The organism is Mesorhizobium sp. Mes31 (assembly GCF_024519675.1).
Classification (GTDB): domain Bacteria; phylum Pseudomonadota; class Alphaproteobacteria; order Rhizobiales; family Rhizobiaceae; genus Mesorhizobium.
This window is the reverse complement of record NZ_JALJRL010000002.1, coordinates 282,303-337,238: the sequence shown is the minus strand read 5'-3', so window position 1 is coordinate 337,238 and position 54,936 is coordinate 282,303. Positions and strand designations below refer to the sequence as shown.

59 protein-coding genes (2 of these 59 running past the window's edge) are annotated in these 54,936 nt (G+C 63.2%); 17 read left to right on the top strand and 42 right to left on the bottom strand.

Features of this window, described 5'->3' with window-relative positions; all coding sequences use genetic code 11:
• Both NR193_RS04260 and NR193_RS04255 read right to left on the bottom strand, forming a co-directional pair.
• Window positions 1-303, bottom strand: partial view of a phosphatidylcholine/phosphatidylserine synthase gene (locus tag NR193_RS04260; protein ID WP_091577169.1) — the start only. It extends 516 nt beyond the left edge of the window; 303 of the gene's 819 nt are visible here — the first part of the coding sequence; the start codon lies at window positions 301-303; the stop codon falls past the left edge of the window.
• Between the two features lie 3 nt (window positions 304-306).
• Entirely contained in the window at window positions 307-1,005 is a 699-nt protein-coding gene (locus NR193_RS04255) for a phosphatidylserine decarboxylase (protein WP_256749621.1), read from the bottom strand.
• Window positions 1,006-1,360: 355 nt separating this feature from the next.
• On the opposite strand from NR193_RS04255, the gene NR193_RS04250 reads away from it, so the two are divergent.
• Window positions 1,361-2,227 (top strand): SMP-30/gluconolactonase/LRE family protein, encoded by an 867-nt coding sequence (locus NR193_RS04250; protein ID WP_256749620.1) that lies wholly within the window; start codon window positions 1,361-1,363, stop codon window positions 2,225-2,227.
• On the opposite strand, the gene NR193_RS04245 is transcribed toward NR193_RS04250, so the two are convergent.
• The 4 genes from NR193_RS04245 to NR193_RS04230 all read right to left on the bottom strand — a co-directional run bounded on the left by NR193_RS04245 (window position 2,224) and on the right by NR193_RS04230 (window position 6,610).
• Window positions 2,224-2,571 (bottom strand): antibiotic biosynthesis monooxygenase, encoded by a 348-nt coding sequence (locus NR193_RS04245; protein WP_091577164.1) that lies wholly within the window; start codon window positions 2,569-2,571, stop codon window positions 2,224-2,226. The genes NR193_RS04250 and NR193_RS04245 overlap by 4 nt on opposite strands.
• A 109-nt stretch (window positions 2,572-2,680) precedes the next feature.
• A complete protein-coding gene (locus NR193_RS04240) occupies window positions 2,681-4,561 on the bottom strand; it encodes an ABC transporter ATP-binding protein/permease (protein ID WP_256749619.1) in 1,881 nt (626 codons plus the stop codon).
• Window positions 4,562-4,584: 23 nt separating this feature from the next.
• Window positions 4,585-4,932: a helix-turn-helix transcriptional regulator gene (locus tag NR193_RS04235; RefSeq protein ID WP_256749829.1), complete on the bottom strand. Its 348-nt coding sequence runs from the start codon at window positions 4,930-4,932 to the stop codon at window positions 4,585-4,587.
• 142 nt (window positions 4,933-5,074) lie between these two features.
• Window positions 5,075-6,610: a LysM peptidoglycan-binding domain-containing protein gene (locus NR193_RS04230; RefSeq protein WP_256749618.1), complete on the bottom strand. Its 1,536-nt coding sequence runs from the start codon at window positions 6,608-6,610 to the stop codon at window positions 5,075-5,077.
• A gap of 114 nt (window positions 6,611-6,724) precedes the next feature.
• Between NR193_RS04230 and NR193_RS04225 the strand changes: the two genes are divergently transcribed.
• A complete protein-coding gene (locus NR193_RS04225; RefSeq protein WP_256749617.1) occupies window positions 6,725-7,336 on the top strand; it encodes a TIGR00730 family Rossman fold protein in 612 nt (203 codons plus the stop codon).
• Here the strand turns inward: NR193_RS04225 and NR193_RS04220 are convergent.
• Complete coding sequence (locus NR193_RS04220) at window positions 7,333-8,244, bottom strand: LysR substrate-binding domain-containing protein (RefSeq protein ID WP_256749616.1); 912 nt, start codon at window positions 8,242-8,244, stop codon at window positions 7,333-7,335. The two genes, NR193_RS04225 and NR193_RS04220, sit on opposite strands and share 4 nt — an antisense overlap.
• A 110-nt stretch (window positions 8,245-8,354) precedes the next feature.
• On the opposite strand from NR193_RS04220, the gene NR193_RS04215 reads away from it, so the two are divergent.
• A complete protein-coding gene (locus tag NR193_RS04215; RefSeq protein WP_256749615.1) occupies window positions 8,355-8,645 on the top strand; it encodes a hypothetical protein in 291 nt (96 codons plus the stop codon).
• Between the two features lie 173 nt (window positions 8,646-8,818).
• Window positions 8,819-9,814, top strand: coding sequence for a transporter (locus tag NR193_RS04210; protein ID WP_256749614.1), 996 nt, complete (start codon window positions 8,819-8,821; stop codon window positions 9,812-9,814).
• 4 nt (window positions 9,815-9,818) lie between these two features.
• Here the strand turns inward: NR193_RS04210 and NR193_RS04205 are convergent, their stop codons facing one another.
• The 9 genes from NR193_RS04205 to cysS all read right to left on the bottom strand — a co-directional run bounded on the left by NR193_RS04205 (window position 9,819) and on the right by cysS (window position 17,471).
• Window positions 9,819-10,502: a glutathione S-transferase family protein gene (locus tag NR193_RS04205; protein WP_256749613.1), complete on the bottom strand. Its 684-nt coding sequence runs from the start codon at window positions 10,500-10,502 to the stop codon at window positions 9,819-9,821.
• A 10-nt stretch (window positions 10,503-10,512) separates the two neighbouring features.
• Window positions 10,513-11,442, bottom strand: coding sequence for an EamA family transporter RarD (rarD, locus tag NR193_RS04200; protein WP_256749612.1), 930 nt, complete (start codon window positions 11,440-11,442; stop codon window positions 10,513-10,515).
• A gap of 83 nt (window positions 11,443-11,525) precedes the next feature.
• The gene (gene cimA, locus NR193_RS04195; RefSeq protein ID WP_256749611.1) at window positions 11,526-13,148 is read right to left on the bottom strand and encodes a citramalate synthase; all 1,623 of its coding nucleotides are present in this window, start codon (window positions 13,146-13,148) and stop codon (window positions 11,526-11,528) included.
• Window positions 13,145-14,101, bottom strand: a complete 957-nt coding sequence (gene pip / locus NR193_RS04190; RefSeq protein ID WP_256749610.1) for a prolyl aminopeptidase — start codon at window positions 14,099-14,101, stop codon at window positions 13,145-13,147. Before pip ends, cimA begins: the two co-directional genes overlap by 4 nt.
• Window positions 14,098-14,574 (bottom strand): GFA family protein, encoded by a 477-nt coding sequence (locus NR193_RS04185; protein ID WP_256749609.1) that lies wholly within the window; start codon window positions 14,572-14,574, stop codon window positions 14,098-14,100. Before NR193_RS04185 ends, pip begins: the two co-directional genes overlap by 4 nt.
• Window positions 14,571-15,062, bottom strand: a complete 492-nt coding sequence (locus NR193_RS04180; protein WP_256749608.1) for a GFA family protein — start codon at window positions 15,060-15,062, stop codon at window positions 14,571-14,573. The genes NR193_RS04185 and NR193_RS04180 overlap by 4 nt, the downstream gene beginning before the upstream one ends.
• Window positions 15,063-15,068: 6 nt before the next feature.
• Window positions 15,069-15,455 carry a VOC family protein gene (locus NR193_RS04175; protein ID WP_091577144.1) on the bottom strand — a complete coding sequence of 129 codons (387 nt, stop codon included), beginning with the start codon at window positions 15,453-15,455 and terminating at the stop codon, window positions 15,069-15,071.
• On the bottom strand, window positions 15,452-15,859 hold the full coding sequence (locus NR193_RS04170; RefSeq protein ID WP_256749607.1) for an endonuclease domain-containing protein: 408 nt from the start codon (window positions 15,857-15,859) through the stop codon (window positions 15,452-15,454). The genes NR193_RS04175 and NR193_RS04170 overlap by 4 nt, the downstream gene beginning before the upstream one ends.
• A 178-nt stretch (window positions 15,860-16,037) precedes the next feature.
• A complete protein-coding gene (cysS, locus tag NR193_RS04165) occupies window positions 16,038-17,471 on the bottom strand; it encodes a cysteine--tRNA ligase (protein ID WP_256749606.1) in 1,434 nt (477 codons plus the stop codon).
• Window positions 17,472-17,879: 408 nt separating this feature from the next.
• Between cysS and NR193_RS04160 the strand changes: the two genes are divergently transcribed.
• Window positions 17,880-18,035, top strand: coding sequence for a hypothetical protein (locus NR193_RS04160; RefSeq protein ID WP_256749605.1), 156 nt, complete (start codon window positions 17,880-17,882; stop codon window positions 18,033-18,035).
• Window positions 18,036-18,106: 71 nt separating this feature from the next.
• Here NR193_RS04160 and NR193_RS04155 read toward each other — a convergent pair whose 3' ends face one another.
• Window positions 18,107-18,868 carry an SOS response-associated peptidase gene (locus NR193_RS04155; protein WP_256749604.1) on the bottom strand — a complete coding sequence of 254 codons (762 nt, stop codon included), beginning with the start codon at window positions 18,866-18,868 and terminating at the stop codon, window positions 18,107-18,109.
• Between the two features lie 130 nt (window positions 18,869-18,998).
• Here NR193_RS04155 and NR193_RS04150 point away from each other — a divergent pair, with 130 nt between their 5' ends.
• The 4 genes from NR193_RS04150 to NR193_RS04135 all read left to right on the top strand — a co-directional run bounded on the left by NR193_RS04150 (window position 18,999) and on the right by NR193_RS04135 (window position 21,381).
• Entirely contained in the window at window positions 18,999-19,436 is a 438-nt protein-coding gene (locus tag NR193_RS04150; protein ID WP_256749603.1) for an NUDIX hydrolase, read from the top strand.
• 91 nt (window positions 19,437-19,527) lie between these two features.
• Entirely contained in the window at window positions 19,528-19,905 is a 378-nt protein-coding gene (locus NR193_RS04145; protein ID WP_256749602.1) for a TIGR02301 family protein, read from the top strand.
• Between the two features lie 362 nt (window positions 19,906-20,267).
• A complete protein-coding gene (locus NR193_RS04140; protein ID WP_008874920.1) occupies window positions 20,268-20,525 on the top strand; it encodes a hypothetical protein in 258 nt (85 codons plus the stop codon).
• A gap of 67 nt (window positions 20,526-20,592) precedes the next feature.
• A complete protein-coding gene (locus tag NR193_RS04135) occupies window positions 20,593-21,381 on the top strand; it encodes a hypothetical protein (protein WP_256749601.1) in 789 nt (262 codons plus the stop codon).
• A gap of 91 nt (window positions 21,382-21,472) precedes the next feature.
• On the opposite strand, the gene NR193_RS04130 is transcribed toward NR193_RS04135, so the two are convergent.
• Window positions 21,473-22,804 (bottom strand): dihydroorotase, encoded by a 1,332-nt coding sequence (locus NR193_RS04130; RefSeq protein WP_256749600.1) that lies wholly within the window; start codon window positions 22,802-22,804, stop codon window positions 21,473-21,475.
• A gap of 83 nt (window positions 22,805-22,887) precedes the next feature.
• Here NR193_RS04130 and NR193_RS04125 point away from each other — a divergent pair, with 83 nt between their 5' ends.
• From NR193_RS04125 to NR193_RS04115, 3 genes are all read left to right on the top strand, one after another.
• Entirely contained in the window at window positions 22,888-23,748 is an 861-nt protein-coding gene (locus NR193_RS04125; RefSeq protein WP_256749599.1) for a folate-binding protein YgfZ, read from the top strand.
• On the top strand, window positions 23,748-24,383 hold the full coding sequence (locus NR193_RS04120) for an HD family hydrolase (RefSeq protein WP_256749598.1): 636 nt from the start codon (window positions 23,748-23,750) through the stop codon (window positions 24,381-24,383). The genes NR193_RS04125 and NR193_RS04120 overlap by 1 nt, the downstream gene beginning before the upstream one ends.
• 64 nt (window positions 24,384-24,447) lie before the next feature.
• Window positions 24,448-26,589: a bifunctional diguanylate cyclase/phosphodiesterase gene (locus NR193_RS04115; protein WP_256749597.1), complete on the top strand. Its 2,142-nt coding sequence runs from the start codon at window positions 24,448-24,450 to the stop codon at window positions 26,587-26,589.
• A gap of 11 nt (window positions 26,590-26,600) precedes the next feature.
• Here NR193_RS04115 and NR193_RS04110 read toward each other — a convergent pair whose 3' ends face one another.
• Window positions 26,601-27,491 carry a fatty acid desaturase family protein gene (locus NR193_RS04110; protein WP_256749596.1) on the bottom strand — a complete coding sequence of 297 codons (891 nt, stop codon included), beginning with the start codon at window positions 27,489-27,491 and terminating at the stop codon, window positions 26,601-26,603.
• Between the two features lie 112 nt (window positions 27,492-27,603).
• Here NR193_RS04110 and NR193_RS04105 point away from each other — a divergent pair, with 112 nt between their 5' ends.
• The gene (locus NR193_RS04105) at window positions 27,604-28,515 is read left to right on the top strand and encodes a LysR substrate-binding domain-containing protein (RefSeq protein ID WP_256749595.1); all 912 of its coding nucleotides are present in this window, start codon (window positions 27,604-27,606) and stop codon (window positions 28,513-28,515) included.
• 18 nt (window positions 28,516-28,533) lie between these two features.
• Here the strand turns inward: NR193_RS04105 and NR193_RS04100 are convergent, their stop codons facing one another.
• From NR193_RS04100 to rpoZ, 19 genes are all read right to left on the bottom strand, one after another.
• Window positions 28,534-28,806 (bottom strand): DUF3303 domain-containing protein, encoded by a 273-nt coding sequence (locus NR193_RS04100; protein ID WP_256749594.1) that lies wholly within the window; start codon window positions 28,804-28,806, stop codon window positions 28,534-28,536.
• Between the two features lie 22 nt (window positions 28,807-28,828).
• Window positions 28,829-30,292, bottom strand: a complete 1,464-nt coding sequence (locus NR193_RS04095; RefSeq protein WP_256749593.1) for a RimK family protein — start codon at window positions 30,290-30,292, stop codon at window positions 28,829-28,831.
• On the bottom strand, window positions 30,289-31,395 hold the full coding sequence (locus NR193_RS04090) for a peptidase C39 family protein (RefSeq protein WP_256749828.1): 1,107 nt from the start codon (window positions 31,393-31,395) through the stop codon (window positions 30,289-30,291). Before NR193_RS04090 ends, NR193_RS04095 begins: the two co-directional genes overlap by 4 nt.
• Before the next feature lie 207 nt (window positions 31,396-31,602).
• Window positions 31,603-32,394 carry an anti-sigma factor gene (locus NR193_RS04085; protein ID WP_256749592.1) on the bottom strand — a complete coding sequence of 264 codons (792 nt, stop codon included), beginning with the start codon at window positions 32,392-32,394 and terminating at the stop codon, window positions 31,603-31,605.
• On the bottom strand, window positions 32,391-32,909 hold the full coding sequence (locus tag NR193_RS04080; protein ID WP_091577120.1) for an RNA polymerase sigma factor: 519 nt from the start codon (window positions 32,907-32,909) through the stop codon (window positions 32,391-32,393). The genes NR193_RS04085 and NR193_RS04080 overlap by 4 nt, the downstream gene beginning before the upstream one ends.
• A gap of 174 nt (window positions 32,910-33,083) precedes the next feature.
• Window positions 33,084-35,828 (bottom strand): DUF2339 domain-containing protein, encoded by a 2,745-nt coding sequence (locus NR193_RS04075; RefSeq protein ID WP_256749591.1) that lies wholly within the window; start codon window positions 35,826-35,828, stop codon window positions 33,084-33,086.
• Between the two features lie 84 nt (window positions 35,829-35,912).
• Complete coding sequence (locus NR193_RS04070) at window positions 35,913-36,431, bottom strand: PaaI family thioesterase (RefSeq protein ID WP_256749590.1); 519 nt, start codon at window positions 36,429-36,431, stop codon at window positions 35,913-35,915.
• The gene (gene recO / locus NR193_RS04065) at window positions 36,428-37,204 is read right to left on the bottom strand and encodes a DNA repair protein RecO (protein WP_256749589.1); all 777 of its coding nucleotides are present in this window, start codon (window positions 37,202-37,204) and stop codon (window positions 36,428-36,430) included. Before recO ends, NR193_RS04070 begins: the two co-directional genes overlap by 4 nt.
• Window positions 37,205-37,340: 136 nt before the next feature.
• The gene (locus NR193_RS04060) at window positions 37,341-38,510 is read right to left on the bottom strand and encodes a porin (RefSeq protein ID WP_256749588.1); all 1,170 of its coding nucleotides are present in this window, start codon (window positions 38,508-38,510) and stop codon (window positions 37,341-37,343) included.
• A gap of 602 nt (window positions 38,511-39,112) precedes the next feature.
• A complete protein-coding gene (locus tag NR193_RS04055; protein ID WP_256749587.1) occupies window positions 39,113-40,003 on the bottom strand; it encodes an aminoglycoside phosphotransferase family protein in 891 nt (296 codons plus the stop codon).
• A gap of 40 nt (window positions 40,004-40,043) precedes the next feature.
• Window positions 40,044-40,976: a GTPase Era gene (era, locus tag NR193_RS04050; protein ID WP_256749586.1), complete on the bottom strand. Its 933-nt coding sequence runs from the start codon at window positions 40,974-40,976 to the stop codon at window positions 40,044-40,046.
• Window positions 40,973-41,722 carry a ribonuclease III gene (gene rnc / locus NR193_RS04045; RefSeq protein ID WP_256749585.1) on the bottom strand — a complete coding sequence of 250 codons (750 nt, stop codon included), beginning with the start codon at window positions 41,720-41,722 and terminating at the stop codon, window positions 40,973-40,975. The genes era and rnc overlap by 4 nt, the downstream gene beginning before the upstream one ends.
• Before the next feature lie 2 nt (window positions 41,723-41,724).
• Entirely contained in the window at window positions 41,725-42,474 is a 750-nt protein-coding gene (gene lepB, locus NR193_RS04040; RefSeq protein WP_256749584.1) for a signal peptidase I, read from the bottom strand.
• A gap of 78 nt (window positions 42,475-42,552) precedes the next feature.
• A complete protein-coding gene (gene acpS, locus NR193_RS04035) occupies window positions 42,553-42,966 on the bottom strand; it encodes a holo-ACP synthase (protein ID WP_256749583.1) in 414 nt (137 codons plus the stop codon).
• Complete coding sequence (locus NR193_RS04030; protein WP_256749582.1) at window positions 42,963-43,562, bottom strand: DUF2062 domain-containing protein; 600 nt, start codon at window positions 43,560-43,562, stop codon at window positions 42,963-42,965. The genes acpS and NR193_RS04030 overlap by 4 nt, the downstream gene beginning before the upstream one ends.
• Window positions 43,563-43,815: 253 nt before the next feature.
• Window positions 43,816-44,196 (bottom strand): VOC family protein, encoded by a 381-nt coding sequence (locus NR193_RS04025; protein ID WP_256749581.1) that lies wholly within the window; start codon window positions 44,194-44,196, stop codon window positions 43,816-43,818.
• 13 nt (window positions 44,197-44,209) lie between these two features.
• Window positions 44,210-44,788: an orotate phosphoribosyltransferase gene (pyrE, locus tag NR193_RS04020; protein WP_256749580.1), complete on the bottom strand. Its 579-nt coding sequence runs from the start codon at window positions 44,786-44,788 to the stop codon at window positions 44,210-44,212.
• Between the two features lie 30 nt (window positions 44,789-44,818).
• Window positions 44,819-47,047 carry a bifunctional (p)ppGpp synthetase/guanosine-3',5'-bis(diphosphate) 3'-pyrophosphohydrolase gene (locus NR193_RS04015; RefSeq protein ID WP_256749579.1) on the bottom strand — a complete coding sequence of 743 codons (2,229 nt, stop codon included), beginning with the start codon at window positions 47,045-47,047 and terminating at the stop codon, window positions 44,819-44,821.
• A gap of 134 nt (window positions 47,048-47,181) precedes the next feature.
• Complete coding sequence (gene rpoZ, locus NR193_RS04010) at window positions 47,182-47,583, bottom strand: DNA-directed RNA polymerase subunit omega (protein ID WP_091577099.1); 402 nt, start codon at window positions 47,581-47,583, stop codon at window positions 47,182-47,184.
• A 327-nt stretch (window positions 47,584-47,910) separates the two neighbouring features.
• On the opposite strand from rpoZ, the gene NR193_RS04005 reads away from it, so the two are divergent.
• Together NR193_RS04005 and NR193_RS04000 are read left to right on the top strand one after the other, a co-directional pair.
• Window positions 47,911-48,492 (top strand): NYN domain-containing protein, encoded by a 582-nt coding sequence (locus NR193_RS04005; protein WP_056580489.1) that lies wholly within the window; start codon window positions 47,911-47,913, stop codon window positions 48,490-48,492.
• Window positions 48,493-48,503: 11 nt separating this feature from the next.
• Entirely contained in the window at window positions 48,504-49,160 is a 657-nt protein-coding gene (locus NR193_RS04000; protein WP_256749578.1) for a uracil-DNA glycosylase, read from the top strand.
• A gap of 21 nt (window positions 49,161-49,181) precedes the next feature.
• Here the strand turns inward: NR193_RS04000 and NR193_RS03995 are convergent, their stop codons facing one another.
• The 3 genes from NR193_RS03995 to dapA form a co-directional block, all read right to left on the bottom strand.
• A complete protein-coding gene (locus NR193_RS03995; protein WP_256749827.1) occupies window positions 49,182-49,892 on the bottom strand; it encodes a glycoside hydrolase family 25 protein in 711 nt (236 codons plus the stop codon).
• A 100-nt stretch (window positions 49,893-49,992) separates the two neighbouring features.
• Window positions 49,993-50,472 carry an SsrA-binding protein SmpB gene (smpB, locus tag NR193_RS03990; RefSeq protein ID WP_256749577.1) on the bottom strand — a complete coding sequence of 160 codons (480 nt, stop codon included), beginning with the start codon at window positions 50,470-50,472 and terminating at the stop codon, window positions 49,993-49,995.
• A gap of 25 nt (window positions 50,473-50,497) precedes the next feature.
• Complete coding sequence (dapA, locus tag NR193_RS03985) at window positions 50,498-51,379, bottom strand: 4-hydroxy-tetrahydrodipicolinate synthase (RefSeq protein WP_256749576.1); 882 nt, start codon at window positions 51,377-51,379, stop codon at window positions 50,498-50,500.
• A 290-nt stretch (window positions 51,380-51,669) separates the two neighbouring features.
• Here dapA and NR193_RS03980 point away from each other — a divergent pair, with 290 nt between their 5' ends.
• Both NR193_RS03980 and NR193_RS03975 read left to right on the top strand, forming a co-directional pair.
• On the top strand, window positions 51,670-53,700 hold the full coding sequence (locus NR193_RS03980) for a lytic transglycosylase domain-containing protein (protein ID WP_256749575.1): 2,031 nt from the start codon (window positions 51,670-51,672) through the stop codon (window positions 53,698-53,700).
• Between the two features lie 159 nt (window positions 53,701-53,859).
• A complete protein-coding gene (locus tag NR193_RS03975) occupies window positions 53,860-54,762 on the top strand; it encodes an alpha/beta fold hydrolase (protein ID WP_256749574.1) in 903 nt (300 codons plus the stop codon).
• A gap of 80 nt (window positions 54,763-54,842) precedes the next feature.
• Here the strand turns inward: NR193_RS03975 and NR193_RS03970 are convergent, their stop codons facing one another.
• Window positions 54,843-54,936: the final stretch of a site-specific integrase gene (locus tag NR193_RS03970; protein WP_256749573.1), read on the bottom strand. 962 nt of this gene lie beyond the right edge of the window; 94 of the gene's 1,056 nt are visible here — the last part of the coding sequence; its start codon lies off the right edge, out of view; its stop codon occupies window positions 54,843-54,845.

The following is a 54,936-nucleotide window of genomic DNA, read 5'->3' as shown; positions in this document are numbered from 1 at the left end:
AACCAGAGCTGGCGCAACGCCGAAATTGACGATGTCGGCCAGCGAATCCATCTGAGCGCCGAATTTCGAGGTCGCTTTCAGCATCCGCGCCAGGCGGCCGTCAATGCCGTCGAGGAAGGCAGCCAGCAGCACCATCACCACCGCCGGCTCGAAGCGGCCTTCGAAGCCGAAGCGGATGCCGGACAGGCCGGCGCAGATGGCAAGCACGGTGACGAGGTTGGGCAGCACCATGCGCATCGGGATCTCGCGGATGCGCGGACCGCCGCTGGCATGGGCCTCGAACTTCTTGTATTGCGTGCCCACGGCTCAAGAAATCCGCACGAGGGGGGTGCCGGCGACACCGCCGAATTCGGCCAGCACGGTTTCGCCGCCGACGGCCGTCTGGCCAACGGCCACGCGCGGCGTGGCGGCCAGGGGCAGGAACACGTCGACGCGCGAGCCGAAGCGGATCAGGCCGAAACGCTCGCCGATGGCGATCGTGCCGCCGGCCTCTGCCCAGCAGACGATGCGGCGCGCCACCAGGCCGGCGATCTGAACGGCGGCGACCGTGCCGTTGGGGCTCTCGATCACCAGGCCGTTGCGCTCGTTCTCGGTGCTCGCCTTGTCGAGTTCGGCGTTGAGGAACTTTCCCGGCCGATGCTCGATCCTGGCGATGCGGCCACGCACCGGGGCGCGGTTTACATGGCAGGAAAACACGTTCATGAACACCGAGATGCGGGTCATCTCGACATTGCCGAGGCCGAGTTCGCGCGGCGGCACGGCCGGTCCGACCGCCGAGATGATGCCATCGGCGGGGCTGACCACGAGGCGGTCATCGACGGGGGTGACGCGCTCGGGATCACGGAAGAAATAGACGCACCAAGCCGTCAGGATAAGGCCGATCCAGAATAGAACCGAGGAGAAATAGCCGAGGAAAAGCGTTGCCGCGCCAAAGGCCGCGATGAAGGGATAGCCTTCGCGATGGATCGGTACGAACGCGTTCTTGACCGTATCGACAAGGCTCATCGGGTATAAACGGGCTCCGTTTCAAGTCCGGCCTCAATAGCCCAAAGCCCCCTTCGCCGCAACGCAACAATGGGCAAGGCCGTATTGGCCGCAACCGCCAGGGGGCGGCGATGTGCAGCGGCACGTGCGATATTGGCGGTACGGTCACATCCGCAGGACCCGCGACTTCTCGATACCGACTACAACGAACAAGCCAACGTCATGCTGCCCAACGCCTTGCCAATAGCAATTTCTTCGTGAGCGAAAAGCAACAAAGCGGCTGTCGGAACGGAGACCCCTCGCCCGTCCTTGGTGAGACAGCGTCTTTCATGGACCTTTCGGCCACCGTGACGCGCGCAACAAGGAGTTCCGGCAAATGCAGACACAATCGGCCACCCCACCGCGTCTCGTTACCGCCGGCCTCGCCTTCGGGGAATCGCCGCGCTGGCATGACGGACGCCTGTGGGTCTGCAACTGGGGCACCGGCGAGATCGTCGCTGTCGATGCCCGAGGCAAGGGCGAGGTCATGCTCACCGTGCCGGCTGTCCTGCCCTACTCCATCGACTGGCTGCCGGATGGCCGCCTGCTCGTCGTATCAGGCCGCGAAGGCTTGCTGCTGCGGCAGGAAGCCGATGGAAGGCTCGTCACCCACGCAGACTTGCGAGACCTGTCGAAAAGCCCGTGGAATGAGATCGTCGTCGACGGGCACGGCAACATCTATGTCAATGGCGGCGGGCCGGCGCCGGCGCCCGGGCAGCATTTCGGTCCGGGCACCATCGTGCTGATTGCGCCCGACGGCGCGATCCGGCAAGTGGCCGAGGACATTGCTTTTGCCAATGGCATGGCGGTGACCCCGGACAACAAGACGCTGATCGTCGCCGAATCCCATGCCAACCGGCTGACCGCCTTCGATATCGTCGCCGACGGCAGTCTCGCCAACCGGCGGGTCTGGGCCGACCTCGACGGCTTTCCTGACGGCATCTGCCTCGATGCCGAGGGTGCCGCCTGGTATGCGGATGTGCCCAACAAGCACTGCGTGAGGGTGCGCGAAGGCGGTGAGGTGCTGCAGACGGTCGGTGTCGATCGCGGCTGCTTTGCCTGCATGCTGGGCGGCACCAACAGGCAAACGCTGTTCATCGTCGCCGCCGAATGGCGTGGCTTCGAGCACATGATCAGCGATGCCCGAACCGGCCAGGTGCTCAGCGCAGACGCGCCGGCACCTGGCGTTGGCTGGCCTGGTTAGAGCCCTGGAATCCGCTGATAGTTGGCGATGTCGGCTCGCACCCCGAGCCGGGCGATCGTCTCCTGCGGGTTGAAGGCAACGCGTTCGTGCGCGGCCTTGACGATCGGCACCACCTTGTCGACGGCCGCCTGGCTTTCCCATTCGACGATCGTCACAAGGTTGAACTCGCCCGGGCCAGAGAATTGCTCAAGCAGGAAATCCTGTACGAACCCTTGCTGCACGCGCAGCAATTCATGCGTTGCCCTGACCTTGGCGAGTATCTCTTCGCGGGCGGCGGCGGGCACGACGAACTTGTCCACCCTGAACACGCTGCCGCCATCAACGTTCTGATTTATCTTGCTCATATCGATTGTTCCGTTCTTGAACGATGCTTCTTGCCGGGCTCCAAGAACGGCCTACAATCTCAACTAAAGTTGAGGTCAAGCGGAAAAATCGGTTTGCCACGCTGAGCCTTCAATTCACCTCGGACGTGCGGCGACGAACGATGATGCCAAGCTCGTCGCCCTCGCGGGCGATGCGCAGCCGCTCCTCGGCTTCGGTTGCCTCGCGCTGGCGGTCCCACATCGAGGCATAGAGGCCGTGCTTGCGCATCAGTTCGGCATGGGTGCCGCGCTCGGCGATCTGGCCGTCCTGCAGCACGATGATCTCGTCGGCCGTAATCACCGTCGACAGCCGGTGGGCGATGACGATGGTGGTGCGGCCGCGGCTGACCAGGTCGAGGGCTGCCTGGATCTCCTGCTCGGTGTGGCTGTCCAGCGCCGACGTCGCTTCATCGAGCATCAGGATCGGTGGCGCCTTCAGGATGGTGCGGGCGATTGCCACGCGCTGCTTCTCGCCGCCCGAGAGCTTCAACCCACGTTCGCCGACCATCGACTTGTAGCCATCGCGCAGCCGCTCGATGAACGGGCCGATCTGGGCGAGTTCGGCCGCCTTGCGCATATCCTCCTCGCTGGCACCGATGCGGCCATAGCGGATGTTGTAGGCGATGGTGTCGTTGAACAGCACGGTATCCTGCGGCACCATGCCGATCGCTCCGCGCAGGCTTTCCTGCGTCACATCCCTGATATCCTGGCCGTCGATCAGCACCTGGCCGCCCTGAACGTCGTAGAAGCGGAACAGAAGCCGCGAGATGGTCGACTTGCCGGCACCCGACGGCCCGACAATGGCGACCGTCTTGCCGGCCGGCACCTCGAAGCTGATGCCCTTCAGGATCTTGCGGTTCGGGTCATAGGAGAAATGCACGTCGCGGAACTCGACCGTGCCGGCGCTGACGGCGAGCAGCTTGGCATCCGGTCTGTCGACGATCTCCTGCGGCACATCGAGCAGGTCGAACATCTGTTCGATGTCGGTCAGCCCCTGCCGGATTTCGCGATAGATGAAGCCGATGAAATTGAGCGGCACCGACAGCTGCATCAGCATGGCGTTGATGAAAACGAAATCGCCGACCGTCTGGGTACCGGCCTGCACCTCCAGCGCCGACATGCACATGACGATGACGGTGCCGGCACCGAAGATGATGCCCTGGCCGAAATTCAGCCAGCCGAGCGAGGTCCAGATCCTAGTCGCGGCAATCTCGTAGCGGGCCATCGAGCGGTCGAAACGCTCGGCTTCCATGCCTTCGTTGTTGAAATATTTGACCGTCTCGTAATTGAGCAGCGAGTCGATCGCCTTGGTGTTGGCGTCGGTGTCGCTGTCGTTCATGTCGCGGCGGATCGAGATGCGCCAGTCGCTGGCGCGCACCGTGAACCAGACATAGACCCAGACGGTGACCGCGACGACGACGACATATTTCCAGCCATAGGTGTAGGCGAAGATGCCGGTGGTCAGCGCGAATTCGAGGATGGTCGGCGCGGTGTTGAGCATGATGAAGCGGACGATCGTCTCGATGCCCTTGGTGCCGCGCTCGATGATGCGCGACAGGCCGCCGGTGCGGCGCTCCAGGTGAAAGCGCAACGACAGTTGATGCATGTGGACGAAGGTGCGGAAGGCGAGCTGGCGCACCGCATACTGGCCGACGCGGGCAAACAGCGCGTCACGCAGCTGGTTGAAGCCAAGCTGCACCAGGCGCACGACATTGTAGGCGACGACCAGCATCACCGGCGCCAGCAGGAAGGAAGGCAGCGGCGGCACCGATTTGGCATCGCCGGCCAGCGCGTCGGTCGCCCATTTGAAGAAGTAGGGGCCGGCGACGAGCGTCAGCTTGGCGACGACCAGCAACAGCGTCGCCCAGGTTACCCGCGCCCTCAGATCGGCGCGGTCCGCCGGCCACATGTAGGGCCACAGGTTGAGCAGCGTCTTGAAGGTCGAGGAGTCGGAGACGGTTTTTTCGGCCATTTCTTGTGCCTTCTTCTTATCTTTTAGCGGCCGGAGCAGCAGGACGTGACGAGCGCGCTCAGCGATGCGGAGACATCGGCGAGCGCGGCGCGGTCGACCGCGTAGCGCGAGCGCTGGCGGTCGGGCTCGAAGCGGACCAAGCCAGCCTCGACAAGGATTTTCAGATGCTGGGAAACCGTGGACTGAGCCAGATCGAGACGGTCGACGACCTCGCGGCAGCAGCAGGAGTTGCTGGCCGACAGATGTTTGAGGATTTCGATGCGCGCCGGGTGCGAAAGTGCCGCCAGCCGGGCGGCGATATCGCGGCTATCCACGGCGGGGCTTTCCGGCGCGCGGCAGCTCCCGCCTGCTTCAATGAGGGATTCGGTCATCGTCCATCGGCGATAAACGATGACCGGCCCCACGGCAAGCTGCCCTTGTGGGCAGCGGCCGAGGAGATTGGTGCGCCGCATGTCGTTGCGGCAAGAACCGCAGCCCTCGGGATCAAATCCGAGGGACTGCTTGTTCAATGCATCAGTTTGTCTTGGCTGGCGCGGTTGTTGCCTGCTCGCCCATCGCCTTGAGGTCGGCGGCTTCGCCTTCCTTCGACTTTTCAGGCACCTTGAACACCTGCCCTGGCCAGATGCGGTCAGGATCGCTGATCTGGTCCTGGTTGGCGAGATAGATGGTCGAATAGCGCACGCCATGGCCGTAGACGCGCCGCGAAATCCGCCACAGCGTGTCGTGGCGGCGGATGATGATAGCGCCGTTGGCATGTTCGAGCTTGGGCGCCACGGTCTCGGGTACATCGCTTGGCGGCGTGGCCGCAGCGACGACGGCGGGCGCTTCGGCGGCGGGAGCCGGCGTCGCTGGTGCTGCGGCCGGTGCAGGCTCGGCCGGAGCGGCCGCGACAGCAGCGGGCGCTGCAGGGGCCGGCGCGGCCGGCGCTTCGGCGGCAGCTGGAGCCACCGGCTTTGCTTCGGCGGGCTTGGGCTCCGCAGGCGCCACGGCGGCGATCGCTTCACCCGGTTCGCGCTCGAACGGTACGGCGGCGCGGGCGACCACCTTCACGCCGTCGGCGTCGAGGCCGTCGACATGGATGGTGTAGCTGCCGACCGGAATGTCGCGCGTTGCCTCTACGAGGAAGTGACCGTCCGGCGACGTCTGCGCATCACCGAGCAGGATATCGTTGGCATAGGCTCGCACCTTGCGGCCGGCATCCGCGAGACCGGCAACAAAGATCTTGTTGCCGTCGATCTCGACCGCCTCGACGACGATCTTGGGCTCGGCAACTGATGCGGCGGGCGGCGTTGCCGATGCCGCCGGAGCAGGTGCTGCTTCCACCACGGCCGGCGCTGGCGCCGCCGGGGCGGCTGGTGCCGGGGCTGTAGCCGCTGGCGCTTGGGCAGCCTGGTCGCCGGCGGCCGGTGCGGCCGGCTTTGTCTCGGGCGCCGGAACCGTGAGCAGTTCGGCCGGCTTGCCCGGCTCCTCGACCATGGCCAACACCTGGCCGGCTGCATTCGCGGGAACCGAGACGACAGCGGTCTGCGCCGAGGCGGTCACGACATCGCCAGTGGTCGAGCGTAGCGCAATTGTGTAGTCGCCGGGCTTCAGCGGATCATCGAGCACGATGACAAAGGCGCCATCGGGACCGGTGACCGTCGAACCGAGCACGGTCGTGCCGTTGAGGATCTCGACCTTCGAGTTGGGCGCCGCATTGCCGGCGACGACGATCGAGCCGTTGCTCTCGACACGCACGACATCGAAAGTCGGCGCGACCGGACCAGTCGTGGCGGGCGCGGCCGGCGCTACCGCCTCCGTAGCCGGTGCGGCCGGGGCCGTCGCCTGGGGTGCCGCGGCGGGAGCGGCCGGCACCGACGCCGGCGGCAGCCGCGCTTCCGTGCCGGGATCAGCCGGTTTCGGCGCCGCGGGCGGCGTCAACGCCGCCACTTCCGCCGGCGGCGTGCGATTGAGATACGGGTCGAGTGCGCCCGATACATAGGCCGTTCCTACGGCCGCGACGGTCCCACCCGCCGCGAACAAGAACGCCTTCAGTGGATTAATTGCCATATTTCCCTACCCCTTAGCCACCTAATGCCGGTCTAACCTGTTTTGCATAGGCCGACAAGAAAAAGCCCGCCCTGGGCTTGACCACGCTTTCAGACACAATCACCAATCATCGGCATGAACACGATTCGATCCGTCTGTGTCTATTGCGGCTCGTCTCCGGGCCGCGATGAAATCTACGCCAAGGCCGGACACCTGCTCGGGCGCTCGATTGCGCGAGCCGGCCTCAGGCTGATCTATGGCGGCGGCACCAAAGGCATCATGGGCGCCGTCGCCGAAGGCGCGCTCAAGGCCGGCGGCAAGGTGACGGGCATCATTCCGCGCTTCCTGATCAACAGGGAAGCAACCGAAAGCGCGCTTGATCGGCTCGATGAACTCGTGATCACCGACAACATGCACGAGCGCAAACACAGGATGTTCGAGAAATCCGACGCCTTTGTGGCGTTGCCGGGCGGCATCGGCACGGTCGAGGAGATCGTCGAGATCATGACCTGGGCGCAGCTCGGCCATCACCGCAAACCGATCGTCTTCGGCAATGTCGGGGGATTCTGGGATCCGATGCTGGCTTTGCTCGACCACATGACGGCCGAGGGCTTCATCCATACCGCACAGCGGGTCAAGCCGCTGGTCGTCGATGACCCCGAGGCGATCGTCGCCGCCATCATGGTGGCAGGCTCGTCTGTCGACGCGCCGACCGAGGGCATGCAGTCGGTGATCGACAAGCTCTAGGCCGGATCTGGCTGCGCGGCTCGATTGTCCGCTGCTTGCCGCCGCAAGCCGGCGATCACCGCGCGGCGGTCATGGCGCCGCCAGGCGAGATGGATCGAAACCATGCGTTCGAACCATGGCAGGTCGCGAAACACGATCCGTGGCGGTGCGGCGGCACGCAGGCTGGATTGCACCGTCGCCAGGCCAAGGCCGGCGCTGACCAGACCGAGCGAGGTCAGTGGGTCCGCTGTCTCATAGGCGATGTCGGGGAGAAAGCCGGCCTTGGCGCAGGCGGCCAGGAACTGGCCACGGTTGGTATCGTCAGGCTGGCGCACGACGGTGATCCAGGTGCGGCCGTCGAGGTGGTGCGGCCTGATGTCCGACAACAAGGCAAGCGGATCATCCTCGGGGATGGCCAGCACCAGCGGCTCATGGCGCAGCGCCATGGCCGTGACATCCGGATCATCGTCAGCGGGCGGCGAGTAGACAAAGCCCAGGTCCAGCGATCGCTGCCGCAGCCCCTCCAACTGCGCCGCCGAACGCAGACTTCGCAACTGAAGATGAAAATCCGGCCGGTCGCGGCGGAACTGGCGCAGCATCCCGGCGACAAGTCCGGCATGCACGGCCCCCTCGACATAGCCGATGGCGAGACGGCCGACGGCACCGCTGGCCAGGTTGCGGCCGAACTCCTCCAGTCGCCGCGCATTGGACAGGAGTGCGCGGGCCTCGGTGAGGAAGGCGCGGCCCTCCGCGTTGAGGTGGACCCGCTGCTTCGCCCTTTCAAACAGAGCGACGCCGAGCTGCTCCTCGAGTTGCATGATCTGCCGGCTGAGCGGCGATTGCGAAATATGGATGATTTCAGCGGCGCGGCCGACATTGCCGGTTTCGGCGACGGTGACGAAATAGCGGAGCTGGCGCAGGTCGAACATTTTTCCTCCGAGGCTTCAAGCCCTATGAGGTCTCAACTTTAGCCTAATCAGTCTTGGACAGTCTGACCAGCCAAAGTGATAGTCGGCCATCCCAACCAAAGGAGACCACCATGCAGTTCTTTGCCCTTCTCACCCGCAACACAGAAAAGTTCAGCGATGCCGATTTCGCACCGCTGCTGCCTGGCGAAGCCGAACAGCGGCGCACGCTCTATGCCGAGGGCGCGGTGCGCCAGGTCTGGAATCGCGGCGATATTCCGGGCAGCGGCCTGATGTTCGAAGCGGGAAGCGATGCCGACGTGCGCAGCCACCTCGGTACCTTGCCGCTGGTCAAGGCCGGCATGATGGACATCGCCGCGATCGTGCCGCTCAACCCCTACCCGGGCTTCGGCCCGAAGCGCTGAACGGCAAAAGGCTATTGGCGGCGCGTGGCGCCGCCTCTCGCCTGCGGCTCGCCAGGCTGTGATCGACTGTCAAGAAACCGTCACACGAAACCGGGCTCGCTCGTGCTAGAAATCGCGGTCAGGCGGTCGCCATGCGGCAGCCATGTTCGAAACCTGCATCTGGCACGGCGCCAATGAACATTGCTCTCGCCCCGGAAGGCACCGACCTTTCGCCTTACCTGCCCGACGAGCATGGGCTGTTCTTCAGCTACCATTTCACCGCCGAAGGCGTGCGAACCAGGGACCCCGCGCAGGCGCGATGGACATGGCGCAGCTATCAGATCACCGACTTGCACGCCCGTCAGGAGATCGGCGCCGAAGAGGCTATGCCGAGGCCGGTGCGCGAGGCAATCCTTGCCCCCAGTCATGGCTGCCACATCGACTACGAGGACGACTGGCTCCATGGCGATCTGCCGGACCTCAAGCACGATTTTTCCGAGGCGCGCGGGCTCGTTCATTTCCGCTTCGCCTTCAACGATACGATGCTGATCGGCGCCCGCAAGCAGCCGCTGGAGTCGGTCGACGCCGTCCGCAAGGCGGTGGAGAATGGATCGCGGAAATTCCGCTCGCCGGCGGAACTGATCGAGGCGGTCATGGGCCAGTCGCTCGACGGCATGTCGGGCGAGCTGGGCAAGCTCGGCGATATGCTCGACGGCATCGAGGACCGTGTCGTGCGCGATGCATGGCACAATGAGCGGCAAGCGCTGGTCGAGGCGCGCCGACAGTTGGTGGTGATCCATCGGCAGATGGCGACACTCACAAACCTGTTTCGCCATCTCGACCATTCGCATCGCGACGAGCTGCCCGACCAGATCAACGACATGGCGGCCAGGCTCTCGCACCGGACGCATACTCTCTATCATGACGGCGAGCAGTTGCAGGCGCGCACAAGGCTGTTGCAGGACGAGCTGATGGCCAAGCTGACCATGCAGTCGAACCAGTTGCTCTATGTTCTCTCCGTCATGACCGCCGTGCTGCTGCCGATGACCATCATTTCCGGCCTGTTCGGCATGAATGTCGGCGGGCTGCCGCTTGTCGACACGCCAATGGGTTTCTGGGTGGTGACAGCGGTCTCACTTGCTATCGCTGCAATAACCTATCTGTTCGTCCGGCGCCTCGGGCGGCTGTAAGCAGTCAAACCGCGCGAAGATCCTCGACGATGGTGCCCGCTGCCGCGACTTCCGCTTCGTGGCCGGGCTCACGCCAGGTCTCTGCAAGGCCTGCCGCGTACCATTCGCGCATCGCCGGCAAGGCAAGCAATCGCTCCGGATAGGCGGCGGCGGCCCCGTCGAAAGAGAGCCCATAGGACTGGGCCCGAAACGCCACCGGGGCAAAGAAGGCGTCGACGGCGGTGAAATGAGCGCCGGCGAGAAACGGCCCACCGAAACGGGCAAGGCCATCGTTCCACAAATCGCCGAGGCGAAAGAGATCCTGCTTCAGCGCATCGGACATCGGGAACGGTTTGGCGCGCAGGCCGCAACTCATCGGACAGGCGCCGCGCAGCGCGGTGAAACTCGAGTGCATTTCGGCGGCGGCCGAGCGCGCCCAGGCGCGCGCCTTGGCCTCGACGGGCCACACACCATGGTGGCGCTCCGCGAGATATTCGGCGATGGCCAGCGAATCCCAGACCGCCCAGCCATCGTCGATCAGGCACGGCACCCGGCCGCTGGGCGAGAACGCCCGGTAGAGATCCCAGCTCGATCCGGTCGGAAACGGCGTCAGCCGCTCCTCGAACGGAATATCGAGCTCTCGCATCAACACCCATGGCCGCAATGACCACGAGGAATAGTTCTTGTTGGCGATATGCAGCACGTACATTGGGGAGCCCTTAGCTTGTAGCCCGCACCGCCGACCGGACCTCGCGGCCACGGAACATCGACCAGGAATAGATCGCCAGTGCCGCCCAGATCAGCGCAAAGGCGACGGCCTGGGTGGTGCCGAAAGGCTCATCGAAGATCAGAACGGCGATCAGGAACACCATGGTCGGCGCGATATACTGCATGATGCCGATGGTCGATAGGCGCAGCAGCTTGGCACCGAAGGCGAACAACAGCAGTGGTATCGATGTGACCGGGCCACAGCCGATCAGCAACGCGGTGTCGGTGCCGTTGCTGGAGACGAAATGGTCCTGCCCGGTGGCGATCAGGTACCCGATATAGCCGAGTGCCGGCACCGACAGCAAAAGCACTTCGAGCAGAAAACCCTGGCTCGGGCCGATCGGCAGCGTCTTGCGGAAGAAGCCGTAGGCGGCAAAGGAAAACGCAAGTGCCAGCGACACCCAGGGCAACTTGCCGCCTTCGATCGTCAGCACCGTGACCGCGACCGCCGCCAGCACGACGGCAGCGATCTGCAGCCGGTCGAGCCGTTCGCCGAGCAGCACAGCTCCAACCACGACCACCACCAGCGGGTTGATGTAATAGCCGAGCGCGGTCTCGACGGTGCGGTCGACGGAGATCGCCCAGACATAGATGCCCCAGTTGACGGAGATCAGCGCCGCGGTCAGCGCCGCCATCGCAATGGTGCGCGGCGAGCGAACTGCCGCCTTGAAGTCCGCCGTGCGCCCAGCCCAGACCAGAACGGCAGCAGCGATCGGCACTGACCAGACGATGCGATGGGCGATCACTTCGATAAGTGGCAGGTGCGCCACCGCCTTCATGTAGAAGGGCAGCGTGCCCCACAGGAGATAGGCGCCCAGCGCCAGCAGGAAGCCGCGATGGGCCTTGGCGTCTGCGTCGAGGTGAGCTGTTTCGGTGACCATGGCCCAAGGCTATGGCCCAGCCGCCTTGGCAAGACCATCGCAAAGTTCTGATGGATCAATGGACTTTCGCTGATGGTTCAACCCTACTCGGCAGCGACAAGTCCCGCCATTTCGCGGTTCTTCATCAGTTTGTAGACGATGGAATCCATCAGCGCCTGGAACGAGGCGTCGATGATGTTCTCGGAAACGCCGACCGTCCACCAGCGCGCGCCGGTGCCGTCATGCGATTCGATCAGGACGCGGGTGATGGCCTCGGTGCCGCCATTGAGGATACGCACCTTGAAGTCGGCGAGCTCGAGGTCGACGATCTCGCTCTGGTATTTGCCAAGATCCTTGCGCAGCGCAATGTCGAGCGCGTTGACCGGGCCATGCCCTTCCGCGACCGACATCTTTTCCTCGCCATCGACGAGCACTTTCACGATCGCTTCGGACACCGTCTTCAACTGACCGTTGGCATCAAAGCGGCGCTCGACCATGCAGCGGAACGAGGTGACGTTGAAGAACTCCGGCAGGCCGTGCAGCATCTTGCGCGCCAAAAGCTCGAAGCTGGCATCGGCGCCTTCATAGGCGTAACCCTCGGCCTCGCGTTCCTTGACCACGGCGATCAGCGCATCGAGCCGGTGATCGTCCCTGGGCACCTCGATGCCGCGCCGTTTCAACTCGGCGAGAAAATTGGCCTTGCCACCCTGGTCGGAGACCATGACGCGGCGGCGGTTGCCGACCGTTTCAGGCGGCACATGCTCATAGGTCGCCGGCTCCTTGGCCAGCGCGGAAGCATGGATGCCGGCCTTGGTGGCAAAGGCCGAGGCGCCGACATAGGGCGCCTGCGCTTCCGGCGCGCGGTTCAGCAGTTCATCGAAGGCGCGCGACAGGCGCGAAATGCCGGTCAGCGCCTCGGCCGAAATGCCGGTCTCGAAGCGATCCGCAAAAGCCGGTTTCAGCGCCAAGGTCGGCACGATCGAGATCAGATTGGCATTGCCGCAGCGCTCGCCGATGCCGTTGAGCGTGCCCTGGATCTGGCGCACACCGGCCTCGACCGCGGCCAGCGAATTGGCGACCGCCTGGCCGGTATCGTCATGGGCATGAATGCCGAGATTGCGGCCTGGTATCCCGGAGGCGATCACCTTCTCGACGATGGCGCGGACTTCCGAGGGCTGCGTGCCGCCATTGGTATCGCACAGCACCACCCAGCGCGCACCGGCGTCGTAGGCGGTCTTGGCGCAGGCCAGCGCGTAGACTGGATTGGCCTTGAATCCGTCGAAGAAATGCTCGCAGTCGACCAATGCCTCCTTGCCGGAAGCAATCGCTGCTTCGACGGAGGCCTTGATGGCGTCGAGGTTTTCCTCATTGGTACAGCCGAGCGCGACGCGGACATGGTAGTCCCAGCTCTTGGCGACGAAACAGATGGCATCCGACTTCGATTGCACGAGCGCTGCCAGGCCGGGGTCGTTGGAGGCCGACACCCCTGCCCGCTTGGTCATGCCGAAGGCGACGAACTTGGCGCGCGCCGTGCGCTTCTCCTGGAAGAACGCGGTATCGGTCGGGTTGGCACCGGGATAGCCGCCCTCGACATAGTCGATGCCGAATTCGTCAAGCAGCCTGGCGATGGCGATCTTGTCCTCGACGGAAAAATCGATGCCCGGCGTCTGCTGGCCGTCGCGCAAAGTCGTGTCGAAGAGATAGAGACGCTCGCGGGTCATGGTCATTTGCCCGCAAACTTGTCCGTCGCCCGGATCAGCCGATCGAGGATACCCGGCTCCGAATAAGCGTGGCCGGCACCCTCGATCAGGTGGAAGTCCGCCTTCGGCCAGGCCTTGTGCAGCGCCCAGGCATAGCGCGCCGGACACGGCATGTCGTAGCGGCCGTGGACGATGGTGCCGGGAATAGCCCCAAGCTTGAAGGCGTCGCGCAGCAACTGCCCCTCTTCAAGCCAGCCGGCATGGACGAAATAATGGTTCTCGATGCGGGCGAAGGCGACGGCGTAGTCGTCCTCACCGAACGGACCGCTGGTTTCAGGCTCAGGCAACAGCGTGATCGTCTCGCCTTCCCACAGGCTCCAGGCGCGAGCAGCCTCGATCTGCGCCTTGCGGTCGCTGCCGACCAGCCGCTTGCGGTAGGCGGCCATCATGTCGCCGCGCTCGGCTTGCGGGATCGGCGCGAGGAACCGCTCCCATTTGTCGGGAAACATTTCCGAGACGCCGAACTGATAATACCATTCGAGTTCGGCACGCGTCAGCGTGTAGATGCCGCGCACCACCAGTTCGCTGACGCGATCTGGGTGGGTTTCGGCATAGGCCAGCGCCAGCGTCGAGCCCCAGGAGCCGCCGAACACCAGCCATTTGTCGAAGCCGGCCATCTCGCGCAAGCGCTCGATGTCGGCGACGAGATGCCAGGTCGTATTGGCTTCGAGCGATGCATTGGGCGTCGATTTCCCGCAGCCGCGCTGGTCGAACAGGATGACGTCGTAGAGCTTAGGGTCGAACAGCCGGCGGTGTTTTGGCGAAATGGTGCCGCCTGGCCCGCCATGCAGGAACACCGCCGGCTTGGCGCCCTTGGTGCCGGAACGCTCCCAGTAGACCTGATGGCCGTCGCCGACATCGAGCATGCCGGAATCGAAGGCCTCGATCTCGGGATAGAGAGTACGCAATCGACTGCTCATAGTTGCAAACCCTTGGTCGGCCAGTCCGCTGTTTCATGGTCGGGGTGCTGGAAGGAAATGATCTGCTCCTGCCGGGCGTAATAATCAGGATCCTGGTGGACGGGCTGATCGAAAATCGTCTCCACCCAAGGCAGTCGCGCGGCGTAGTTGACCTGGATCCGTGGGGCGAGATCGGAGCGGTCGTCGAAGGCGCCGATGGCGATCTCGAGCCCGCCGGGCTGCCGGTAGGTCAGCGGCGTACCGCAGCGGGCGCAAAAGCCTCGATCGATGTTGACCGACGACTGGAAATAGCTCGGCTCTTCATGGGTCCATTCGACGCCATCCTTAGGCACAGTCACCAGCGCACCGAAGAACGAGCCGAACTGCTTCTGGCACATGCGGCAATGGCAGATCGAGGGACGGCCTAGCGCCCCGCGAATGCGGAAACGCACGGCGCCGCACTGGCAGCCGCCGGTTCGTATTATCTCGGTCATGACTTTTCCTTTGGCGGCCATTGTTCGGTGTCGTGGTCGGGATGCTGGTATGAGACGAGTTCGGCGAGGTACGGCGCCGATCCGATATCGGCCATCGTGTCCTCGGACGGCAGTTCGGGAATGCCGTCGACGTAAGGAAGCTTGGCCTCGACGCCCCACTGGATCGTCGGCGCGATGCCTGACGGATCGTCAAAGGCTGCGATCGCGAGCGCCATGCCGTCCGGCGCCTCGAAGGTCAGCGGCGTGCCGCATTCGGCGCAGAAGCCGCGCCAGGCGGCATTGGACGAGCGGAAGCGTTTTGGCTCGCCACGCGTCCAGTCGAGCGTGGCGCCGCGCACCGAAACCAGCGGCAGATAGAAATTGCCGCTCGCCTTCTGGCACATGCGGCAATGGCAGATCGAAGCGTCGCCAAGCGCGCCCTCGACGCGGAAGCGCACCGCACCGCACTGGCAGCCACCGGTGTAGACCGGCCGGTTGTCGAGGCTCATGACCGCCTACTCCGGCACATGGCAGACGGCCTCGACATTGTTGCCGTCGGGATCGAAGACGAAGGCGCCGTAGTAGTTCGGGTGATAGTGCGGGCGCAGGCCCGGCCCGCCATTGTCCTTGCCGCCGGCGGCGAGTGCGGCTGCGTGGAAAGCATCGACCTCGGCGCGGCTGCGCGCCGTGAAAGCGACATGCTGGTGATCCCTGGGCTTGTCCTTGCCGGCGTGCAGCCAGAACACCGGCCGATCGCGACCATAGCCGCCGACCTTGGCGCCGCCGGTGTATTCCTGCGGCACCATGTAGAGGAGTGCTGCCCCCAGCGGCGCCATCGCCTTGTCGTAGAAAGCCTTCGAAGCGTCGAAATCGGCCACGGTGATGCCGAGATGGTCGATCATGGAACGGACTCCCTTGCTGGTTCGCTGGCGGCCATTTCAGCGCTGGCCAGGCCGGCCTCGATGACGATGTGCTGGCAGACATTGTCGATATCGCGAATGACGTCGTCGTTCCAGAAGCGCAGGATGGTCCAGCCCAATGCCTCAAGCTTGGCAGTTCTCTCAGCGTCGGATGCCGAGGCGTCGGCCTGAGCGTGCTGAGAACCATCCAACTCGACGATCAGCTTCTTACTGGAGCAGGCGAAATCGACGATGTAGCCGCTGATGGGCATCTGGCGTCGAAACGCCAGCCCCATGAGTCGGTGTGCGCGAATTTCATTCCAGAATTTCAGTTCGGCATCGGTCATTGCCTTGCGCATTTTGCGCGCGTTGCTTCGGTTGTTGGCGGACACTGGATAATGCGTCATCGCGGTTCGCCCCCCTCTGCCCTACCGGGCATCTCCCCCTCAAGGGGGGAGATCGGCAGCTTCGCCGAAGGCGCCCAATCATCAACGTAGGCGATTGGCGAAAGCCGAAATGACGTCCAATCTCCCCCCTTGAGGGGGAGATGCCCGGTAGGGCAGAGGGGGGCGTTTCGCTCCACCCTCACCGCTTCACCTCCCAGGTCGTCACACGTTCGCCGGTGGCGGGGTCCTTGCCGTCCTTCAACTGTACACCTTGCGCCAAGAGTTCGTCGCGGATGCGGTCGGCCTCGGCCCAGTTCTTCGCCGCGATGAGCGCGAGGCGATTGGCGATCGTTCTGGCGACCTTGTCCTCATCCACCTCTGCCGAGGCGACATCGAATCCCAGGAACAGCAGCGACGCCTTCAGCGCAGCAGCGGCTTCGTTGCTGTCCGCGGCTTCGCCGGCCAACTGCGTCAGGACCTGGAAGGCGGCATAGGTGGCGAGATCGTCCGACAAGGCATCGACGACCTCCGCCGGTAACTGCCCCGCCGCCGGCGCCAGGTCTGCCGCCCTTTTCCATTTGCGTAGCGTATTCTCCGCCTCTTCCAGCTTGCGCACGGAAAAATCGATCGGCTCGCGATAATGCGTCATCAGCATTGCCAGCCGCAGCACCTCGCCCGGCCATCTGCGGCCACCAAAAGTATCCGTCTCCAGCAGTTCGTTGATCGAATAGAAATTGCCGAGGCTCTTCGACATCTTCTGCCCCTCGACCTGCAGGAAGCCGTTGTGCATCCAGATGTTGGCCATGACATCGGTGCCGTGCGCGCAACGCGATTGGGCGATCTCGTTCTCATGGTGCGGGAAGATCAGGTCGAGCCCGCCGCCATGGATGTCGAACACCTCGCCGAGATAGGCGGCCGACATCGCCGAGCACTCGATGTGCCAGCCCGGCCGGCCCCTGCCCCAGGGCGAATTCCAGCCCGGCTCCTCCCGCGACGAGAGCTTCCACAGCACGAAGTCGCCGGGATTCTTCTTGTGCGCGTCGACGGCGATGCGAGCACCGGCCTGCTGCTCGTCGAGATTGCGCTTCGACAATTGTCCATAGTCCGGCATCGACGCCGTGTCGAACAGCACTTCGCCTGCCGCGACATAGGCATGGCCGCGTTCGATAAGGCTTTGAATCAAGGTGATCATGTCGGCCTTGCCGTCAGCGCGGGGCTCGACGAATTCGGTGGCGCGCGGCTCGAATGTCGGCTGCAGGCAGCCGAGCGTCGCCACGTCCTTGTGGAACTGGTCGGCGGTCTTTTCGGTGACCCGCCGGATTGCCTCGTTGAGAGAAAGTGCCCCGGAAGCGATCTCGCCGCCGAAATCACGCAGGGCGCGCGCGTTAATCTTGTCGTCGACATCTGTGATGTTGCGCACATACGTGACGTGCGCTTCGCCGTAGACATAGCGTAGCAAACGGAACAGCACATCGAAGACGATCACCGGCCGCGCATTGCCGATATGGGCAAAGTCGTAGACCGTCGGGCCGCAGACATACATGCGCACATTGCGTGGATCGATCGGGACGAAATCCTCCTTGCTCCGCGTTAGCGTGTTGTAGAGGCGCAGGCCCTTCGATGCGTCAGACATTCGTGCCTTCCCGGTCCGTTGATAATGAAGCCCAGCCTGCGCCAAGGGCGCAAATCGGGCTCCAGCCTGCTGGCCGGGGCGTTTGTCCAATCTAGGGGAAGATGAGGCGAAAACGTCCGGACCAGCGCGAGGCTAGCCAATAATGCAAATGCCACAAATGGCGAAAGACGTTTTCATGGGCGGCTTTATCGCCTTGGCCGGTGTTGCCGTCAAGTCGCTGGTTCCGAGAAAAACGTCACGAAGACTGGCAAACGCGTGGTTCGATCACGCGGAATCAGGCAGTGAAACATTTTATTAAACATGTCGGCACAGTCATGAAACATTCGCCGGCTAGATCACCAGACGTCACGATTTGGTCGGATTCGGCCAGCAAACGCAGACACTGAAATGTTACCTGGGAAGAGAGACATGCCTCGCAGCAAGCAGGAATCCAACCGCGCCAAGCAACCGGCGCTGACCAACCACTATCGCGCAATCGGCCCGGCGGCGATCGTCGCCGCCCTTCTCCACACCGCGAAGAAGAAAAAGCCGGCGCAGAGGATCGTATCCCCCCGCGCTGCCTGAAGCAGTGTTGGGCCGGCGCCAAAGGCGCCGCGCACGGTGGCGCTGGATGCGCCTCAAAATAACAGCCTCTGCTAAAACAGCGTCATCTGACTGTCGTCCGCGCCGGGCTTCTGGCGCTTGACCTTCTCGGGCTCCGGCCCGATCTCGCCCCTCTCCTGTATCTCCGGTCCGGTGTTGGCGACCTTGTTGACAAGGTCGGAGACCGGAATTGCCTCGAAGAAACCTGTTGGCGCCGGCCGCAACAGGTTGGCGACATCGCGCGGCTCGAGCGTGCGGCAATCCAGCCAGCGGGCGAAATCCCTGGGATCGATCACCACCGGCATGCGATCATGGATGTGGGCAATGTCGGCATTGGCGTTGGCGGTCAGGATGGCGCCGGTATCCATTTCCGAACCGCCCGGCTCGGCATAGGTCTCGACAAGGCCGGCAAAGGCGACCAACCCGCCATGACTGGGCCGAATCCAATAGGGCTGCCCCTTCTTGCCGCCGGTCTGCCGCCACTCGTAGAAACCTGAGGTCGGCACCAGCGCGCGGCGATGGCGCATGGCGGCCTTGAACGAGGCCTTTTCGGCTGCCCCTTCCGAGCGCGCGTTGAACAGCAGCGGAAACTCCCTGGTGTCCTTGACCCAGGTTGGGATGAGCCCCCAGCGCACCAGCACAGACTGCCGGTCCGGCAGATTCGAGCCCGGTGCCCGCGAGGCGCCGGCGGTCGCCATCAGGATCGGCTGCGTCGGGGCAATATTGTAGCGCGCGGGGAAATCCTCCAGTTCGGCCAAGCCCAGAAAAGCGGCGGTCTGGTCCGGCGTCGCGGTCAAGGCAAAGCGTCCGCACATGGTCGATTGGTGCTCTTCGAATGGTTCGGTTTGAAAGTGGCGATGGAACCGGCGTTGCGCAACCGCTAAAGCTTCCCCATGCTGGGCGGTCCACAACAGTCCTGCCTTCAATGAGCCCGATCGGAAATCCATGAACGAAGCGCGCAGGACACTTCCGGCAGTCTCGGTGGCCGTCGTGCGTGGCCAGACCGTGCTCCTGGTCAAGCGGGCGCGGCAGCCGTCACAAGGGCTCTATGCCTTTCCGGGCGGCAAGGTCGAGGCCGGCGAAACGCTCGAGGATGCGGCAAAACGCGAACTGCTGGAGGAGACCGGCTTGCGGGCCACCCATTACCGCCCGCTTCGGGAGATCCATATCGATGGCAGGGATGACAACCACCCGGTCGACTATCTCCTGACGGTGTTCGGTGCCGCGCATGCCGGCGGCGAGGCGGTGGCCAGCGACGATGCCGAGACAGCGGCCTTCTATACACTCAACGAGATGATGGCGCTGCCGCTCGCCGGCTCGGTGTTCGCGGTCGCCGAGGAACTGCTGGATCCTGGCGGAAACGCTGGGCCGCTGGAGCCGTGAAAATCGCCTTGCGGGCGACAAATTGTTTCGTCACAAAGGCTTATGCTGTTTGGCGGCCACAACGGCTCACGCCGTGCGGCAGGGAAGGCTCATGAACCGTCCATCCGTGTACCTCGCCGTATGTCTTGCCGTCAGTGCGGCTGTCTCGACGCGGCCGGCGCTCAGCGCCGAGTCGCCGTTCGAGCCGGGGCTGATGCGGCTGGCGGAGGTTCTGGGATCGCTGCATTTCCTGCGCAATTTGTGCGGGGAAAAAGGCGATCAGTGGCGCGTCGAAATGCAGAAGCTGCTCGATTCGGAAAATCCGGATGCCGAGCGACGCGCCCGCTTCATCGCCAGCTTCAATCGCGGCTACCGCTCCTTCGACGGCACCTATACGCAGTGCACGGCCTCGGCAACCGAAGCCATCAGCCGCTACATGAAGGAAGGCGAGACGCTGTCACGTGACATCGCTTCGCGTTACGGAAACTAGGCATTCCGAACTGCTCATCAACAAGTATCCGAGCCACCACTGGCTCGAGCGGACATATACGGCTTGTGCCGGACGATATGTTGGTGCAATCCTGATGTTGCTCTTCTGCAACAGTATTAACGAAACGTTACCGCACGAATGCGGAATTAACTCAAACTGAAGGTTTTCGCCCCGCAGGCCTCCCTAATCGGCTAAGTTTGACCCGAGCTGAATGCAGCTTCGCACAAGGCAATCGGGCTCTGTGAAAGACGATCAAAAAAATGTCGTATTTACAGATACTTGCTTGACCCTGCGTGTGAAATGAACAGATCAGGCCCCGATCCACATCGACGGATTGCTGCTTGAAAGGGTGGACATCGCATATGGAACATGGTGTCAACGACATCGACGCGCTGGTCAGGGAAGAAAAACGCCTGACCGCCGTGGAAAGCCACAGCGAAGCCTGGGCGGAAGGTCTCTCCGCCGGCATAGAGCCCGAAATCATTGCCGAAGCAGCGCTTGAGACGGCGTTCGGCGAGATGCTGCGTGCCAATGGCGAGACCTCGGCCCTTGCCCTGCTCGACCGTATGCGTGAAAAGGTGATTGCTGGCGCCTTCGAACCTGAACGGCTGCGGCACTGAACCGACGTCCGGTTCTTTGACGATATGCCGCTCGGGCATGATGCCCGGAATCAAGGAGAAGCGGGCAGTGAATTTTTCGATGTCAGGCAAGCCGCGTGGCTTGGTCCTTTGCATCTGCTTCGCCGCTTGCTGTGCCGCGATTCCCTTGGTTGTATGCCTCGCGAGCAGTCCCGCTTATGCGCTGAGCGAGATCAAGCGCGAAGAGCTCCCCTCCCCGGTCCAGCCTTCGGCCGACGACGACATGTCGCCGCCCGGAAGCGCCGTGCCGATGCCCGACCCGGTCGGAACGCCGCCTTCGACCAGCCAACCGGCTGCGCCGAACGAGGCCGAGCCCGACAGCCCACCCGACGGCGGCGTGACCAGACCGCGCGTCGATCCGGAGACGCCGATACCCGAGGTCGTCTACGATCTCGACAAACTGCCCGAGCCGGTGCGGCGCATGCACAACCTGATCGTCGAAGCCTGCAAGAGCGGCGACATCGAAAAACTGCGGCCTTTGATCGGCAAGGGCGACAGCACGACGCAATTGTCGCTGACCGACATAGACGGCGACGCCATTGCCTTCCTCAAGGGCCTCTCCGGCGACCCGGAGGGTCAGGAAATCCTGGCCATCCTGGAGGAAGTGCTCGATGCCGGCTACGTCCACCTCGATGCCGGCACGCCGGAAGAGCTCTATGTGTGGCCGTATTTCTTCGCGCTGCCGTTGGACAAGCTCGACGCCAAGCAGCGGGTTGAGCTGTTCAAGATCGTCACCGCCGGCGACTTCGATGACATGAAGCAGTTCGGCGCCTACATCTTCTACCGCGTCGGCATCACACCCGCCGGGCAATGGACCTTCTTCGTCGCCGGGGACTGATTCTTCCGCAATAGCCGGCGGCGTGGTTCAAGCCGAATGCCCCTTGGCCCACGGCGATTTTGCGGATCGCCTTCCAGCGCCGTCGAAACAGCTAACCCGCCAGTGCCTCGGAGAACTCCACCGCCCTGCCCTGGCTTGGCGTGACGATTTCGCCCTCCCACATGACGCGGCGGCCGCGAATGACGGCGCCGATCGGCCAACCGGTGACTTGCTTGCCATCATAGGGCGTCCAACCGGCTTTCGACCCTGCCTGCGCATTGGTGATGGTCTCGCGCCGCTTCATGTCGACAATGGTGAAGTCGGCATCGTAACCGGCGGCGATGCGGCCTTTTCTTGCCATGCCGAAGATACGCTGCGGGCCGTGGCTGGACAGGTCGACGAAGCGCTGCAGGGTCAACCGGCCGGCATTGACGTGGTCGAGCATGATCGGCACCAGCGTCTGCACGCCGGTCATCCCCGACGGCGACGCCGGATACGGCTTTGCCTTCTCGGCCAGCGTGTGGGGGGCGTGGTCGGAGCCGAGCACGTCGACAATGCCTTGCACAATGCCATGCCAGACGCCGTCGCGATGGCGCGCGGCGCGCACCGGCGGATTCATCTGAATGAGCGTGCCGAGCCGCGCGTAATCGTCCGCCGACAGCGTCAGATGATGAGGCGTCGCCTCGCAGGTCGCGACATCCTTGTGCTGTTCGAGGAACACAATTTCCTCGGCTGTCGAGATATGCAGCACGTGGATGCGGGCGCGAACGTTTCTTGCGATGCGCACCAGCCGCTCGGTGCAGCGCAAGGCGGCGATCTCGTCGCGCCAGACCGGGTGCGATGAAGGATCACCTTCGATGCGTTCGCCAAGGCGCTCGCGCAGCCGGAACTCGTCCTCCGAATGAAAGGCGGCGCGGCGGCGCGTGTTCCTCAGGATCGAAGCGACGCCCTCGTCGTCCTCGACCAGCAGGTCGCCGGTCGACGAGCCCATGAAAACCTTGATCCCCGCAGCGCCCGGCAGCCGCTCAAGCTCGCCGACATCCCTGGCGTTCTCACGGGTGCCGCCGACCCAGAAGGCGAAATCGCAATGCATGCGACCGCTGCCACGCCGGACCTTGTCGGCAAGCGCTGCCTCGCTGGTGGTCAGCGGATTGGTGTTGGGCATCTCGAACACGGCGGTGACGCCGCCAAGCACCGCCGCGCGAGAGCCCGTTTCCAGGTCTTCCTTGTGCTCCAGTCCCGGCTCGCGAAAGTGCACCTGGCTGTCGATGACACCTGGCAGGATATGCAGGCCGCGGCAGTCGATCGTCTCGCCGGCCGACGCGTGTGAGAGATCACCTATGGTGGCGATGCGCCCGCCCCGAACGCCGATGTCGCGAAGACCTTCGCCATCATGGTTGACCACGATGCCGCCTGTCAGGATGAGGTCGTAGGTCGTGGCCATATGGGTCCAGTCTCTTGCAGGGGGAGTGCCAGCGGCTTACGTAAAGGCCGACCGTTTTGCAAGATCAGGTTCAGTTCCCGCCAATGCCCTTCGCCCTGCTGAAAGACCGCGCCCTCATTTCCGTGTCCGGCCCGGATGCCGAGCATTTTCTGCAGAACATAGTGACCACCGATCTCGATGCACTCGGCGCCGGCGAAGCAAAGCCGGGTGCCCTGCTTTCGCCGCAAGGCAAGATCCTGTTCGATTTCCTGATCTCGCGCGCCGGCGAGAATGTCTTCCTGCTCGAATGCCGCGCCGACATGGCAGGCGATTTCGTGCGCCGGCTGACACTCTACAAACTGCGCGCCAAGGCCGAGATAACCAAGGCCGATCAGGCGCTTGTCGCCGTTGCGTGGGGAAACGAGTCAACGACCTCGCAGTTTGATTCAGCGGCGGTGGTCGACCGACGCTTCCCCGACGATGTCGTTACCCGCTCCTATGGCAATGCCGCGGCGAGCGGCGACGCCACTGCGTGGCAGGCCTTTCGTATCGCCCACGGCATTGCCGAAAGTGGGGCCGACTACGCGCTCGGCGATGCATTCCCGCATGATGTGCTGCTCGACGAAACGGGCGGTGTCGGCTTCAAGAAGGGTTGCTACATCGGCCAGGAGGTCGTTTCGCGCATGCAGCATCGCGGCACGGCCAGGCGGCGCGTTTTGATCGTCCAGGCGGTGCTTCCCCTGGCCGCCGCGGGCACCGAGCTCACCGTCGACGGACGGGCGGTAGGCTTGCTCGGTTCGAATGCCGGCACGACTGGGCTTGCCATTGCCCGCATCGACAGGGTCAAGGCGGCGCTCGACGCCGGCCTGCCGATCATCGCGGGAGACGTCCCGGTTACGGTGGCCATTCCCGGCTGGGCGAAGTTCACCTTCCCGCAGGAAGCCGTCAGCGCGGAGGAAGCCTGATGGCGGCCGATCGCGTCGGCGCGCCGCCGCGCGCCTGGCAGCGCATGCTGTCGGGGCGCCGGCTCGACCTGCTCGACCCCTCGCCGCTCGACATCGAAATATCCGACATTGCGCATGGGCTCGCCCGCGTCGCCCGCTGGAACGGCCAGACCAGTGGTGAGCATGCGTTTTCGGTTGCCCAGCACTCGCTGCTGGTCGAAGCGCTGTTTTGCGACCTGATGCCTGCGGCTTCCGCCGACGCCCGGCTGGCGGCGCTGCTGCACGACGCGCCCGAATATGTCATCGGCGACATGATCTCACCGTTCAAGTCGGTGATGGGCGGCAGCTACAAGGACTGCGAGTTGCGATTGCAGCGCGCCATTCATTTGCGCTTCTCGCTGCCACCGGAACCAACCGCGGCGCTGCGCAAGGAAATCAAGCACGCCGACCAGATCGCCGCCTATTTCGAGGCAACGCTGCTTGCCGGCTTTTCGACCGCCGAGGCGACCGAGTTCTTTGGCCGTCCGCGCGGTTTCAACGCCGACCGCTTCGACTTCACGCCACGCTCCGTAACCTGGGCACAGAATGCGTTCCTGAAGCGCTTTTCCGCGATCGAGAAGTCGCGCGGTCAGGTTCCAGCACCCGCAGTCAGCTGAGAACGCTAAATTAACCGCCGGCGACCACAGTATCCCGTTCAATCACGAACCGCAGGCGCGCTTCATGCCCGTCGTTGATGCCAAGGATGGTTCGGCCGTCCCGAAACGGGGAGCCGAAGGCGTGGATCGTTCGCGCCACATGGAAGACGAACTGCGCGAACAGAACGAACGTTTTTCGGCCGCTGTCGAGAACATGTCGCACGGGCTGTGCATGTTCGACGCCGACGAGCGCATGATCATCTGCAACCGCAACTACCTCGACATCTTTTGTCTCGACGCCAGCGTGATCCGACCCGGCATCCGGTTCCTCGACATCCTGCGGCACAGCGTCGACATCGGGATTGCCTCGCAAAGCGCCGATGAGCTCTACGCCATCCGCAAGCCCTATATCGACCAGGCCAGACCCTCGACCTACGAGGAGACGCTGTCCGATGGTCGCATCGTCAACATCTCGCATCGCCCGCTGGCTTCAGGCGGCTGGGTCTCGATCTACGAGGACATCACCGAGCAGCGACGCGCCCAACAGGATCTCAAGGAACAGCACCGCCGCTTCGACGCGGCGCTCGCCAACATGTCGCAAGGGCTGCTGATGTACGACGCCGACGGCAGGCTGATCGTGTGCAACGGGCGTTTTCTGGAACTCTACAACGTCACCGCGGCGGACTTCCCGCTCGGAACGACGCATCGCGACGCGCTCGAACGATTGCTGGAACTCGGCATCTATACGAAGATCGACGTCGACAGCGAAGTCGCCAAAACCGAGGCCTGCCTGGTGGCGGCAAAAATGCATTCGACGTATCGCCATCTTACCGACGGCAGGACGGTTCTGGTCACGCGTCAGCCAATGAGCGGCGGCGGCTGGGTGGCGACCTTCGACGATGTCACCGAACGCCGCCGCACTGAAGAGCGCATGACCCACCTTGCGCACCACGATACGCTGACCGGACTGCCCAACCGCTCGATGTTTCGCGAACGGCTCCACCTTGCGCTGGAGGACGCCGCGGCCACGCCCTTGGCAATTTTCTCGCTCGATCTGGACCGCTTCAAGGCCGTCAACGACACCTGGGGACATCCGGCCGGCGACTGGCTGTTGAAAAGCGTGGCCGAGAGGCTGCAGCGTTGCCTACATAATGAAACGGACATCGTCGCCCGTTTTGGCGGCGACGAATTCGTCATCGTCCAGTTCAATTTCAAAGGCATCGCCCATGCTGAAAACCTGGCGAAACGCATCGTCGAGGCAATCGCAAAACCGTTTCGCGACAAGAACCGGGACATGCATGTCGGCATCAGCCTGGGCATCTCCGTTTTCCCCGACGACGGCAGCGACGCCGATACTCTGCTGAAAAACGCCGACACGGCGCTCTATCGGGCGAAGAGCGAAGGGCGCAACCTGTATCGCTTCTTCGAGCCCGGAATGGACGCCATGGTGCAGGCCCGCCGGGCGCTTGAGGTCGACCTCGAGACAGCGCTGCCGCGCCAGGAATTCGATCTCGATTTCCAGCCCCTCATGAACATAGAATCCGGTGAGATCATCGGCGCGGAGGCCCTGATGCGCTGGCATTCGCCAGCACGCGGCACGGTGGCGCCGGACGAGTTCATTCCGGTCGCCGAGGAAACCGGACTGATCGTGCCACTTGGCGAGTGGGCCCTGAGGAAGGCCTGCGCGGCGGCGGCAAGCTGGCCTGCCGGCGTGCGCATCGCGGTCAATGTCTCCGCCGTGCAGCTCAAAAGCGGCGGTTTCGCCCGCAGCGTCATCTCGGCGCTGGCCTTTTCCGGCGTGCCGGCCGGCCAGCTGGAACTGGAGATCACCGAAACCGTCCTGATGGACGAGAGCGAGACCGTGCTGAAGACGCTGCGTCAGTTGCGTGAGCTCGGCATCCGCATCGCGCTGGATGATTTCGGCACCGGCTATTCCTCGCTTGGTTATCTCAGGCGTTTTCCCGTCGACAAGATCAAGATCGACCGTTCGTTCATTCACGACCTGGGCAATCGCGACACCGCGGCGATCGTTCGCACCATCATCGGGCTGGGTGCCGAACTCGGCATCACTGTCACCGCCGAGGGTGTCGAGACCGAGGCGCAGCTCGACATCCTGCGCGGCAATGGCTGTGTCGAGGCGCAGGGCTATCTCATCGGCGTCCCGTCAAAGGCGGCGGACATTCAGCGTCTGTTGAAATCGCGCGCCTTGCACAGCCAGATCGGTTAGGACCGACCTCGTCAGCGCAGTGTCTCGATATACTTGCCGTGGAAGCTCACATAGCCCGGTTCGACGACCTTCAGATGCCGTTCTATCAGCGCATGAAACTCCGGCAGTTGATGAAACGGCACGCCGGGATAGGCATGATGCTCGGCATGGAAAGGCATATTCCACGCCAGCTTGCGCACAAACCAGTTCGTCAGCGTGGTCCGTGTGTTCTCCAGCATGTTGGCGACGAGGGGACAACGGCCGTGCTCGGCGAGCAGATAGAGCCGCAGAAACGGCTGCCCGAGCAAGGCCGGCACGATCCAGACATAGAGAAGCACGGTAAGCCGGAAATACACGGCGAGCAAAATGACGACCGCGTAGAAGGCAGTCATGGCGCGCGCCTCGACGCGCACCTTATGGTGGCCTTTTGCCGGAACGTAGCTTTGCCGGCCTCGATCCATCGCATTGGCATACAGCGTCTTCAGGTGCCCCCACCACAACGGGATGCCTGATATGTGGATCAGATATTGCCGCAAGGTTTCCGGTTTGGGGAAGGCCAGCTCCGGATCGTTCCGTGGGTCCTGCGTGTATCGATGGTGGGCGAAATGGAAGTAGCGGAACCAGTCGGCCGGCAGCGCGATCGCCAGGCTGCACACCCGCGCCACGGTATCATTCAGCCATTGCGTCTCAAAAGCCGTGCGATGAACCGTCTCGTGCAGCAGCGTGAACAGGAACACGATCAGGATGCCTTGCGGCAGCATCAGCAAAGGCCAGAACGGCACCTTCGCGGCGATCAGCGATCCAATGATCACGATCGCCCCCCAATGAGCGCCGAGTTGGACCAGACCCGCAACATCCGACTTGGCGGTCAGGCGATTGCGCTCTTCCGGCGTCAAGGATGCAATGATGTCGCGATGGTCCATCGGCCTCGATCCCGGCTTGGATTTGACGAAGCCCACCGTAGCCGATGAAAAAACTTTCCAAAAACGACGATTTCTGCAATTTGGATAAGTTGAGCTTATCTATCTGGCAATCATGGTCGCACTTCCATCCTTAAAAGGACTTCAGGCCTTCGAGGCCGCGGCACGGACGGGCAGTTTTGCCGCGGCGGCGGAAGAGCTTTCGGTCTCGGCCGCCGCCGTCAGCCAACTCATCCGCACGGTGGAGGAGCAGATCGGCCGCAAGCTGTTCCACCGCGTCAACCGTCGTGTCGTCCTTACCGAGGCCGGCGTCGAGATGGTGCCCAGGCTGACCATGGCCTTCCAGGAGATTGGCAGCGTCTCACGCGAACTGGGCGGCGATGCATTCCGCCCGCGCCTGGTGGTCTCGGTACCGCCATCGATGGCCATGGGCTGGCTTTCCCGGCGCCTCACCGGCTTTGTCACAAGCCATGGCGCCGTCGACATATCGCTCAGGGGTGATGACGATCCGGTATCGTTCGACCGTGAACTGATCGACATCAGGCTCTCCTACGGCCCGCACTATCGCGAACACCCGACCGAGGACATTGTCCGTGACGCCGTCTACCCCGTGTGTGCGCCCAGGCTCGCCCACGCGACCGAACCCGACAGCCTCGGCGGCCTGCCGCTCATCCATACCGACTGGGGACCGACCGGTGCATCCTTTCCGTCCTGGCGCAACTGGTTCGAGGCGGCCGGCATCGAGCCGGGCCGGGCAGCGCAGCGGGGCCTCTCGGCCAACTCCTCGCGGGCAGCACTCGACCTTGCCATTTCGGGGTTGGGTGTAGCGTTGGCGCAAGGCATCTATTGTGCCGAAGCGATGGAGGACGGCAGGCTGGTCCGACCCCTCGGCCGGGCGCTGGAGCTGCGCCAGCCCTATTGCCTGACGATCCCGGAGCGGAGCGCGAGGCGCGACGTCGTCGAGGCCTTCCGTGATTGGCTGATCAACGAATGCCGGCGCGCAGTGGGCTCGCCGGCGCTCCGTTGACCCGCCAGGCGGCAAGGGTCAGAGGTGACCGCTCAACGCCCCCACCATGTCCTTGCTCGTCGCCACGGGAACGATCTCGAATTCCACCAGATCCGCCCATTCGATGACCCAGCGTTGCAGCAGTGTGACGTCGTCGGTCTCCACCAGCATGAAGCAGCGGCTCATATCCGCCGCGATCCAGCTGTGGTGCACGACAAGCTCATCCGGCTTCAGGCGGCCCCGATCGCGAAAGCGGCGATAGATATCCTTGCGATCGCAGCCGGTGAAATCCTCGATCACGATGAACTGCATGTTTCCCCCTCGGTTGAAACTGTTATCGCCCCGGCCGGTCCAGCCGCTCCAGGAACCACTGCGTCAGCCGCACCCAGACCTCGTCCTTCTCGCCGGAATCCTCCCAGCCATGGTCGAGGTTCGGATTGTCGTTGACCTCGATGACGAAGACGCCGTCCTTGGTCTCCTTGAGGTCGACGCCGTACAGGCCATCGCCGATGCAGCGCGCTGCCTTAACCGCAGTCTCGACGACATGCGCCGGCGTTTCCTTCAGCGTGAAGGTCTTGATGCCGCCCTGGTCCGGCTTGCCGTTGGCCTTGTGGTTGACGATCTGCCAGTGCTTCTTGGCCATCAGATAATGCACGGCAAAAAGCGGCTGGCCGCCGAGCACGCCAACGCGCCAGTCATATTCGGTCGGAATGAATTTCTGCGCGATCAGGAGATCGGAATCCTCCAGCCATTCGGTGGCGAGTGTCTTCAGCTCCTCGAAGTTGGCGCATTTCTTGACACCACGCGAGAATGAGGAATCCGGGATCTTCAGCACCAGCGGAAAGCCCAGCGTCTGCGCTGCCACCTCGAGATCCGACGTACCGGCAATCATCACCGTCGGCGGCACCGGCACCTTGTTGTAGGCCATCAACTCGTTGAGATAGACCTTGTTGGTGCAGCGGATCATCGACAGCGGGTCGTCGATGACAGGCATGCCTTCCTGCTGGGCGCGGCGGGCGAAGCGATAGGTGTGGTTGGAGATCGACGTGGTTTCGCGGATGAACAGAGCGTCGTAATTGGCAAGCTTGGCCAGGTCCTTCTTGGTGATCGGCTCGATCTCGACCCCCATCTTTTCGGCGATCTTGGCCCAATAGCGCAGCGACGAAATCTCCGACGGCGGCAATTCCTCATGCGGATCGACCAGCGTGGCGAAGGTGTAGCGCGCCGGCGTGCGGCCCTTGGTGTCGCGCCACTCGCGGTTGGTGTAGGTCTCCAGGCACTGGATGAAGCTTTTTTCTTCGTCCTCGGTCATCCGCGCCAGCGGGTGGAAGCCGATCTTGCGGATCGAGGCCCATTCAGCGCTGTCCTTGATGTGGACTTCGAGCGCCGGCGCCCGGAACCAGTCGAACAACAGCTTGGCGAAACGGTCCCAGACCTTGGACGGGCCGATGCCGAAGAAGATGCAGACCTTTGCCGGAAAGGCGCCACCGAGATCCTTGCGGCACTTGTTGAGCGCCAGTTCCAGTTCCGGCAATGCATGCTCGTAGAGCTTGCGTTCCGACAGGTCGATCATCGTCTCGACGGTCGGAATGACCTTGTGGCCGCGCGAGCCCGCCAGCAACGAGGCATAATAGCCGCGGCTCTGATAGGCGTAATTGTTCGACAGGTTGATGACCTTCGGCCGCTGGCCGCGAAACAGCGACGGATGCGCGAGATAGTCACGGTTGGTGATGATCTTGTGCGGTGTTGCCACCTGGTCGAGGTCGCTTTGCCGGCCGGTAAGGATGACCCAGGTCATTGTCTGTCGCGCTTCCCCAGAGTTATGGCCGCACGCAGCCCGTCGCGGCCGAACTGCGCCATGTTCATGAAGATGCCGTAGGGCACCGGAATGTTGGCGGCATCAAGGATGGTTTCTTGCCTTTCGTCCTCGACCCAGGGATCGTGGATCAAGATATGGTCGCCGTCGTCGCCGATGGCCAGCACCCAGTGCGGCACCTTCTTGCCGAACATAAGGAAGCCGCTGATCAGCACCAGCACCAGTTTCCCCCCAGCGATCGCATCACGAATGTCGTCGATGGTGAACGGACGGTAATTCACCGGGATGCCGTATTGTTCCGCGCGGCGGCGAAAGTCGACCTGGGCCAGTTCCATCACCCGGCGCTTGTCCTCGCTGCGCACCGATTGCAGGAACAGGGCGCCGTAGAACGAAACGTAGATCTCCGCCGCGAGCCCGCTTTCATAACCCGAGACAGCGAGGCCGAACGGCTCGCAACCACCAGGTCCCGACATCATGAACACGGTCGTTGCCTCGCGCCACAGGCGGATTTCCATGATCGGATCCGGTACGAAGTCGCGGTCGAAATTGGCCATCGCCATCATCAGGCAGCATGGGCCGCAGGTGAATTCGCAGGTCTGCTGGTAGAACGGCACCTTGGTGGCGATCGGAACATCGCCGCGCAAGGTCTTTTCATAGCGAAGCGCCGTCTGGCCGTCCTCGTAGTAACCGGGTTCACGGCCGATCTTGCGATAACCACCCTGCTCGTAGATGCGGATGGCACGGCTGTTGTCCTCGCGCACCTCCAGACGCAACATCATGCGGCCATGTTCGAAGGCTGCGTCTTCCGCGGCCCCGAGCAACTGGCGGCCGACACCGAGCCCTCCGAAGAAAGGTCCGGTGGCGATGGAATAGAGTCGTGCCACACCGCTGCCCTTGCGAAACAGTACGATCGCATAGCCGGCAATGCGGCCATCGACTTCGGCGACCAGCGTCTCGGCGGTCTCGCGCTCGATGAACAGGCGGAAGGAGCGGCGGGAAATGCGATCGCTCGAGAAAACAGCTTTCTCGATGGCGGCGAGATCATCGACGTCAGACGCGCGGGCCGTGCGGATCTCGGCAGGCATGCGGCTTAAGAAAACCCCGATTTCGTTGCCGAAACGGCCCCGGCCAAAGACGCCGTAAACACCGGCCGAAGCGCCGGTATTCATCAAGCGCTATCGCACCTTGATTAGGGCCGAATTGTGACAGGTTCCGTGGCGGTAAGTAAGTGCGGGGGCTTTGAACGGGATTGCCGTTTTGAGAGGCCGCGGCTGCGGAAAAGTGCAACCGACTCAGCTCGCGAGACCTGCCAAAAGCTGGCCATAGGCGCTCTTGGCCACGACCGCCAATTGCTCGCGCGGCAGCGAACCGACGACGGCGCAGCCATAGCCCTTGTCCAGCCAGTAGACGGCCTGCGGGCCGTCCTGCGCCGCCATGTAGGTGCCCTTGGCATTCTCGGTCGATTCCGTGGTGACGAAGAGCGATATGCGCTCGCCTTTGTCGTCCTCGTAGAGCAGCATCGCGGCCTTGCTTTCGCCGGCCGGCAGCAACCGGCCGCCGACCAGTTGAAAACCGTTCGCGGTCAGATCCGGCGCCACCAGCTTCAACCCAACCCGGTTGGACAGCCAGGTCTGCAGATGATCCTTGTCGCTGGCCGGCACTTCCACCGCATGGCGCTTTTCGGCGGCATAGATGACATGGGCGGCAATCGCCTGTTCGGCGAGCCGATCCTCCGCCTGGTCTTCCTGTCCGATGCCGTCGATGCCGGCAAGATAGCCACTGAGCCCGCCGGCGACCAGAAGCACGGCCGCAGCGGCAGAAAGCCACCAGCGCGAGCGCGCCACCGCAGCCTTGACCGGCGTCTCGCCAAGCACGACCTTGCGCAACCGCACCGGGACGGTCTCGTCCAGCACGCCGGCGAAGGCGGCCTGCAATGCCGCCCGGTCGGCGGTGAAGCGCGTGCTCCTGGCCTTCATTTCGGGATTGGCTTCGAGCCAGGCATCGTAAGCGGTGCGCTCATCGGCTGGCAGCTCGCCATCGAGCGCCATGTGGATGTCACGTTCGGAAAAATCGCGACGGATCATTTCTCGACGATCCTTATTGCGCGGCGGCGTGCCGTGTCGTCCAGCAGCCCGCGCAGTTCCTCACGCCCGCGCGCGATGCGCGACATCAGCGTGCCCGCGGGCACACCGAGAATGTTGGCGGCTTCGGCGTAGGAAAAACCTTCGATGGCGACCATGACGAGAGCCGCGCGGCGGTCGGGGCTGATCGCCTGCAATGCGTCAATGATCTCGCGCGAGGCGATGCTCTCCATCTGCTCGGCCGGCTGAGCGACTGCCTCGCCAGCCTCCAGCGGCAGCATCGCGGCTTCGCCGCGACGGTTCACCTTGCGCATCTGGTCGATGAACAAATGATGCATGATCGTAAACAGCCACCTCCTGGGGCTTTCTCCTGTCTGCCAGTTGTCGAGCCGTACAAGCGCCCGTTCGAGGCAATCCTGGACGAGGTCGTCGGCAGAATCGCGGTCGCGCAAAAGCGAGCGCGCATAGCGGCGCAGACGCGGTATTTCGCCAAGGATCGCTGCCTTCTTTTCGTCCATGACCGCTGGTTCTGAGGTCGCCTCTGTTGAGCCCAATTGAACGCGCCTTCCCGGCGCGGCGCAAGCGGCCAGCGCGAAGCGGTCCGCCGCTCCGGTCACCCAGGCAATCAGATAACGAGCCCATTGGCCGATCTATTCCCGGCCGGACTGAATTTTTATTGTTCTTGCTTGCCTTTATCCATTTTCCTTCGCCGCCCGCGTCAGCAGCCGCTGATAAAACAGGCCGATGCCGATCAAAACCGCGCCGAGGCCAATGAAGGACAGCGCCCTCAGCACGCCTTCCAATTCCGACATGTCGAAGACGAACACTTTCAGCACGGCGATCGAGATGAGCGCGGCCGAGGCGATGCGCAGCACCTGCGACTTCAACCAGACGCCGGCGGTGAGCAGCGCCACGCCGAGGACCAGCCAAAGCGCCGAATAGGTGTAGGTCTCCAACTGGCCAAGGCCGCTCCACAGACCGATAAACTCGCCCTTGAACAGCCGCCTGACCGACAGCGTGGCATAGGCCAGGGCAAGTACGGCCGCCACCACGGCCAGCATCTGCGGATACCATTTCGGCCGCTTGTCCCTGGCGTAGAGCGCCAGCCCCCCGGCAGCGACCGCCGGCAGGAGATAGGCGAGGAACAACAGGTTGAACACCGAGATCCGGCCTGTCGATTCGTCGGTGAACAGCGGATTCAGCACCACGAAATGCCGGATGACGATGAAGGCGACCGAAACCACGCCGGCGGCCATCGAACCATAGCGCAGCACCGAGCTTGGCGACCGCATGTCGATGGCGACCAGGATGGCGCCGGCGCCGATGGCGATCAGCGTGTAGATCGCCTGCTCGGCGAGCGTCATCGCACCCGTGTCGATGACGCCGCCATGCATGGCGTGACGCACCAGCATGGCGAGCGTGAGCAGCGCAAACAGCGCCGCCGCCGCTTCCATGGCGAGGCGCGGCCGGCCATTGGTGGTGCGGGCGAGTTGCCAGGCGGCGAAGCCGAAGGCGAGCGCCGGTATGCCGTAGCCCGGCAGCAGCCAGTTGAAGACCGGTGTCCTGGAGAGAAATTCAGCACCGACGATGGTCGGGTCGAAGGCGACGCGGACAAGCACCGCGATCACCGCGCCGACCGAGATCCAGCCAAGCACCGGATAGGAGCGCCAGCGCGTCGCCAGCGCCGGTACGATGGCCGCAGCACCCAGCAGGATGGTGGTCCAGCCGGAATCGAAAGCCATGTGCAGCATCAAGAGACCGGCTATCGCAGCACCGCCCAAGGCAAACGACACCGCCGCGCCACCCTTGAGCGGCGGCTCTTCGCTGCGCGCGATCCACTCGCCGCCGGCGGCAAAAATCACGACCAGCAGTGTCGCGGCCGCTGCGTAGACAAGATCACGGTCGATGTTGCCGAAGGTGAACCAGAGCGCGAGCAGAATGACCAGTGGCACGATGACGCCCCACGCCCCCCATGAGGCGGCGCGGATCTGTGCCGAGGCAGCGAAGCGGCGCGCGGCCCAGAAGCCGGCGCCGATGAAAATCAGGCCGAGCGCAATGCCGATGCGCAACGTCAAGGCATCGGATACCACCACCGGCTGGCCGTCGACACCCAGAGCATCACTGGAAAAATCCGATGCCACGGACGTCGGTGGGATGATGCCGAGATAGATCAGCACCGTCACCAGTCCGGCCGCGTAAAGCAACGGCAGCGCCAGTGGGCGATAGAGCGCGACGGCCACCATTGCGGCAAGGATCACGGCGCCCGGCAAGGCATCGCCGGCGACGGCGAAGGCCGGGTCGACCGACAGGCCCAGCGCCGAGAATGCGACGAACAGGCCAGGCGCGATGGACGGCCAGTCGAAGGCTTTGGTTGGTCCGGTTTCGTCGTCACGACGGCCGAGCCAGACCAGAGCGAGCACGGCCAGCGTGACGGCATCCATGAACAGGATGGCGGAGAGGTTCGCCCCCGGCGCATCTGTCATGTAGAGGATGGTCCAGATACCGGTGCCGACAAAGGCCGCCGCCATCAGCAATTTCCAGTCGCGCATGCGGGCGATGACGCCGGTGGCGACAAGCACGATCGAGAGATAGCCGAACAGCGCCCAGGGATTGGGCGCCTGCGAGGCGACCAGCATCGGTGTCACCATGGCGCCGATGAGGCCGATGCCGGCCAGCGCCTGGCCATGGACAAGGGCTGCCGCGATCGTCGCCACGCCGATGGCGCCAAGCAGGGTGAAGGCAAGCGCCGGGCCGATGAAGCCGTAAATACCGTGCGCGGCATAGACGGTGCCGAACAGGATGAAAGCGCCCGCCGCCGTCAGGATCGCCGGAATATAGGCGCCGGCGGCACCTTGCACCGGCACCTGGAAGCCGGTGCGGCGAATGAACTCGCCGCCGGCGACCAGCACCAGCCCGAGAACCGCCGCCATGGCGAGCCGCACGCCGGGGCCGAAAATACCGGCTTCGATCGTGTAGCGGATCAGGAACAGGCCGCCCAGCGCCAGCGCGATGCCGCCGACCCAGACCGCCCAGCGGGTGCCAAGCGCGGTTTCGATGTCCGGTTTGCCGGGCGCCTTCGCCGCAGCGGCCGGCTCGGCAGGTTCGGCTGCCTTCGGCTCGCCTGCGGTCCACGGCCCGGGCACGGCCTCGCCGAATGGAGCTTCCGCTTCCATGGCCGGCGCCTGCGCGGTAATCGGCTCGCTCACCGCTGGCGAGGCGATTTCGGCCGCTGACGCAATGGCCGCGGCAGCGTCGGCTGGCCTGCTGTCGATCGCTGATTGTTCAGACGGCGTGGCCACGGGCGGCACGGCGCCGGAAAGGACCAGGCTGCGCAGCGCGCCAAGCTCGCGCTCGATCAGGCCAATGCGGCTCTGCTGGCGCGAAATGATGACGACCAACGCGATGATGGCGACAAGGCCGATCAGGCTTTCAAACATGGCGGTTCCCCCAAACCAGGCCAGTTTTCACTGACGTTTCAGTCCCACTGACATTCAAATGCGGCGGCCAGACGGCCAGAAAACTCACCGTGCCGCCAGATTGGCGGCCGGAAAGATCGAACATGTTTCGGTGCCGAAAGCCAGCAGCTTGCCGCTGGCGTCCTTCAGCGTCGCTTCCGACACCGCCAGCGTTCGGCCCTTGTGGACGACCTTGCCTTCGCAGACCACCTCGCCGGTCCTGGGCGTGATCGGCCGCGTCAGGTTCACCTTGAACTCCGCCGTCGTATAGGCTTCGCCCTTGTCGAGCAGCGTCTGCACGGCGCAGGCCAGTGCCGAATCGAGCAGGGTTGCCGCCCAGCCGCCATGCACACCGCCCAGCGGGTTGAGATGGCGCTCGCTCGGCACGCCGCGGAACACGGCGCGGCCTTCCGACACTTCGGTCAACGCGAAGCTGAGCTGGAAGGAGATCGGCGGCGCCGGATACTTGCCGTCGATGATGCGCTGCAGCAGTTCCAGGCCGGTGTATTTCAGGATATCGGCGTGCGGAATGGTGCCGAGGCCAAGCGGCGAGACCCGGCCCGGATAAAGTTCCACTTCGCTCATGTGATGATTTCTCTGGCCGCGTTCTCCTCGGCCAAGGCCTTGCCGCGCGCATGGTGCTTGCGCAACGCGGCAAGGAAGCCGGAGCGGGCGTCGGGCGGCTCGATGCCACGTGGCTCATAGACGTGGCGTGTGAAGAAGAAGCCGGTCAGCCGGAAGGCGTCTTCCACCGCCGCCGGATCCGCCCGCAGGCCGGAGCCGCGCTGCAGGAAGGCCGGCAGCACCAGCATCTTGTCACGCCATGGCGCGCCGGCTTCGCGCGATACCGCACGGCCCGATTTCGGCGAGACATAGGCAAGGTCCTGCCGCGTGCCGGTGGCGGCACACTGGCTGAGATCGAGGCCGAAGCCGAGTTCATCGAGGATCAGAAGCTCGAAGCGCGCCACCAGTTCGCCGGCAGCGTCGGCATCGTCGAGATGGACGATCATCACGGTGAGCGCCTCGTAGAGGCCACCATGGGCGTCACGCTCGGGCAACAGGCGCAGGTGCTGGGCCATGGTCTGCAACCCGTAGACGGCAACGGCACTGTCCATCAGCCGGGCGGCGTTCATCTCGATCGCCTCGGCCTGGAAGGTGCCAAGATGTTCATCGAGCCGCGCCCGCCACAACAGGTCGACGCGATTGCCTGGCTGGAGAACGGGCTGCTGCTTGCGCGAGCGGCCGCCACGGACAAGCCCGAGATGGCGGCCATGCGCGCGCGTCATCACCTCGAGGATGGCGCTCGTTTCGCCATGCTTGCGGGTGCCGAGAATGATTCCCTCGTCGCGCCATTCCATGCCTGGAGCTTTTCACCGGTTGGATGGCGAAATCAAGGTATGGGTTTTGGCATGACAGACCGGCACCGGGACAGTGCATAAAAAAAACCGCCCGCAGCATATCGCTGCGGGCGGGCCTGGTAAGGTCAGTCGACCGTTAGAACGAGCGCTGGAAGCGGAGGATGCCGCCGAGGCTGCTCTTCTTGGTGGCCTTGGTCCAGTTGTTGAAGTCGGCGTCGCCGAACTTGCCTGCATTGAGGTAGTCGACTTCAGCCGTGACCGTAAAGCCGGGCACAACGGTGTAGGCAACGTTGGCGGCAATGCCGAGGTTCTTCCAGTCGTCATAGGAGACCTGGGCATTGAACGCAGTCTTGGCGTTGAATTTGTAGGTGCCGCCGCCCCAGACTGCCCAGTTGCCGCCCCACTGCTTGTAGAAGCCGCGACCGCTGGCATCGATGGCGTTGCCCGCATTGTCGTTGAGGTTGTCGTCCGTGCCGTAACCGCCCATGATGAACAGCGACAGTTCCTTACTGACATTCACGTCCAAACGAACCTTGCCGGCCACTTCTTCATAGTTGCTGTCATAGGCGACGACGCCGGTGATCGCACCCCAGTCGCCCTTGTACTTCAAGCCGCCGACAACATGCGGAACATAGCTATCGATGGTGCCGACCTTGCCGGAGCCTTCTTCGAGAGAGACCACCCCCGAGAGGCCGTTGCCCGCGTCGAAGTAGTACTGAACGACGTTGCTCTCCTGCCCGCCATACGGAACCAGCGTATCCTGTATGACGTTGCCGGCATAGCCGACGAATGTATCGAACGCCGTATCGTCCTTGCCGACTCGCAGGCCGCCGAGTTGAATCCAAGCGTAACGCAGCGAGAGGGACTTGTTACGGCCCTGCCAGTCGTCCGCATTGGACGCGCCTTGATTGAGATAGTCGCCGCTGCTGTTGCCGTAATTGAAGCGGGTCTCGGTGTAGGTCTTGAGGGTACCGAGTTCGGTTTCCTGACCGGTCCAGGTCTTCAGCGTGAAGCGGGTGTTCTTGTAGTAGGTCGAATGCGTGCCTCCGTCCTGATGGTCAGGGACATGGCTGACACCATCGAGCGAGCCGGCATCGCCGACGCCGATGTCGTAACGGACATAGCCGCCGATGCGCAGGCAGGTCTCGGTGCCTGGGATGTAGAAGTAGCCGGCGCCGTAGACGTCGCAGATCTTGACGTATTCGGCCGGCTCCGGTTCGGCGACGACGACAGCGTCGGCGGCGCGCGCGCCGGACACCGCGATCAGTGCCGCGGCTGAGCCGAGAAGGAGGCTCTTGATGTTCATTTTCTGACCTCTCCAGTCATAGTTTTAAATTGGCTTCGGATTTGTGGCTGGCGGCAATGTTTTCCCGCCTCACCCCCACAACGAAAAAGGCTCGCACCGCTCGCCCTTTTCAGCGGCGAACATACCCATCGATCCCCTGCCTTCAATGACGGTTTTTGAAATAACCACGATTCTCTAAATAGATTAATCGCACAAATAACACTAACAACAATGTCGAATGGCACAATTGGAACAGCGTCATATAATCAATATATATTCAGATAGTTTCTCGGCTAATTATATCTCAATGGCGTCATAATTCCGATTATGTACTGAAAATAAGAATTATCTGCCTTTTTATGTGGGAAATACCTAATAGTTTCGTCCAACTCGTCATCAGACGGCAGGGCGCGCCAGATCGCATTCCGGCGTCGTGGCGAAAGGCCGGCAGCGCCTGTCGTCCACGGCTGTATCGACGACCGACTTGCCTGCAAGAATGTGAGATGGTCGCACCAATCGAGGCATTGTCCTGCCGCCGACGACCAGACGCTTTCAAAACCGGCGATATAGGCCCACCCTTTCAGGAAGGTCGGGAATTCAACGCTTAGGCTGCTTTGGAAGCCTCACGCCCCGTGGACGTGGTCGGCTAGCACTTCATCGATCACGTACCGGGATTTTTCAACCTCGACCGGATTGACGTCGATGTGTCCGGCGGCCGTGATCAACGCCTTCCAAAGCGTCCAGCCACGACCCCGCGCCCACATTGCCTCATCGGCGGCAAGGCCGGCGCGAAACGCCTTCCGGCTTTTTCCTTTAAAAAGTGTCCAGGCAATCGCCAGGTCGCAAGCGGGATCGCCGACGCCCGAAGTTCCGAAGTCGATCACCGCGCTCAACCGGCCTTGCCTGACCAACAGATTCCCCCAGCTGACGTCACCGTGGAACCAGACCGGCGCGCCGTGCCATGTCGCGGCAAGGGCTGCCTCCCACACCGCGCTTGCTGCGTCTGTATCGATCTTGCCGTCGAGGACAGCGATCGCTTGCCTGGCTTCGCCGTCATAGACGTTGAGTGGTCCGCCGCGAAAAAAATTGTGCTGCCCCGGTGCCGGGCCGCCGCTGGTATCGATCCGTTGCAAGGCAACCAGGAACCCGGCCAGGTCGGCCGCGAATTGCGACAGGCTGGCGATGCGCTCTCGCTCTGCCGTCTCGCCTTCGATCCATCGGTAGACGGACCAGTGCCAGGGATAGTTTTCGGCGGGGACCCCCATAGCCAGTGGCACCGGGATCGGCAGCGGCAGCAGCGGCGCCACCCTCGGCAACCAGCGATGCTCCTTTTCCACTTGCAGGGAATAGGCCGCGGCGCTCGGCAACCGCACGGTCATCCCGTCGCCCAGATGGAAGGTCCTGTCGTCCCATCCGCCGAAGTCAACTGGCCTGATCGCAAGATCCTTCCAGCGGGGAAATTGCGTGGCGATCAACCGCCTCACCAAGGCTGCGTCGATGTTCACCTTGGGCATGGTCTTTCCGAAACCGGCTCCCACTTTTCGGGATCATGCCCTAATGCGGGAACTCGAGCCCCATCTCGCGGTAGCGCTCGGGGTCGTCGCCCCAGTTCTCGCGCACCTTCACGAACAGGAACAGGTGCACCTTCTGTTCGAGGATGCCTGCTATCTCCATGCGCGCTGCCTGGCCAATGGCGCGGATGGTCTCGCCCTTGTGGCCGAGAACGATCTTCTTCTGGCTGTCGCGCTCGACGTAGATTGTCTGGTCGATGCGCACCGAGCCGTCCTTCTTCTCTTCCCATTTCTCGGTCTCGATATGCGAGGAATAGGGCAGTTCCTGATGCAGCCGCAGATAGAGCTTTTCGCGGGTGATCTCGGCAGCCAGCTGGCGCATCGGCAGGTCCGAGATCTGGTCCTCCGGATAGTACCAAGGGCCGGCAGGCAGCGTTTCGGCGAGATAGTCGAGCAGGTCCTTGCAACCGGAACCGGTCAGCGCGGAGACCATGAAGGTACGCCTGAACGGCACCCTTTCGTTCGCAGCCGCGGACAAGGCCAGAAGCGTCTCATGCTTGACCCGATCGACCTTGTTGAGGATCAGCACCATCGGCTGGCGAACGTCCTTCAGCCTTTCGAGGATGGCGTCGGCGTCGCCCCTGATGCCGCGCTCGGCGTCGATCAACAGCAACACGATATCGGCATCCTTGGCGCCGCCCCAGGCAGTGGTCACCATCGCCGTATCAAGCCGCCGCTTGGGCTTGAAGATGCCAGGCGTGTCGACAAAGACGATCTGCGCATTGTCATGCGTGGCGATGCCGCGCACGATGGCGCGCGTCGTTTGCACCTTGTGGGTAACGATCGACACCTTGGCGCCGACAAGCTGGTTGACCAGGGTCGATTTGCCCGCATTGGGCGCGCCGATGAGCGCGACGAAGCCGGAGTGCGTGGCAGCGGCGTCTGGTGCCGCAGAGCTGTCTTCGGTGGCGGTCATACCGCACTCCCTTCATTGACGCGCCGCGCGTCCGATACGTTGTTCCAGACGCCTTCGCGAACAAGCATTGCCGCGGCGGCGGCCTGCTCGGCCTCGCGCTTTGAACGACCGCTGCCGCTCGCTGGCTGAAATGCACCAACTCGGACGCTGATCGTGAAAAGCGGATCGTGATCCGGTCCCTGACGGCTGTCGATGCTGTAGGCAGGGACAGCACTTGCCGCATGGTGCGCCCATTCCTGCAATTCGGTCTTGGCATCGCGGCGTGCGGCGCCTGAAGCCTGCGAGCGCGGTTGCCAGTATTTATGGATGAAAGCGCGGGCCGCCTCCAGCCCGCCATCGAGATAAAGCACCGCGATCAGCGATTCCAACGCGTCGGCGCGCAAATTGACACGCTTTCGGCCCTCGAGCCCGCGCATGTCCGAACCGGCGCGGATCAGGTCCGGCAGGCCGATATCCTCGGCGATTTCCGCAAGCGCCTCGGCGTTGACCAGCGCATTGAGCCGCAGCGACAGTTCACCTTCCGCAGCATCCGGAAATGCGGCCAGCAGCATGTCGGCGACCACCAGGCCGAGAACCCGGTCGCCAAGAAACTCGAAGCGCTCATAGTCGGTGCCGGCATTGGCGCCGCGCGCACTGGCGTGGGTCAATGCACGCTGCAGGCGCTGGCGGTCGGCAAAGGCGTGGCCCGTGCGTTCCACAAGCGCTTCGGCGAGCGCGTCGGCGGTAAGCCGTTTTGCCGCTGCCATCCCTAATTTACAAAATGGAACAGGCGCGAAGCGCGCATCAAGGACGGCCATTTCCAGATTTCAAGCGGGCTTGCCTTGCCGGCGATCGAGAAGAAAATCAGATTGGCGCGGCCAACCAGATTCTCCGCGGGAACGTAGCCGACGGTGAACCGGCTATCACTGGAATTGTCCCTGTTATCGCCCATCATGAAATAGTGGCCGGGCGGCACGTCGAATTCGCGGGTATTGTCGCCGATCGAATCCGGTGACAGATCAAGCGTGTCGTAGCTGACACCGTTCGGCAGCGTCTCGCGATAGACGTCGATGGGACGATCCGTCTCGGTGATGTCGGGATTGTCGATCTGGCCGGCCTTCACGCGCGGCACGCCGACCCCATTGATGAACAGCTGGCCATCCTTCATCTGGATCTTGTCGCCGGGCAGGCCGATCACGCGCTTGATGTAATCAACGGAAGGGTCCGGCGGGAATTTGAACACCGCCACGTCGCCGCGCTTCGGCTCGGAGCCCCAGATGCGGCCCGAGAAGATGTCGGGGCCGAAAGGCAGCGAATAACGCGAATAGCCGTAGGACCACTTGCTGACGAACAGATAGTCGCCTTCCAGAAGCGTCGGCCGCATTGATCCCGACGGTATCGAAAAGGGTTGGAACAGCAGCGTGCGGATGACCAGGGCGAGCAAAAGCGCCTGGACGATGACGCTGACGGTTTCGCCAAGCCCGCCGGATTTCTTCTCGGATTTTTCAGCCACGCTCATGTCGTCCTCGATTGTGCGTTGGATGGTATAGAGTCTCGGCGCGCGCTGGGCAACGTCAATGCCGGTCGTCAGATGCAATCAATGTGGCGCTTCTTCGACGGGCAACGCCTCAATGATCACAAAGGCTTGAGCGAGCGGGAAATCATCCGTGATGGTGAGGTGGATTGCCGCTCGATGGCCGCTTGGCAGGATTTTGTCCAGCCGCGCCAAGGCCCCGCCGGTCAGCGCCATGGTTGGCGCACCGCTGGGCAGGTTGACGACACCCATGTCGCGCCAGAACACGCCCTGCGCGAGACCGGTGCCGAGTGCCTTGGCGCAGGCCTCCTTGGCGGCGAAGCGCTTGGCGTAAGAGGCCGCGCGGGCGCGTCTCCCCTCCGAACGTGCCTGCTCGACCTCAGTGTAGATTCTCTGGATGAAGCGCTGGCCGTGGCGCTCAAGCGACTTCTCGATGCGTCTGATATCGATCAGGTCGCTGCCGATGCCGATGATCATCGTGCCGTGGTACCGACGCTTTCGGCGGGATGAGACGATTGCGCATGCCGGGCGGACCGTTCGGCCAGGCGCTTGCGCCGCTGCTCGCGGAAAGCGTTCATACCCCAGCGCGTGATCCCATAGAACAGGAGCCCGAAGACCAGCCCGAGCGGTACCGCGCCAATCAGCATCGGCTCAAGCACGGGCTTCCACAATTGCGCGAAGGAAAGCTTGTGCAGCATCTCGCCCAGATGCGCCGGCGGGCCGTGCACCGGCAGGCGATCATGCAGGATGAGCTTGCCGGTCTCCCAGGAAGCGCCCCATAGCAACGGGAAGGTCAGCGGATTGCCGAAGAATACCGCGCCGAGTGCCGCTGCCACCAGGTTGCCGGCGATCACCCAGCACACAACGGCAGCGATGGCAAAGTGGAAACCAACAGGAAAGAACGAAGCGAAGACGCCGGCGGCGACACCGGCCGCCACCGCATGCGGAGTGGCCTTCAGCCGCAAGATGCGCTTGGAGAAGTACTGAAGCGAGCGCGAAAAAGAGCGGCGCGGCCACAGATAGGTACGCACCCGCTCGAAAAGACCATCAGGCTTGCGACGTCGAAAAAGCACTCTGTTCCCGTTCCACGGCTCCCGCACCGGCAACTTCAGCCGGGCGCGCGACAGCCACATCTTGCGCTTGACGATCACCCAATGGCAATCGCAACCTTGATATAGCCATACGCAACCCCAACAACAACCGAAGGCCGTCAGCACAGCAGCCACGTGGCCATAATTTTTGGTAAGGTTCGCCCTCCAACGCCGGACAATCGCGGCGAATTTAAGAAGCCGCTAAGATTTATTGTCGCAGCCAATGCTTCGGATCTTACGATCGGTATTCGCTGACCTCGACCAGATTGCCGTCCGGGTCGCGGAAATAGACCGACATCATCAGCCCTCGCGCACCAACACGTTCGACCGGACCGAGTTCGACCACCACACCGTTGGCTGCGAGACGGGCATGGACCTCACCCAGCGGCCGGTCAGTGATCAGGCAGAAATCACCGGATCCGGGCGTCGGCGACTTCGCCTTCGGCTCGAAGGTGCGGCCGACCTCATGCACATTGATCTTCTGATTGCCGAAGGCCAGCGCTGTCGGCCGGCCCGCCGTATCGATGCGTTCAAAACCCAGCACGCGTTGATAAAAGGCGCAAGTCACTTCCAGCGAGGCGACCGTCAGCACGAAATGATCGATGCCTGCGATCATTTCGGCCTCCTCGTCAGATGTTGCGGCTGCCGGGCTTGATTGCCGGTATGGCGGCAAGCTCCGGCGGCAACCGGTCGGCCGGATAGGCCGGAACCTCATATTCGGCGAGCGCGATCAGCGGCACACCGACGTGGGTCTTGCCGGCAGAACGGTCGATGATGCAGGCGGCGGCAACCACTTCGGCGCCCAATCCGCGCAGGCACTCGATTGTTTCGCGGATCGACAGGCCGGTGGTGACGATGTCCTCGACGATGACGACGCGTGCGCCGGCAGCGATCTCGAAGCGGCGCAAGCGGAACTCGCCCCCTTCCCGTTCGACCCAGATCGCCGGCACGCCGAGATGGCGCGAGGTTTCGTAAGCAGGGATCAGTCCGCCGATCGCCGGACCGACGACATAATCGATCTTGCCTGGCACCGCCGCGCGGATCTTTTCGGCCAGTGCCTTGCACAACCGCTCGGTCTTGTCGGCATGCATGAACACCCGCGCCTTCTGCAGGAAGACCGGGCTTCTCAGGCCCGAGGTCAAAATGAAATGCCCTTCGAGAACAGCACCCGCCTCGCGGAAAATGCCCAGCACTTCATCGGTATTCATCTGCGCCTATCCCTACATAGATTAGCCGTGTCAGCCATTCACACGCCTTGCATCGCTGACGCTCGAATTGTCCTTGAGCTGCGACAGCAGCCGGTTGAGGTGCTTCAGATCCCAAACTTCGAGATCGATCAGCATTTCGGTGAAATCAGGCGCGGTGCGCACCATCGACAGCGTATGGATGTTGGCGTCGTTCGACGCAACAACCTGGGCGATATCGGCTAGCGAACCCGGCGCATTGATGGCGGTAACCGATACGCGCGCCGGAAAGCGCTCCTTGGTGCGCTCGTCAATATCCCAGCGCACATCGATCCAGCGTTCGGGCTGGTCGTCGAAGGCCTGCAGCGCGGGCGACTGTATCGGATAGATGGTGATGCCGGTGCCCGGCTGAACGATGCCGACGATGCGGTCGCCAGGCACGGCCCCTTCCGGCGCGAAACGCACCGGCAGGTCACCGCGCACGCCGCGGATCGGCACAGCGCCGTCCTTCGGGTGGTCCTTGTCCTTGCGCGCGGCACGGCCCGGAATCTGGAACAGCATGCCGGCGGCGTTGCGGATCTTCGACCAGCCCTCCTCGCGCTGCTTGGGCGCGGCCGTGGTGACGCGCTCGTCCTTGTAGTCGGGGAACACCGCCTTCATGACATCGGTGGAGGCAAGCTCGCCACGGCCGACCGAGGCCAGCACGTCCTCGATGTCCTTGCGCGCCAGCCGGTGCAGCACCTGCTTGAGGCTCTCCTTGGTAAAGGTCTTGCCAGCCCGCTCGAAGGCGCGTTCCAGGATGCGGATGCCGAGACCCGAATACTGCTTGCGGATGGCGTTCTTGGTGGCGCGGCGGATGGCCGAGCGCGCCTTGCCGGTGACGACGACCGATTCCCACGCAGCCGGCGGCACCTGCGCCTTGGAGCGGATGATCTCGACCTCGTCGCCGTTCTTCAGTTCCGTCATCAGCGGCATGATGCGGCCGTTGACCTTGGCACCGACGCAGGTGTCGCCGACATCGGTGTGCACCGCATAGGCAAAATCGATGGGCGTCGCACCACGTGGCAAGGCAATCAACATGCCTTTCGGCGTGAAGCAGAACACCTGGTCCTGGAACAGTTCCAGCTTGGTGTTCTCGAGGAAGTCTTCCGGATTGTCGCCCTCGGCCAGTTGCTCGATGGTTCGCCGCAGCCAGGCATAGGCGTTGGTCTCCTTCGAGATCGCATGCGCGGCGCCGTTGGTCTTGCCGCCAGTGTCCTTGTAGATCGAGTGAGCGGCGACGCCATATTCAGCGATCTTGTTCATCTCGCGGGTGCGGATCTGCAGTTCGACGCGCTGGCGCGACGGTCCAACGATGGTGGTGTGGATCGAACGGTAATCGTTCTGTTTCGGCGTCGAGATGTAATCCTTGAAGCGTCCCGGCACCATCGACCATGTGGTATGGATGGCGCCAAGCGCCCGGTAGCAATCCTCGACCGTGTCGACAACGACGCGGAAGCCGAAAATATCGGACAGTTGCTCGAAGGACAGCGCCTTGGCCTCCATCTTGCGGAACACCGACCACGGCTTCTTCTGCCGGCTCTTCACGCCAGCCTTGATCGCATGCTTTTCAAACAGCGCGGACAGCGCCTTCTCGATCTCGGACAGCACATCCTTGTTGCGCTCGAAGATCTCGGCGAGCCGTGCGGTGACGGCGCGATAGGCCTCCGGGTTGATGTAGCGGAAGGCGATCTCCTCCAGCTCCTCGCGCATGCCTTGCATGCCCATGCGCCCGGCCAACGGCGCATAGATGTCCATGGTCTCCTCGGCGATGCGCAGGCGCTTGGCCTCCGGCATATGGTCGAGGGTGCGCATGTTGTGCAGGCGGTCGGCGAGCTTGACCAGAAGGACACGGACGTCTTCGGAGATCGCCAGCAGAAGCTTGCGCAGGTTTTCCGCCTGCTCGGCCTTCTTCGACACGAGGTCGAGCTTCTTCAGTTTGGTCAGACCCTCGACCAGCTTGCCCATTTCCGGCCCGAACAGCTCGTCGATCTCGGCCCGCGTCGCCGTGGTGTCCTCGATGGTGTCGTGCAACAGGGCGACCGCGATCGTTGCCTCGTCCATGTGCATTTCGGTGAGGATGGCGGCGACTTCGAGCGGATGCGAGAAATAGGGATCGCCGGAAGCCCGTTTCTGATGGCCATGCTTCTGCATGGCATAGACATAGGCCTTGTTGAGCAACGCCTCGTTGACGTCAGGCTTGTAGCGCTGGACGCGCTCGACAAGCTCATACTGACGCATCATGGGCGAGATCTCACAGCGGTGAAATGAATCATGCGCCGCACTGCTGTACGGCGCATGTCATAGATAGCCACGAAACTGCCGATACGGAAGGGCCGGACGATTAATCCAGCGACCTTCGCAACAGTGGTTCGCTCTTAGTAATCGTCGCTCTTTTCCGGGGGAACCAGGCCCTCGATGCCGGCCAGCAGATCTTCCTCGGTCATCCGGTCGAAAGTGACATTCTCCTCGGCGTCGTCGGCGTTGGTGGCCGCGACAGCGCCGCCGGTCTGGTCGGCGATCGCCTCGCCATCAGCTTCGGGCTCGTCGACCTCGACATGCTTCTGCAGCGAATGGATCAGATCTTCCTTGAGATCGTCGGGCGACAACGTCTCGTCGGCGATCTCGCGCAGCGCGACGACCGGGTTCTTGTCGTTGTCACGCGGCACGGTGATCGGCGCGCCCTGGCTGATCTGACGGGCGCGGTGGCCGGCAAGGAGCACCAGCTCGAAGCGGTTATCGACCTTGTCGATGCAATCTTCAACGGTTACGCGGGCCATGGATTGCCCCTTTCATGCGATGGATTTGATGGAAAACAGGCGCGGTCCTTAACCTGAACGCCGTCAAAATACAAGCATCATGGCATTGGCGAGGCCGCCAGCCGCCCAATCCCTCGTTCAAACACCTGATTTTGCAAAATCAGGCAGCATCCATGAGCTCCGTACCTCGATCACAATTGCTTGCAGTGCGGCAACACGCCCTTGGATTGCCGTGAAACTGGCGTTATCTCGAATGGTGCCAGGTCAGCCGGTTTATTATGAGCCTGACCGATAGTCGCTTTCGCATTTCGTTTAGACGGCCGCCTATTTCGAAAAGGACTATTTTCCATGTTCGACCCTCGTGAAAAAATCGCCTTATTCATCGACGGCGCCAATCTCTACGCGACGTCGCGCGCGCTCGGCTTCGACATCGACTATCGCAAGCTTCTGTCGAGCTTCCAGAAGCGCGGCTATCTGTTGCGCGCCTATTACTACACGGCGCTGGTCGAGGATCAGGAATACTCCTCGATCCGTCCCTTGATCGACTGGCTCGACTACAACGGTTTCAAGGTCGTCACCAAGCCGGCCAAGGAATTCACGGACTCGACCGGCCGCCGCAAGATCAAGGGCAATATGGACATCGAGCTGACGGTCGACGCGCTGGAACTCGCCGATGTCGTCGACCACTATGTCATCTTTTCCGGCGACGGCGACTTCCGCACGCTGGTCGAAGCGCTGCAGCGGCGCGGCCGCAAGGTGTCCATCGTCTCGACCATGGCCTCGCAGCCGCCGATGATCTCCGACGATCTGCGCCGCCAGGCCGATCATTTCATCGACCTGGCGACGCTGAAGAACGAGGTCGGCCGCGATCCGTCCGAGAGGCCGGTGCGGCGGCCCGAGCCGGCTGAAGTCGACGAGGACGACTATTGAGGGCGGTCGCCTTGACCGCCCTTTCCTCTTCCGAACCCGGCCGCGACTGCCCGCTCTGCCCGCGGCTGCATGATTTCATCGCCGAATGGCGCCAGCGCGAACCATCCTGGTTCAATGCGCCGGTGCCGACCTTCCTGCCGCCTGAAGGTGACGCCGCGGTCCAGTTGCTGATCGTCGGGCTGGCGCCCGGCCTGCGCGGCGCCAACCGCACCGGTCGGCCCTTCACCGGCGACTTTGCCGGCGACCTGCTCTACTCGACGCTGATTTCGCACGGTTTCGCGCGCGGCGAGTTCAAGGCGCGGCCAGATGACGGGCTTGAGCTTGTCGGCGCGGCCATAACCAATGCGGTGCGTTGCGTGCCGCCGGAGAACAAGCCGGTGGGCGCCGAGATCGCCACGTGCCGGACTTTCCTGGTGCCGACGATCGCCCGGTTCCCCAATCTGCGCGCCGTGCTGGCGCTGGGATCGATCGCGCACCAGTCGACCGTGCGAGCGCTTGGTGGGCGCGTCGCCGCCTACCCGTTCAAGCATGGCGGGCAGCAACCGGCCGGCGGTATCACTCTGTTTTCGAGCTATCATTGCTCGCGCTACAACACCAACACGGGTGTCTTGACCGAAGCAATGTTCGTCAGTGTTTTCAGCGAGATCGCGGCGTTCCTGCAGAAATAGAGTCGGGCGGCGGCAGGCTCGTCAGCGTGGCGGCGCAACCAGCGCGTCCAACACCGCCGGACCACCTTGAAGCACATTCAGATCGACATCGCCGTTGATGCCGTCGACACGTCCCCTGTTGTGATACTGCCAGTAGACCCAGTCGTCGCGGTCTGGTTGCAACAGCAATGAGCGAAGCCATAGCGGCCGGGCGGCGATGCGCCCGGCATAGGCATCCGCGGCTTCGTCGGTCAGATAGACGATCGCCGGCTTGCCGAACGCTGCCTCGACTGGAGCGAGAAAGGCGGCGAGTTCAGCACTCAGTTGCTCGGGCGTTGGCCGCTGCGGGCAATTGCCGCCGAACTCGATGTCGACAACCGGCGGCAGCAAAGGCTGATCGTGCGGCACCACCGCGATGAAATTGCGCGCCTGATCGGCGCCAGGCCGGCAGAAGGTGAAGAAATGATAGGCGCCGACGGCAAGACCGGCGGCGCGGGCCTCACGCAGATTGGTGGCGAAGGCGTCGTCGACATGATCGCCGCCTTCGGTCGCCTTGATGACAGCGAAGGCGACATCGTCGGCAGCAACGCGCCGCCAGTCAATCCGGCCCTGATGGTGAGAGACGTCGATGCCCCTGACCGGATATTTGCCGCGGTCCGGCGAGAATGCCCTGAAATAGAGATATCCCCCCGCGGCGACGAAACACGCCAGAACCAGGCTGGCCAAGCTCAAAAGGACAATCCGGCTCTTCAAAACCATACTCTTGGGCTACCCAGCCCTGCGCTATGGCTGCGGGCATTCGTCGCTCGAAAAGCCAAATTGTTGGCTTTTCGTCCGCTTCGCGCACTGCTCCTCACCCACGCTCCTTCAGGAGCCTGCCCTTCTCACGCGACCAGTCGCGCTGCTTCTCGCTTTCGCGCTTGTCGTGCAGTTTCTTGCCGCGGCCGACGGCGAGCAGCATCTTGGCGCGGCCCTGGTCGTTGAAATAGATCTTTAGTGGCACCAGCGTCATGCCTTCGCGATCGACGCTCTGCGACAACTTCGCCATCTCGCGCTTGTTGAGCAGCAGTTTGCGGCGGCGGCGCGGCTCATGATTGAAACGGTTGGCCTGCAGATATTCCGGCAGATAGGAGTTGATCAACCAGATCTCGCCGCCTTCGACCGAGGCATAGCTATCCTGGATGTTGGCCTGGCCCTGGCGCAGCGACTTGACCTCGGTGCCGGTCAGCACCAGGCCGGCCTCGACCGTGTCGAGCACCTCATAGGAAAACCGCGCCTTGCGGTTTTCCGCAACGGTCTTGTTGTTGGGATCGGCTTTTCTGACTTGATTCATGATGTGGAGAGGTGGCGCCTCATCCCTAGTTTATCAAGCCGGCGTGCTTCATGGCCGCATCGATCTTTACGGCCGTCGACTGCTCGACGGTGACCAGCGGCAAACGCAGCACGTTCTCGACCTTGCCCAGCTTCGACAGCGCGTATTTCGCGCCGGAAACGCCAGGGTCCATGAAGATCGCCTTGTGCAGCGGCAGCAGACGGTCCTGCAGTTCCAGCGCCTTGGCGCTGTCACCGGAAAGCGTCGCTTCCTGGAACTCGGCGCAGAGCCGCGGCGCGACGTTCGACGTCACCGAAATGCAGCCGACGCCGCCATGCGCGTTGAAGCCGAGCGCCGAAGCGTCCTCGCCCGAAAGCTGGATGAACTCCTTGCCGCAAGTCGCGCGCTGCTCGGAAACCCGTTCGACCTTGCCGGTAGCATCCTTGACGCCGACGATGTTCTTGAAGTCGTGCGCCAGCCGGCCCATCGTCTCCGGCGTCATGTCGATGACCGAGCGCGGCGGGATGTTGTAGATTATGATCGGCAGCTTGGTCGCCCTGGCGACGGCTGCGAAGTGCTCGTAGAGGCCGCGCTGCGTCGGCTTGTTGTAGTAGGGCGTGACGACCAGGGCGGCATCGGCCCCTGCCTTCTCGGCATATTGCACGAGCCCAACCGCTTCCTCGGTGTTGTTGGAACCGGCGCCGGCGACCACCGGTGCTCGGCCCCTGGCCACCTCGATGCAGACCTTGACGACATGGCGGTGCTCGTCATGTGACAGCGTCGGCGACTCGCCGGTGGTACCGACCGGGACCAGGCCTGTCGTGCCCTCGGCGAGTTGCCATTCGACGAACGCGCGAAAGGCTTTCTCGTCGAAACGCCCGCTCTTTTCGAACGGTGTCACGAGCGCGGTAAGCGAGCCTCTCAGCATGTCGTCCAACTCCTTGGGACTTCTTTGTTTATGCAAATCGTTTCCCCAAAACCGGTATCCACTTTTGGGCGACATGCATCGGTGTTTTGTCGTGCGCGCCTTCTAGCCGAAAGCGAAGCGGCGCACCATAGTCTCGACATTGTTGCGCGGCAAGCATTGCCATGTGCCAGCAAGCGCAATTCGGGCGACCTCGATAACCTTTTGTTTACGGGCTCTTCACGACCTAAGTCTAGGCTTCGAGGCATCTCGGCCTGCTGGTAGAATGCCAGGACAAGGAAAGACATAAGATCATGCCGGCCAGTCGGCCTCACCTCTTCGCGCTGCTTGGCGCCACGCTCGCGCTGATGCCGGGCATGGCGATCGGCGGCAGCGTCGATGTGCAGGTCACCTCGGCGATCCCGCTGCCGGGCCTGCAGGCCCAGGTGCAACCGGATGCCCCGCCCAGCGTCGCCCAGTTGAAGATCGGGCTGGATGCGCTGGCGGCTGGCGACATTCCCGGCGCCCGTGCCGTGCGTGATGCTCTTCCCGCCAACTCGCTCGACCAGCACATCCTCGCCTGGGCGATTGCGCTGTACGGCGGTGACAAGGTTCCGAGCGGAGATATCGCCGCTGCGGCAAAGATGCTGCCCAACTGGCCTGGCACAGTTGCCTTGCGCAAGAACAGCGAGCGCGCCCTTTATCGCGAGAACCCTGCCCCGGACATCGTCATTGCGGCATTCGACGGCAGCCAGCCGTCGACATTCGAAGGCGTGACGGCTCTCGCCCGCGCCTATGTCTCGTCCGGCAACGCCAAGGCGGCGCGTTCGGTGCTGTCACCGTTCTGGCGCACCGCGATCCTGGAAGCCAAGGACGAAACCACGCTGATCAAGGAATTCGGCGGCCTGATCCCGGCCGCCGACCACCGTTTTCGCATGGAGCGCATGTTCTATGCCGATCGGGTTGGCTCCGCGCTGCGTGTCGCCAGCCTCGCCGGCGCCCAACAGCTTGCGGACGCCTGGGCGGCCGCCGACAGAGGCGACAAGAACACCGCCAAACTGCTGAAGGCAGTGCCGGCGGCGCAGCGTTCGGCCGGCTTCTTCTTCGCGCAGGCCGAATATCTGCGCAAGCAGGAGAATTTTGCCGACGCCGCTTCTGTCGTGATGCAGGCACCTACCGATCGCGAAGCTCTGGTCGATCCGGACGCCTGGTGGGTCGAGCGCCGGGTGTTGTCGCGCGAGCTGGTCGACGAGGGCGACATGAAGACGGCGTACCGGATTGTCGCCATGCATGCCGCCGAAAGTGCCGCCAATGCGGCGGACGCCGAATTCCACGCCGGCTGGTACGCGCTGCGTGGCCTGAACGACCCCAAACTTGCTGCAACGCATTTCGTGCGCATCGCCGACCTCGCCCAGGGGCCGATGACCCTGTCGCGTGCCTATTACTGGCTCGGCCGTGCCGCCGAAGTCGGCGGCCCCGGCAACGCCAAGGACTATTTTGGGCGCGCCGCTGCCTATGGCACGACATTTTACGGCCAGCTTGCCGCCGAACGCGTCGGCCGACAGGCGCTCAACATTGTCTACCCGCAACCTGATACCGCCGACCGGCGGAATTTTGCCGCCCGCGAAGCCGTCAGCGCCATCAAGCGGCTGCAGGAGGCCGGCTACGACCGCTATGCCGAAACGCTCTATCGCGATCTAGCCGGGCAGTTGACCAGCCCGGGCGAACTGGCACTGCTCGCTGTTCTTGCCGAGAAGCAAGGCAACCATTTCATGGCGCTGAAGGTCGGCAAGATCGCCGGCGCGCGCGGCATCGATGTCGGCGCGCTGTCGCATCCGCTCGGCGTCATTCCCGATTCGGCCAATATCTCCGGCTCAGGCAAGGCACTGGCCTATGCGATTGCCCGGCAGGAAAGCGAGTTCAACATCGGCGCCGTGTCGAGCGCGGGCGCGCGCGGGCTGCTGCAGCTGATGCCGGCAACCGCCAAACAACTGGCGAAGAAGGCCGGGTTGCAGTTTTCGCAGACAAAGCTGACCACCGACGCCGGTTATAACGCGACGCTTGGTTCGGCCTTTCTTGGCGAGCAGCTTGACCGCTTCAACGGTTCCTATGTGCTGACCTTCGCCGGCTACAATGCCGGCCCCAACCGGGCAAGCCAATGGGTAGCGAAATACGGCGACCCACGCGGCAAGGACATCGATGCCGTCGTCGACTGGATCGAGCGGATTCCCTACACGGAAACAAGAAGTTACGTCCAACGCGTGATGGAGAATTACGAGGTCTACAAGATGCGCATTTCCGGCAAATACGACATTGTTGGCGATCTGGTGAACGGGCGTGGCTGACCCAAGCCGACGGATCGAGAGCGATTTCACCGAAGCTACGACCTCCTCCCTTGCGGAGAAGGTCGGCCGTCTTTCCCTGCCCAGCGCCTATTTGACCCTCCCCGCCCTCGCCTGTAGCAAGTCAGGGAAGATTCGGCGGCGGGAAGGAATCGCGTCCAGATGTCGAGCACTGAAGCCTTTTCCGATTTTTTCTATAGCGCTCCGGATGGGCTAAAACTTCATGCGCGTGTCTATGGCGAAGCAAATTCCGACCATTGGCCGGTGGTCTGCCTACCTGGCCTGACCCGCAATGCCCGGGATTTTCACGAGTTGGCGCTCCATCTTTCGGCCCGGCCCACGGCTCCACGCAAGGTGGTTGCCTTCGACTATCGCGGGCGTGGGCAATCCGCCTACGATCCCGATGTCAGCCATTATAATGTCGGCGTCGAAGCCGGCGACATTCTTGCCGGGCTGGCGGCGTTGAATATCGACGAGGCCGCCTTCATCGGCACTTCGCGCGGCGGGCTGATCATCCATGTTCTCGGTGCGCTGCGGCCGGCCGTGCTGAAAACCATTGTTTTCAACGACATCGGGCCGGTGATCGAGCCAGCCGGCCTTGCCCATATCCAGTCCTACCTGGAACGCGAACCAAAGCCGAAAACCTTCGCTCTGGCGGTGGATGGCCAGCGCGATGTTCACGGCCAGGATTTTCCCGCGCTCACCGACGCCGACTGGAAACGGATGGTAGGGGCGCTCTACCGCGAGACCGATCAAGGGCTGTTGCCTGATTTCGACCCGAAGCTGGTCGACACCGTTGCCAATCTCGATCTGACTCAGCCACTCCCGGCCCTGTGGCCGCAATTCGAGGCGTTGCAGGCCATTCCCCTGCTCACGCTCCGCGGCGCCAACTCGAGATTATTGTCCGTGGACACGCTGAGGCAGATGCGAGAACGCCATTCGCAGATGGAGACGATCGCCGTCGAGGGTCAGGGGCACGCCCCCTTCCTTGAAACCGGCGACTTGCCAAACATGATCGCCACGTTCTTCGACTGTACCGAGCAACACGGCGCGACCGCGGGCTGAGAACAGGCACAGGCAACGCCGAAAACGAATGCGCCCCTCGACCAAGCTCAGATCGAGGGGCGCGTCGAAAATATCTTATGCTATTGGGATTTCGCGCTTTTCCGTACCTTGGCCTTTGCCGCGACCGGCTCGCTCTTTCTTTCCTGTATCACGGCGCAGGGAGACGAGTCGGGT

What these genes read in the sequence shown, in the direction of transcription:
- NR193_RS04255 (WP_256749621.1), bottom strand. Translation starts at nt 1,005, where the DNA reads ATGAGCCTTGTCGATACGGTCAAGAACGCGTTCGTACCGATCCATCGC.
- NR193_RS04250 (WP_256749620.1), top strand. Translation starts at nt 1,361, where the DNA reads ATGCAGACACAATCGGCCACCCCACCGCGTCTCGTTACCGCCGGCCTC.
- NR193_RS04245 (WP_091577164.1), bottom strand. Translation starts at nt 2,571, where the DNA reads ATGAGCAAGATAAATCAGAACGTTGATGGCGGCAGCGTGTTCAGGGTG.
- NR193_RS04240 (WP_256749619.1), bottom strand. Translation starts at nt 4,561, where the DNA reads ATGGCCGAAAAAACCGTCTCCGACTCCTCGACCTTCAAGACGCTGCTC.
- NR193_RS04235 (WP_256749829.1), bottom strand. Translation starts at nt 4,932, where the DNA reads ATGACCGAATCCCTCATTGAAGCAGGCGGGAGCTGCCGCGCGCCGGAA.
- NR193_RS04230 (WP_256749618.1), bottom strand. Translation starts at nt 6,610, where the DNA reads ATGGCAATTAATCCACTGAAGGCGTTCTTGTTCGCGGCGGGTGGGACC.
- NR193_RS04225 (WP_256749617.1), top strand. Translation starts at nt 6,725, where the DNA reads ATGAACACGATTCGATCCGTCTGTGTCTATTGCGGCTCGTCTCCGGGC.
- NR193_RS04220 (WP_256749616.1), bottom strand. Translation starts at nt 8,244, where the DNA reads ATGTTCGACCTGCGCCAGCTCCGCTATTTCGTCACCGTCGCCGAAACC.
- NR193_RS04215 (WP_256749615.1), top strand. Translation starts at nt 8,355, where the DNA reads ATGCAGTTCTTTGCCCTTCTCACCCGCAACACAGAAAAGTTCAGCGAT.
- NR193_RS04210 (WP_256749614.1), top strand. Translation starts at nt 8,819, where the DNA reads ATGAACATTGCTCTCGCCCCGGAAGGCACCGACCTTTCGCCTTACCTG.
- NR193_RS04205 (WP_256749613.1), bottom strand. Translation starts at nt 10,502, where the DNA reads ATGTACGTGCTGCATATCGCCAACAAGAACTATTCCTCGTGGTCATTG.
- rarD (WP_256749612.1), bottom strand. Translation starts at nt 11,442, where the DNA reads ATGGTCACCGAAACAGCTCACCTCGACGCAGACGCCAAGGCCCATCGC.
- cimA (WP_256749611.1), bottom strand. Translation starts at nt 13,148, where the DNA reads ATGACCATGACCCGCGAGCGTCTCTATCTCTTCGACACGACTTTGCGC.
- pip (WP_256749610.1), bottom strand. Translation starts at nt 14,101, where the DNA reads ATGAGCAGTCGATTGCGTACTCTCTATCCCGAGATCGAGGCCTTCGAT.
- NR193_RS04185 (WP_256749609.1), bottom strand. Translation starts at nt 14,574, where the DNA reads ATGACCGAGATAATACGAACCGGCGGCTGCCAGTGCGGCGCCGTGCGT.
- NR193_RS04180 (WP_256749608.1), bottom strand. Translation starts at nt 15,062, where the DNA reads ATGAGCCTCGACAACCGGCCGGTCTACACCGGTGGCTGCCAGTGCGGT.
- NR193_RS04175 (WP_091577144.1), bottom strand. Translation starts at nt 15,455, where the DNA reads ATGATCGACCATCTCGGCATCACCGTGGCCGATTTCGACGCTTCGAAG.
- NR193_RS04170 (WP_256749607.1), bottom strand. Translation starts at nt 15,859, where the DNA reads ATGACGCATTATCCAGTGTCCGCCAACAACCGAAGCAACGCGCGCAAA.
- cysS (WP_256749606.1), bottom strand. Translation starts at nt 17,471, where the DNA reads ATGTCTGACGCATCGAAGGGCCTGCGCCTCTACAACACGCTAACGCGG.
- NR193_RS04160 (WP_256749605.1), top strand. Translation starts at nt 17,880, where the DNA reads ATGCCTCGCAGCAAGCAGGAATCCAACCGCGCCAAGCAACCGGCGCTG.
- NR193_RS04155 (WP_256749604.1), bottom strand. Translation starts at nt 18,868, where the DNA reads ATGTGCGGACGCTTTGCCTTGACCGCGACGCCGGACCAGACCGCCGCT.
- NR193_RS04150 (WP_256749603.1), top strand. Translation starts at nt 18,999, where the DNA reads ATGAACGAAGCGCGCAGGACACTTCCGGCAGTCTCGGTGGCCGTCGTG.
- NR193_RS04145 (WP_256749602.1), top strand. Translation starts at nt 19,528, where the DNA reads ATGAACCGTCCATCCGTGTACCTCGCCGTATGTCTTGCCGTCAGTGCG.
- NR193_RS04140 (WP_008874920.1), top strand. Translation starts at nt 20,268, where the DNA reads ATGGAACATGGTGTCAACGACATCGACGCGCTGGTCAGGGAAGAAAAA.
- NR193_RS04130 (WP_256749600.1), bottom strand. Translation starts at nt 22,804, where the DNA reads ATGGCCACGACCTACGACCTCATCCTGACAGGCGGCATCGTGGTCAAC.
- NR193_RS04125 (WP_256749599.1), top strand. Translation starts at nt 22,888, where the DNA reads ATGCCCTTCGCCCTGCTGAAAGACCGCGCCCTCATTTCCGTGTCCGGC.
- NR193_RS04120 (WP_256749598.1), top strand. Translation starts at nt 23,748, where the DNA reads ATGGCGGCCGATCGCGTCGGCGCGCCGCCGCGCGCCTGGCAGCGCATG.
- NR193_RS04115 (WP_256749597.1), top strand. Translation starts at nt 24,448, where the DNA reads ATGCCCGTCGTTGATGCCAAGGATGGTTCGGCCGTCCCGAAACGGGGA.
- NR193_RS04110 (WP_256749596.1), bottom strand. Translation starts at nt 27,491, where the DNA reads ATGGACCATCGCGACATCATTGCATCCTTGACGCCGGAAGAGCGCAAT.
- NR193_RS04105 (WP_256749595.1), top strand. Translation starts at nt 27,604, where the DNA reads ATGGTCGCACTTCCATCCTTAAAAGGACTTCAGGCCTTCGAGGCCGCG.
- NR193_RS04100 (WP_256749594.1), bottom strand. Translation starts at nt 28,806, where the DNA reads ATGCAGTTCATCGTGATCGAGGATTTCACCGGCTGCGATCGCAAGGAT.
- NR193_RS04095 (WP_256749593.1), bottom strand. Translation starts at nt 30,292, where the DNA reads ATGACCTGGGTCATCCTTACCGGCCGGCAAAGCGACCTCGACCAGGTG.
- NR193_RS04090 (WP_256749828.1), bottom strand. Translation starts at nt 31,395, where the DNA reads ATGCCTGCCGAGATCCGCACGGCCCGCGCGTCTGACGTCGATGATCTC.
- NR193_RS04085 (WP_256749592.1), bottom strand. Translation starts at nt 32,394, where the DNA reads ATGATCCGTCGCGATTTTTCCGAACGTGACATCCACATGGCGCTCGAT.
- NR193_RS04080 (WP_091577120.1), bottom strand. Translation starts at nt 32,909, where the DNA reads ATGGACGAAAAGAAGGCAGCGATCCTTGGCGAAATACCGCGTCTGCGC.
- NR193_RS04075 (WP_256749591.1), bottom strand. Translation starts at nt 35,828, where the DNA reads ATGTTTGAAAGCCTGATCGGCCTTGTCGCCATCATCGCGTTGGTCGTC.
- NR193_RS04070 (WP_256749590.1), bottom strand. Translation starts at nt 36,431, where the DNA reads ATGAGCGAAGTGGAACTTTATCCGGGCCGGGTCTCGCCGCTTGGCCTC.
- recO (WP_256749589.1), bottom strand. Translation starts at nt 37,204, where the DNA reads ATGGAATGGCGCGACGAGGGAATCATTCTCGGCACCCGCAAGCATGGC.
- NR193_RS04060 (WP_256749588.1), bottom strand. Translation starts at nt 38,510, where the DNA reads ATGAACATCAAGAGCCTCCTTCTCGGCTCAGCCGCGGCACTGATCGCG.
- NR193_RS04055 (WP_256749587.1), bottom strand. Translation starts at nt 40,003, where the DNA reads ATGCCCAAGGTGAACATCGACGCAGCCTTGGTGAGGCGGTTGATCGCC.
- era (WP_256749586.1), bottom strand. Translation starts at nt 40,976, where the DNA reads ATGACCGCCACCGAAGACAGCTCTGCGGCACCAGACGCCGCTGCCACG.
- rnc (WP_256749585.1), bottom strand. Translation starts at nt 41,722, where the DNA reads ATGGCAGCGGCAAAACGGCTTACCGCCGACGCGCTCGCCGAAGCGCTT.
- lepB (WP_256749584.1), bottom strand. Translation starts at nt 42,474, where the DNA reads ATGAGCGTGGCTGAAAAATCCGAGAAGAAATCCGGCGGGCTTGGCGAA.
- acpS (WP_256749583.1), bottom strand. Translation starts at nt 42,966, where the DNA reads ATGATCATCGGCATCGGCAGCGACCTGATCGATATCAGACGCATCGAG.
- NR193_RS04025 (WP_256749581.1), bottom strand. Translation starts at nt 44,196, where the DNA reads ATGATCGCAGGCATCGATCATTTCGTGCTGACGGTCGCCTCGCTGGAA.
- pyrE (WP_256749580.1), bottom strand. Translation starts at nt 44,788, where the DNA reads ATGAATACCGATGAAGTGCTGGGCATTTTCCGCGAGGCGGGTGCTGTT.
- NR193_RS04015 (WP_256749579.1), bottom strand. Translation starts at nt 47,047, where the DNA reads ATGATGCGTCAGTATGAGCTTGTCGAGCGCGTCCAGCGCTACAAGCCT.
- rpoZ (WP_091577099.1), bottom strand. Translation starts at nt 47,583, where the DNA reads ATGGCCCGCGTAACCGTTGAAGATTGCATCGACAAGGTCGATAACCGC.
- NR193_RS04005 (WP_056580489.1), top strand. Translation starts at nt 47,911, where the DNA reads ATGTTCGACCCTCGTGAAAAAATCGCCTTATTCATCGACGGCGCCAAT.
- smpB (WP_256749577.1), bottom strand. Translation starts at nt 50,472, where the DNA reads ATGAATCAAGTCAGAAAAGCCGATCCCAACAACAAGACCGTTGCGGAA.
- dapA (WP_256749576.1), bottom strand. Translation starts at nt 51,379, where the DNA reads ATGCTGAGAGGCTCGCTTACCGCGCTCGTGACACCGTTCGAAAAGAGC.
- NR193_RS03980 (WP_256749575.1), top strand. Translation starts at nt 51,670, where the DNA reads ATGCCGGCCAGTCGGCCTCACCTCTTCGCGCTGCTTGGCGCCACGCTC.
- NR193_RS03975 (WP_256749574.1), top strand. Translation starts at nt 53,860, where the DNA reads ATGTCGAGCACTGAAGCCTTTTCCGATTTTTTCTATAGCGCTCCGGAT.